At 46.4% G+C, this 54,398-nt stretch carries 67 protein-coding genes (2 of these 67 running past the window's edge); 31 read left to right on the top strand and 36 right to left on the bottom strand.

The window, feature by feature from the left end; genetic code table 11:
* The 3 genes in view from ICN42_RS11590 to ICN42_RS11580 are tightly spaced (at most 8 nt apart) and all read left to right on the top strand, a layout consistent with a single transcriptional unit that may run on beyond the window.
* Positions 1-229, top strand: the final stretch of a protein-coding gene (locus tag ICN42_RS11590; RefSeq protein ID WP_216255009.1) for a substrate-binding domain-containing protein. 596 nt of this gene lie to the left of the window's left edge; only the last 229 of its 825 coding nucleotides appear in the window; the start codon falls outside the window, past its left edge; its stop codon occupies positions 227-229.
* Between the two features lie 5 nt (positions 230-234).
* Positions 235-1,116 carry a substrate-binding domain-containing protein gene (locus tag ICN42_RS11585; protein WP_216255006.1) on the top strand — a complete coding sequence of 294 codons (882 nt, stop codon included), beginning with the start codon at positions 235-237 and terminating at the stop codon, positions 1,114-1,116.
* Positions 1,117-1,124: 8 nt separating this feature from the next.
* The gene (locus ICN42_RS11580; RefSeq protein ID WP_046330336.1) at positions 1,125-1,349 is read left to right on the top strand and encodes a molybdopterin-binding protein; all 225 of its coding nucleotides are present in this window, start codon (positions 1,125-1,127) and stop codon (positions 1,347-1,349) included.
* Positions 1,350-1,437: 88 nt separating this feature from the next.
* Here the strand turns inward: ICN42_RS11580 and ICN42_RS11575 are convergent, their stop codons facing one another.
* Positions 1,438-2,019, bottom strand: coding sequence for a hypothetical protein (locus ICN42_RS11575; protein WP_255539371.1), 582 nt, complete (start codon positions 2,017-2,019; stop codon positions 1,438-1,440).
* Between the two features lie 183 nt (positions 2,020-2,202).
* On the opposite strand from ICN42_RS11575, the gene ICN42_RS11570 reads away from it, so the two are divergent.
* The 4 genes from ICN42_RS11570 (at position 2,203) to ICN42_RS11555 (ending at position 5,064) form a co-directional block, all read left to right on the top strand.
* Positions 2,203-2,625 carry a GNAT family N-acetyltransferase gene (locus tag ICN42_RS11570; protein ID WP_216255004.1) on the top strand — a complete coding sequence of 141 codons (423 nt, stop codon included), beginning with the start codon at positions 2,203-2,205 and terminating at the stop codon, positions 2,623-2,625.
* 15 nt (positions 2,626-2,640) lie between these two features.
* Positions 2,641-3,060, top strand: coding sequence for a YbgC/FadM family acyl-CoA thioesterase (locus tag ICN42_RS11565; RefSeq protein ID WP_216255000.1), 420 nt, complete (start codon positions 2,641-2,643; stop codon positions 3,058-3,060).
* Positions 3,061-3,082: 22 nt separating this feature from the next.
* Positions 3,083-3,673: a hypothetical protein gene (locus ICN42_RS11560; RefSeq protein ID WP_216254998.1), complete on the top strand. Its 591-nt coding sequence runs from the start codon at positions 3,083-3,085 to the stop codon at positions 3,671-3,673.
* Between the two features lie 107 nt (positions 3,674-3,780).
* Positions 3,781-5,064, top strand: a complete 1,284-nt coding sequence (locus ICN42_RS11555; protein WP_216255102.1) for a DEAD/DEAH box helicase — start codon at positions 3,781-3,783, stop codon at positions 5,062-5,064.
* Between the two features lie 41 nt (positions 5,065-5,105).
* Here the strand turns inward: ICN42_RS11555 and mmsB are convergent, their stop codons facing one another.
* Positions 5,106-5,987 carry a 3-hydroxyisobutyrate dehydrogenase gene (mmsB, locus tag ICN42_RS11550; RefSeq protein ID WP_216254996.1) on the bottom strand — a complete coding sequence of 294 codons (882 nt, stop codon included), beginning with the start codon at positions 5,985-5,987 and terminating at the stop codon, positions 5,106-5,108.
* An 84-nt stretch (positions 5,988-6,071) separates the two neighbouring features.
* Between mmsB and ICN42_RS11545 the strand changes: the two genes are divergently transcribed.
* On the top strand, positions 6,072-6,365 hold the full coding sequence (locus ICN42_RS11545; protein WP_216254993.1) for a DUF1330 domain-containing protein: 294 nt from the start codon (positions 6,072-6,074) through the stop codon (positions 6,363-6,365).
* Between the two features lie 58 nt (positions 6,366-6,423).
* Here ICN42_RS11545 and ICN42_RS11540 read toward each other — a convergent pair whose 3' ends face one another.
* On the bottom strand, positions 6,424-6,612 hold the full coding sequence (locus tag ICN42_RS11540; RefSeq protein WP_028819023.1) for a hypothetical protein: 189 nt from the start codon (positions 6,610-6,612) through the stop codon (positions 6,424-6,426).
* A gap of 159 nt (positions 6,613-6,771) precedes the next feature.
* On the opposite strand from ICN42_RS11540, the gene ICN42_RS11535 reads away from it, so the two are divergent.
* Entirely contained in the window at positions 6,772-7,749 is a 978-nt protein-coding gene (locus tag ICN42_RS11535) for a tripartite tricarboxylate transporter substrate-binding protein (protein WP_216254991.1), read from the top strand.
* A 48-nt stretch (positions 7,750-7,797) separates the two neighbouring features.
* Complete coding sequence (locus ICN42_RS11530; RefSeq protein ID WP_216254988.1) at positions 7,798-9,381, top strand: rhodanese homology domain-containing protein; 1,584 nt, start codon at positions 7,798-7,800, stop codon at positions 9,379-9,381.
* A gap of 43 nt (positions 9,382-9,424) precedes the next feature.
* Here the strand turns inward: ICN42_RS11530 and ICN42_RS11525 are convergent, their stop codons facing one another.
* Positions 9,425-10,471: a fumarylacetoacetate hydrolase family protein gene (locus ICN42_RS11525; protein WP_216254986.1), complete on the bottom strand. Its 1,047-nt coding sequence runs from the start codon at positions 10,469-10,471 to the stop codon at positions 9,425-9,427.
* A gap of 120 nt (positions 10,472-10,591) precedes the next feature.
* On the opposite strand from ICN42_RS11525, the gene ICN42_RS11520 reads away from it, so the two are divergent.
* Both ICN42_RS11520 and ICN42_RS11515 read left to right on the top strand, forming a co-directional pair.
* The gene (locus ICN42_RS11520; RefSeq protein WP_216254983.1) at positions 10,592-10,885 is read left to right on the top strand and encodes a hypothetical protein; all 294 of its coding nucleotides are present in this window, start codon (positions 10,592-10,594) and stop codon (positions 10,883-10,885) included.
* Positions 10,875-11,111: a TIGR02450 family Trp-rich protein gene (locus ICN42_RS11515; RefSeq protein WP_216254981.1), complete on the top strand. Its 237-nt coding sequence runs from the start codon at positions 10,875-10,877 to the stop codon at positions 11,109-11,111. Before ICN42_RS11520 ends, ICN42_RS11515 begins: the two co-directional genes overlap by 11 nt.
* A gap of 59 nt (positions 11,112-11,170) precedes the next feature.
* On the opposite strand, the gene ICN42_RS11510 is transcribed toward ICN42_RS11515, so the two are convergent.
* Entirely contained in the window at positions 11,171-11,692 is a 522-nt protein-coding gene (locus ICN42_RS11510) for a phasin family protein (protein WP_216254979.1), read from the bottom strand.
* A gap of 116 nt (positions 11,693-11,808) precedes the next feature.
* Here ICN42_RS11510 and ICN42_RS11505 point away from each other — a divergent pair, with 116 nt between their 5' ends.
* Entirely contained in the window at positions 11,809-12,198 is a 390-nt protein-coding gene (locus ICN42_RS11505; protein WP_216254977.1) for a group II truncated hemoglobin, read from the top strand.
* On the opposite strand, the gene ICN42_RS11500 is transcribed toward ICN42_RS11505, so the two are convergent.
* Positions 12,195-13,106: a Bug family tripartite tricarboxylate transporter substrate binding protein gene (locus tag ICN42_RS11500; protein ID WP_370626040.1), complete on the bottom strand. Its 912-nt coding sequence runs from the start codon at positions 13,104-13,106 to the stop codon at positions 12,195-12,197. The genes ICN42_RS11505 and ICN42_RS11500 overlap by 4 nt on opposite strands.
* Before the next feature lie 128 nt (positions 13,107-13,234).
* Here ICN42_RS11500 and ICN42_RS11495 point away from each other — a divergent pair, with 128 nt between their 5' ends.
* Positions 13,235-13,996 carry a TerC family protein gene (locus ICN42_RS11495; RefSeq protein WP_216254972.1) on the top strand — a complete coding sequence of 254 codons (762 nt, stop codon included), beginning with the start codon at positions 13,235-13,237 and terminating at the stop codon, positions 13,994-13,996.
* A gap of 7 nt (positions 13,997-14,003) precedes the next feature.
* Here ICN42_RS11495 and ICN42_RS11490 read toward each other — a convergent pair whose 3' ends face one another.
* The 3 genes from ICN42_RS11490 to ICN42_RS11480 are packed head-to-tail and all read right to left on the bottom strand — an operon-like array spanning position 14,004 to position 16,636.
* Positions 14,004-15,221: an NAD(P)/FAD-dependent oxidoreductase gene (locus tag ICN42_RS11490; RefSeq protein ID WP_216254969.1), complete on the bottom strand. Its 1,218-nt coding sequence runs from the start codon at positions 15,219-15,221 to the stop codon at positions 14,004-14,006.
* 3 nt (positions 15,222-15,224) lie between these two features.
* Entirely contained in the window at positions 15,225-15,740 is a 516-nt protein-coding gene (locus ICN42_RS11485; RefSeq protein WP_216254966.1) for a hypothetical protein, read from the bottom strand.
* Positions 15,741-15,778: 38 nt separating this feature from the next.
* A complete protein-coding gene (locus ICN42_RS11480) occupies positions 15,779-16,636 on the bottom strand; it encodes an LOG family protein (protein WP_216254963.1) in 858 nt (285 codons plus the stop codon).
* Positions 16,637-16,844: 208 nt separating this feature from the next.
* Between ICN42_RS11480 and ICN42_RS11475 the strand changes: the two genes are divergently transcribed.
* Positions 16,845-17,045 (top strand): hypothetical protein, encoded by a 201-nt coding sequence (locus ICN42_RS11475; RefSeq protein WP_216180804.1) that lies wholly within the window; start codon positions 16,845-16,847, stop codon positions 17,043-17,045.
* A gap of 71 nt (positions 17,046-17,116) precedes the next feature.
* Entirely contained in the window at positions 17,117-17,854 is a 738-nt protein-coding gene (locus ICN42_RS11470) for an ABC transporter substrate-binding protein (RefSeq protein WP_216254959.1), read from the top strand.
* Positions 17,855-17,857: 3 nt separating this feature from the next.
* Here ICN42_RS11470 and ICN42_RS11465 read toward each other — a convergent pair whose 3' ends face one another.
* On the bottom strand, positions 17,858-19,273 hold the full coding sequence (locus tag ICN42_RS11465; protein ID WP_216254956.1) for an MBL fold metallo-hydrolase RNA specificity domain-containing protein: 1,416 nt from the start codon (positions 19,271-19,273) through the stop codon (positions 17,858-17,860).
* Between the two features lie 62 nt (positions 19,274-19,335).
* Between ICN42_RS11465 and ICN42_RS11460 the strand changes: the two genes are divergently transcribed.
* Positions 19,336-20,217 (top strand): NAD(P)H-hydrate dehydratase, encoded by an 882-nt coding sequence (locus ICN42_RS11460; RefSeq protein WP_216254952.1) that lies wholly within the window; start codon positions 19,336-19,338, stop codon positions 20,215-20,217.
* Between the two features lie 6 nt (positions 20,218-20,223).
* Positions 20,224-21,204: a DMT family transporter gene (locus tag ICN42_RS11455; RefSeq protein ID WP_216254949.1), complete on the top strand. Its 981-nt coding sequence runs from the start codon at positions 20,224-20,226 to the stop codon at positions 21,202-21,204.
* A gap of 28 nt (positions 21,205-21,232) precedes the next feature.
* On the opposite strand, the gene ICN42_RS11450 is transcribed toward ICN42_RS11455, so the two are convergent.
* Positions 21,233-21,511, bottom strand: coding sequence for a protein tyrosine phosphatase (locus tag ICN42_RS11450; protein WP_216254946.1), 279 nt, complete (start codon positions 21,509-21,511; stop codon positions 21,233-21,235).
* 81 nt (positions 21,512-21,592) lie between these two features.
* Between ICN42_RS11450 and ICN42_RS11445 the strand changes: the two genes are divergently transcribed.
* On the top strand, positions 21,593-22,243 hold the full coding sequence (locus ICN42_RS11445; RefSeq protein WP_216254942.1) for an FABP family protein: 651 nt from the start codon (positions 21,593-21,595) through the stop codon (positions 22,241-22,243).
* Between the two features lie 30 nt (positions 22,244-22,273).
* On the opposite strand, the gene ICN42_RS11440 is transcribed toward ICN42_RS11445, so the two are convergent.
* Both ICN42_RS11440 and ICN42_RS11435 read right to left on the bottom strand, forming a co-directional pair.
* Positions 22,274-23,422 carry an aminotransferase class V-fold PLP-dependent enzyme gene (locus tag ICN42_RS11440; protein WP_216254940.1) on the bottom strand — a complete coding sequence of 383 codons (1,149 nt, stop codon included), beginning with the start codon at positions 23,420-23,422 and terminating at the stop codon, positions 22,274-22,276.
* A 105-nt stretch (positions 23,423-23,527) separates the two neighbouring features.
* Positions 23,528-24,436, bottom strand: a complete 909-nt coding sequence (locus ICN42_RS11435; protein ID WP_216254938.1) for a DMT family transporter — start codon at positions 24,434-24,436, stop codon at positions 23,528-23,530.
* A gap of 148 nt (positions 24,437-24,584) precedes the next feature.
* On the opposite strand from ICN42_RS11435, the gene ICN42_RS11430 reads away from it, so the two are divergent.
* From ICN42_RS11430 to ICN42_RS11415, 4 genes are all read left to right on the top strand, one after another.
* Positions 24,585-25,730 carry an L-lactate dehydrogenase gene (locus ICN42_RS11430; RefSeq protein ID WP_216254935.1) on the top strand — a complete coding sequence of 382 codons (1,146 nt, stop codon included), beginning with the start codon at positions 24,585-24,587 and terminating at the stop codon, positions 25,728-25,730.
* 67 nt (positions 25,731-25,797) lie between these two features.
* The gene (locus tag ICN42_RS11425; RefSeq protein ID WP_370626038.1) at positions 25,798-26,532 is read left to right on the top strand and encodes a hypothetical protein; all 735 of its coding nucleotides are present in this window, start codon (positions 25,798-25,800) and stop codon (positions 26,530-26,532) included.
* The gene (locus ICN42_RS11420) at positions 26,529-26,720 is read left to right on the top strand and encodes a hypothetical protein (RefSeq protein WP_216254932.1); all 192 of its coding nucleotides are present in this window, start codon (positions 26,529-26,531) and stop codon (positions 26,718-26,720) included. Before ICN42_RS11425 ends, ICN42_RS11420 begins: the two co-directional genes overlap by 4 nt.
* Before the next feature lie 22 nt (positions 26,721-26,742).
* A complete protein-coding gene (locus ICN42_RS11415) occupies positions 26,743-26,919 on the top strand; it encodes a hypothetical protein (protein WP_216254928.1) in 177 nt (58 codons plus the stop codon).
* 68 nt (positions 26,920-26,987) lie between these two features.
* On the opposite strand, the gene ICN42_RS11410 is transcribed toward ICN42_RS11415, so the two are convergent.
* Positions 26,988-28,088, bottom strand: a complete 1,101-nt coding sequence (locus ICN42_RS11410) for an alkene reductase (RefSeq protein WP_216254925.1) — start codon at positions 28,086-28,088, stop codon at positions 26,988-26,990.
* Between the two features lie 78 nt (positions 28,089-28,166).
* On the bottom strand, positions 28,167-29,114 hold the full coding sequence (locus ICN42_RS11405) for a hydrogen peroxide-inducible genes activator (protein ID WP_216254922.1): 948 nt from the start codon (positions 29,112-29,114) through the stop codon (positions 28,167-28,169).
* Between the two features lie 137 nt (positions 29,115-29,251).
* On the opposite strand from ICN42_RS11405, the gene ICN42_RS11400 reads away from it, so the two are divergent.
* From ICN42_RS11400 to ICN42_RS11390, 3 genes are all read left to right on the top strand, one after another.
* Entirely contained in the window at positions 29,252-29,737 is a 486-nt protein-coding gene (locus ICN42_RS11400; RefSeq protein ID WP_216254918.1) for a rubrerythrin family protein, read from the top strand.
* A 62-nt stretch (positions 29,738-29,799) separates the two neighbouring features.
* The gene (locus ICN42_RS11395; RefSeq protein ID WP_215385997.1) at positions 29,800-29,967 is read left to right on the top strand and encodes a rubredoxin; all 168 of its coding nucleotides are present in this window, start codon (positions 29,800-29,802) and stop codon (positions 29,965-29,967) included.
* Positions 29,968-30,039: 72 nt separating this feature from the next.
* Positions 30,040-31,209, top strand: a complete 1,170-nt coding sequence (locus tag ICN42_RS11390) for an NAD(P)/FAD-dependent oxidoreductase (protein WP_216254916.1) — start codon at positions 30,040-30,042, stop codon at positions 31,207-31,209.
* A 91-nt stretch (positions 31,210-31,300) separates the two neighbouring features.
* Here ICN42_RS11390 and ICN42_RS11385 read toward each other — a convergent pair whose 3' ends face one another.
* The 4 genes from ICN42_RS11385 to ICN42_RS11370 all read right to left on the bottom strand — a co-directional run bounded on the left by ICN42_RS11385 (position 31,301) and on the right by ICN42_RS11370 (position 33,968).
* Positions 31,301-31,894: a urate hydroxylase PuuD gene (locus ICN42_RS11385; protein ID WP_216254913.1), complete on the bottom strand. Its 594-nt coding sequence runs from the start codon at positions 31,892-31,894 to the stop codon at positions 31,301-31,303.
* A gap of 37 nt (positions 31,895-31,931) precedes the next feature.
* A complete protein-coding gene (gene sodB, locus ICN42_RS11380; protein ID WP_216254908.1) occupies positions 31,932-32,510 on the bottom strand; it encodes a superoxide dismutase in 579 nt (192 codons plus the stop codon).
* 125 nt (positions 32,511-32,635) lie between these two features.
* Entirely contained in the window at positions 32,636-33,412 is a 777-nt protein-coding gene (locus ICN42_RS11375; RefSeq protein WP_216254906.1) for a 3-hydroxybutyrate dehydrogenase, read from the bottom strand.
* Between the two features lie 52 nt (positions 33,413-33,464).
* A complete protein-coding gene (locus tag ICN42_RS11370; RefSeq protein WP_216254901.1) occupies positions 33,465-33,968 on the bottom strand; it encodes a YqaA family protein in 504 nt (167 codons plus the stop codon).
* A 196-nt stretch (positions 33,969-34,164) separates the two neighbouring features.
* Here ICN42_RS11370 and ICN42_RS11365 point away from each other — a divergent pair, with 196 nt between their 5' ends.
* Together ICN42_RS11365 and ICN42_RS11360 are read left to right on the top strand one after the other, a co-directional pair.
* The gene (locus ICN42_RS11365; RefSeq protein ID WP_216254899.1) at positions 34,165-35,334 is read left to right on the top strand and encodes an acyl-CoA dehydrogenase family protein; all 1,170 of its coding nucleotides are present in this window, start codon (positions 34,165-34,167) and stop codon (positions 35,332-35,334) included.
* A 48-nt stretch (positions 35,335-35,382) separates the two neighbouring features.
* Entirely contained in the window at positions 35,383-36,567 is a 1,185-nt protein-coding gene (locus ICN42_RS11360; protein WP_216254897.1) for a CaiB/BaiF CoA-transferase family protein, read from the top strand.
* Here ICN42_RS11360 and cls read toward each other — a convergent pair.
* Genes cls through ICN42_RS11345 form a run of 3 tightly spaced genes read right to left on the bottom strand, consistent with a single transcriptional unit; the run spans position 36,564 to position 38,988 of the window.
* A complete protein-coding gene (gene cls, locus ICN42_RS11355) occupies positions 36,564-38,039 on the bottom strand; it encodes a cardiolipin synthase (RefSeq protein WP_216254893.1) in 1,476 nt (491 codons plus the stop codon). The two genes, ICN42_RS11360 and cls, sit on opposite strands and share 4 nt — an antisense overlap.
* Positions 38,036-38,788 carry an endonuclease/exonuclease/phosphatase family protein gene (locus ICN42_RS11350; RefSeq protein WP_216254889.1) on the bottom strand — a complete coding sequence of 251 codons (753 nt, stop codon included), beginning with the start codon at positions 38,786-38,788 and terminating at the stop codon, positions 38,036-38,038. Before ICN42_RS11350 ends, cls begins: the two co-directional genes overlap by 4 nt.
* A complete protein-coding gene (locus ICN42_RS11345) occupies positions 38,788-38,988 on the bottom strand; it encodes a hypothetical protein (RefSeq protein WP_216254887.1) in 201 nt (66 codons plus the stop codon). Before ICN42_RS11345 ends, ICN42_RS11350 begins: the two co-directional genes overlap by 1 nt.
* 65 nt (positions 38,989-39,053) lie before the next feature.
* Between ICN42_RS11345 and ICN42_RS11340 the strand changes: the two genes are divergently transcribed.
* Both ICN42_RS11340 and ICN42_RS11335 read left to right on the top strand, forming a co-directional pair.
* Positions 39,054-39,749, top strand: a complete 696-nt coding sequence (locus ICN42_RS11340; RefSeq protein WP_216254884.1) for an ABC transporter permease — start codon at positions 39,054-39,056, stop codon at positions 39,747-39,749.
* A complete protein-coding gene (locus ICN42_RS11335; protein ID WP_216254882.1) occupies positions 39,742-40,452 on the top strand; it encodes an ATP-binding cassette domain-containing protein in 711 nt (236 codons plus the stop codon). Before ICN42_RS11340 ends, ICN42_RS11335 begins: the two co-directional genes overlap by 8 nt.
* Here the strand turns inward: ICN42_RS11335 and ICN42_RS11330 are convergent, their stop codons facing one another.
* The 14 genes from ICN42_RS11330 to ICN42_RS11265 form a co-directional block, all read right to left on the bottom strand.
* On the bottom strand, positions 40,453-40,758 hold the full coding sequence (locus tag ICN42_RS11330) for a hypothetical protein (protein WP_216254879.1): 306 nt from the start codon (positions 40,756-40,758) through the stop codon (positions 40,453-40,455).
* 10 nt (positions 40,759-40,768) lie between these two features.
* Positions 40,769-41,824: a formate dehydrogenase subunit gamma gene (locus tag ICN42_RS11325; protein WP_216254875.1), complete on the bottom strand. Its 1,056-nt coding sequence runs from the start codon at positions 41,822-41,824 to the stop codon at positions 40,769-40,771.
* Between the two features lie 47 nt (positions 41,825-41,871).
* Complete coding sequence (locus ICN42_RS11320) at positions 41,872-42,108, bottom strand: hypothetical protein (protein ID WP_216254872.1); 237 nt, start codon at positions 42,106-42,108, stop codon at positions 41,872-41,874.
* Entirely contained in the window at positions 42,105-42,764 is a 660-nt protein-coding gene (gene fdh3B, locus ICN42_RS11315; RefSeq protein WP_216254868.1) for a formate dehydrogenase FDH3 subunit beta, read from the bottom strand. Before fdh3B ends, ICN42_RS11320 begins: the two co-directional genes overlap by 4 nt.
* A 27-nt stretch (positions 42,765-42,791) precedes the next feature.
* Positions 42,792-45,776, bottom strand: a complete 2,985-nt coding sequence (locus ICN42_RS11310; RefSeq protein ID WP_216254865.1) for a formate dehydrogenase subunit alpha — start codon at positions 45,774-45,776, stop codon at positions 42,792-42,794.
* A 70-nt stretch (positions 45,777-45,846) separates the two neighbouring features.
* Positions 45,847-46,068, bottom strand: coding sequence for a formate dehydrogenase (locus tag ICN42_RS11305; protein WP_216254862.1), 222 nt, complete (start codon positions 46,066-46,068; stop codon positions 45,847-45,849).
* A 114-nt stretch (positions 46,069-46,182) separates the two neighbouring features.
* Positions 46,183-46,827: a molecular chaperone gene (locus ICN42_RS11300; RefSeq protein ID WP_216254859.1), complete on the bottom strand. Its 645-nt coding sequence runs from the start codon at positions 46,825-46,827 to the stop codon at positions 46,183-46,185.
* A complete protein-coding gene (locus tag ICN42_RS11295) occupies positions 46,824-48,914 on the bottom strand; it encodes a 4Fe-4S binding protein (RefSeq protein WP_216254856.1) in 2,091 nt (696 codons plus the stop codon). Before ICN42_RS11295 ends, ICN42_RS11300 begins: the two co-directional genes overlap by 4 nt.
* Before the next feature lie 10 nt (positions 48,915-48,924).
* Positions 48,925-49,500, bottom strand: a complete 576-nt coding sequence (locus ICN42_RS11290; protein WP_216254853.1) for a DUF3306 domain-containing protein — start codon at positions 49,498-49,500, stop codon at positions 48,925-48,927.
* Complete coding sequence (locus ICN42_RS11285) at positions 49,500-50,021, bottom strand: DUF3305 domain-containing protein (protein ID WP_370626037.1); 522 nt, start codon at positions 50,019-50,021, stop codon at positions 49,500-49,502. The genes ICN42_RS11290 and ICN42_RS11285 overlap by 1 nt, the downstream gene beginning before the upstream one ends.
* A 24-nt stretch (positions 50,022-50,045) precedes the next feature.
* Positions 50,046-51,140 carry an iron-sulfur cluster carrier protein ApbC gene (gene apbC, locus ICN42_RS11280; protein WP_216862494.1) on the bottom strand — a complete coding sequence of 365 codons (1,095 nt, stop codon included), beginning with the start codon at positions 51,138-51,140 and terminating at the stop codon, positions 50,046-50,048.
* A 139-nt stretch (positions 51,141-51,279) separates the two neighbouring features.
* The gene (locus tag ICN42_RS11275; RefSeq protein ID WP_216254843.1) at positions 51,280-52,290 is read right to left on the bottom strand and encodes an inorganic phosphate transporter; all 1,011 of its coding nucleotides are present in this window, start codon (positions 52,288-52,290) and stop codon (positions 51,280-51,282) included.
* Positions 52,291-52,301: 11 nt separating this feature from the next.
* Positions 52,302-52,949, bottom strand: a complete 648-nt coding sequence (locus ICN42_RS11270; RefSeq protein WP_216254840.1) for a DUF47 domain-containing protein — start codon at positions 52,947-52,949, stop codon at positions 52,302-52,304.
* 67 nt (positions 52,950-53,016) lie between these two features.
* Positions 53,017-53,211 (bottom strand): heavy-metal-associated domain-containing protein, encoded by a 195-nt coding sequence (locus ICN42_RS11265; RefSeq protein WP_216254837.1) that lies wholly within the window; start codon positions 53,209-53,211, stop codon positions 53,017-53,019.
* A gap of 73 nt (positions 53,212-53,284) precedes the next feature.
* On the opposite strand from ICN42_RS11265, the gene ICN42_RS11260 reads away from it, so the two are divergent.
* Positions 53,285-54,398, top strand: the 5' portion of a protein-coding gene (locus ICN42_RS11260; RefSeq protein ID WP_216254834.1) for a cation-translocating P-type ATPase. It continues 1,163 nt past the right edge of the window; only the first 1,114 of its 2,277 coding nucleotides appear in the window; it begins with the start codon at positions 53,285-53,287; its stop codon lies off the right edge, out of view.

The following is a 54,398-nucleotide window of genomic DNA, read 5'->3' as shown; positions in this document are numbered from 1 at the left end:
TTGGCTTTCCTTTAAGAACCGCGGTGATTTAACTATCCTGGTTCAAGGTGATCCAAAACTATTTAACCAGTACGGTGTGATGTTGGTAAATCCAGCTAAATTCCCTCATGTCAAAAAAGCCGAAGGTCAAGCTTTCATCGATTGGATTACCTCCAAGAATGGACAGGATGTCATCGCCAGCTATCAAATTGGTGGCGAGCAACTCTTCTTCCCAAACGCTAAGAAATAATTCAGATGAGAAATCCACAGCTACGCATCTGCGCACTACTCACCACTTTGCTAATGGGAATTGGAATGCAAGTATCGATAGCTCAAGCTCAATCCAGCCCGCCCAAAGTGGAAGCCACCTATGGTCAAGGGAACAAGAGCTTTAAATTAGCGACTGGTAGCCCCGGAGAATTAGGTCTACTACAACAACTTGGTGAAGCCTTTGATAAAAAGGAAGGTGCTCGCCTGGTGTGGATTAAGGCTGGAAGTGGTGCTTCCCTCAACCTGCTGAAAACACAACAGGTCGATATGATCATGGTGCACGCACCTGAGGGTGTCAATAAAGCCATTGCCGAGGGCTGGGCAACTGGCAGAACACTGATTGGCTCAAATGAGTTTTATATTGTTGGGCCCAAAGCCGATGCGGCCAAAATCAAAACGGCTAGCAGTGGCGCAGATGCTTACATAAAAATTGCTAAGGCACAGGCAAACTTTATTTCTCGAGGTGATAAATCAGGAACTCACCAAAAAGAAATGGATATTTGGAAAAAGGCGGGGATTTCACCTGAGGGAAATTGGTATATCGTGACCAACGACTTTATGACCGCGTCCCTCAAGAAAGCGAATACGGATAAAGCCTACTTCATGACAGATAGCAGTACCTGGGTGGCAGAAAAAAATGTCGCTCCTGATCTGCAAATTCTGTATCGCGGAGACCCCTACTTAGTTAATACCTATGATGCTTTGGTGGCTCCCGTGAGCGCAACCGAGAATCGCGATATCGCCGCAAATTTCATTCAATTTGTCGCGTCCGATGAAGGCCAGGCCATTATCAGAAACTACGGCAAGGCGCAGTACAAGGAAGCCCTCTACAATGACGCTGTCTACGCTAAACAATACGTCCAATAGGAAAAATCATGGAACTTAAAGTCAAACTCAGTGCACGCAATACGCTCAGCGGTAAAGTGGTTGAGCTCAAAATGGGTCAAACTACTTCTCACGTGAAGTTGGATATTGGCGCCGGTCATATTGTTACTGCCTCTATCACTAATGAGGCTGTGGACGAGCTGAATCTGAAGGTTGGCGATCAGGCTTGGGCAGTCATTAAAGCTTCTGATGTCATGATTGCTAAAGACGCTTAATCTTTAGTCTGCATGCAAAAGGCCCGCATTGCGGGCCTTTTTCTTTACTACTTCAGCACTGGGTAATGCTGAATTGAGTATTAAACGCTTACTTCTTTGCTGCTACGAAACCAATGGCTGTGTCGTCAACGAATTCAACCATGACGTCATCACCAGCCTTGAATTTCTCAAGACCTAAAACACTTTGATCCACTTTGACTTTTTGCTTCTCGCCTGATGGCATTGTGAAAGTCACAATACGAGTTTTTGCATCGATTGTGCCGATCTTCACTGTTGCATAAACAGTGTCAGTAGTTTCTTCAAATGGCTTGGCAGATCCTTTGCCAGCGATCACAACTGAACGAACACCTGAAACACCTGGTTTTGCATCTTTAGGAGCAGCGATCAATCCAACTGCAATCGCTTGAGCGTGCTCAACAACAAACACATCACCCTTTTTTACTTTATCCAAATCATTTACCTGCTTGGATACATTCATTTGAACCAAGTTACCATTCATGTCTTTCAAAACTACGATGCGCTTCTTAACATCCACTGAATCAACGGTGGCAGTCAATACAGCAGCTTCAGCTGCCAATGGCAACATTTTTGCTGGAACTTGAGCAAATACTGAGCTTGCAACAACTAAACCGAGTGAGGCAACTAACGCAGCTAATAAAGATTTCTTCAAGATAACTCCTAGATAAAGGTTTATAAGGGGCGCCGGTCCTTTGACGCCACCAATTCATTTTAACCATGAAGCAAGGTACTTATAAGCCTTAGAGCTAATATTTAAACCCTAAATAGGTGCAATTTGCTACATTGGAGGCTTAATAGCTGATTCACCTCAATAGATCGATAGCAAAGAGACAATGTGATTTTGATTAAATCCTGGCGGGATGCCGAGCAAGAGGCCTACTCAATCCGAAAAAATGTCTTTATCCAGGAGCAAGGCGTTCCAGAGGAAATGGAGATAGATGAACATGATCTAACTGCTCAGCATGCCCTAGCTTATATGGGGTCACAGTGCATCGGCACCGCTCGTCTAGTTACCTTACCTGGAAATATTGGAAGAATTGGGCGCATGGCAGTATTACCAGACTATCGAAGACAAGGCATTGGGATGCAATTACTCAGCACCCTACTAGAGCTGAGCAAATCCCTAGGCATCACTCAACTTGAATTACATGCCCAGCTATCAGCCATTGCGTTTTATGAGCAATTCGGATTTATTGTGCAAGGCGAGATCTATCAAGAAGCAGGTATCGAACATCGCGATATGATTCTATCTATCTAAAAGCACCTTACTCATATGACCCAATTGACCGATCCACCCTTCCTCTTTCGTGTTTGCTACTCAGATACTGATGCTGCAGGTTTCGTCTACCATGCTCGGTATTTAGAAATCTTTGAACGCAGTCGCTCAGAGTGGCTTCAGCAAAGAGGCTTAAGTCCAACTAAATTAGTTAATGAATTTGGAATCTTGCTTCCCGTACGCGAAATCACGATGAACTTTCATAGGCCGGGGCGCTTAGATGATCTGTTGAGCATTGATCAAGTCATCGAGCATCGCGGGCGAACCCAGATTGCGGTGAAGCAAACGGCGAAACGTATTGTTGAGGGAGTTGAGCCTGAACTCATTGCAACTGCCTTACTTCACATTGTTTGCGTTGACACCACCAGCCTAAAACCCAAAGGCCTACCTGACTGGCTTTTTGCGGCCGGTCAATAACATCACCAATAAAGAGACTTCAATGCAAGAAGGCAAGTTACTCACTTTTGTAAAGGAGCTCGCAACTCTCCTCGAGAGCAAACCGAGTGAAGAGATTATCTTCACCAAAGGAAAGAAGCTCCTGGAGAATCTCATTCGTGTTGACGACTGGCTAGCGGAAGACTTTTCCAAACCGCATCCACAGTACTACCAGCAATACTTGTTATACGCAGATCCACTCGATCGCTTTTCTGTGGTGAGCTTTGTTTGGGGTCCTGGTCAAAAAACACCACTTCATAACCATACCGTTTGGGGCATGGTGGGTCAGCTACGCGGTCAAGAACGCAGCGCTAACTACTACCAACAGCCTGATGGAAGCTACAAGGCCGATGAATTCTTCCTTTGTGAACCAGGCCAAGTAGCCACCGTATCCCCCAATACCCATGACATCCATATAGTGGAGAATGCTTTGAGTGACCAAACCTCTATCAGCATCCATGTTTATGGCGGAAACATTGGCCGCATTGAGCGTGCTGTGTTTGACCCCCTTACAGGCTCAGAAAAATTATTTATTTCAGGTTATGCAAACTCTGTAACGCCAAATCTTTGGAATCCAGCCGGCACAGCGGCCTGATAGCTTAAAATAACGACTCTTTCTGCAAACACTTGAAGTGTGGCAGCTCACCCCATTGGCCGGGATAGTCGTTTAATTGAATACGGGCCAATATTTATTTGGCCCCTATGTTATTTACAGATCTTGGTTTATCAGAATCCATTCTTCGCGCTATTAGCGAGGAAGGCTACACCAGCCCTACCCCTATTCAAGAAAAATCTATCCCTGCCGTATTGAAGGGTGGAGACTTACTTGCCGCAGCCCAAACTGGCACCGGTAAAACTGCCGGCTTTACTCTGCCGATTCTGCAAAGATTAAGTACTACAGCCAAAGCCGGTGGCAAACGTCAGTTACGCGTGCTGATTTTGACTCCTACCCGTGAGCTAGCCGCGCAAGTTCAAGAATCTGTTGTGACTTACGGTAAATACACCGGCCTTAAATCCACTGTGATCTTTGGCGGCGTCGGCGCTAACCCACAAATTAAAGCTATTGCTGCAGGTCTAGATATCTTGGTAGCAACACCGGGTCGCCTCCTCGATTTAATGTCACAAAACTGTGTCTCACTCGCCAATATTGAAATCCTCGTCCTTGATGAAGCGGATCGCATGTTGGACATGGGCTTCTTACGCGATATCAAAAAGATTTTGGCCGCATTACCAAAGCAACGTCAGAACTTATTATTTTCCGCGACTTTCTCTACCGAGATCAAAGCTTTGGCCGATGGTTTACTTAATTCGCCTGCATTAATCGAGGTGGCGCGAAGCAATAGCGCTAATGAAGCCATTGCTCAACTTATTCACCCAGTAGATAGAACTCAAAAGCATCCTTTATTGGCGCATTTGATTAAAACAAATCAGTGGCAGCAAGTTCTCGTATTTACCCGCACTAAACATGGTGCCAATAAATTAGTGACCCAGCTCGAGAAAGATGGGATTACCGCCATGGCTATTCATGGCAATAAGAGTCAAAGTGCTCGCACCAAAGCATTAGCAGACTTTAAGGATGGAAAAATCACCGTCTTAGTTGCGACTGATATTGCGGCGCGTGGCATCGATATCGATCAACTCCCCCACGTCGTGAACTACGACTTACCCAATGTGTCTGAAGATTATGTGCACCGCATTGGTAGAACTGGTAGAGCCGGATCAAATGGGGTTGCAGTGTCCTTGGTATGCGTCGACGAACATCAGATGCTCCGAGATATTGAGAAGCTTATCAAGCAAAAACTACCGCAAGAAGTGATTGCTGGATTTGAGCCAGATCCAAATGCGGTAGCACAACCGATCCAATTAAGAAGCCAACAACACCAACAATCCAGAAAACCCCGCCCAGGCAATGCTGGTGGTGGTGCCGGTGGTGGCAAGCCTGCGGCTAAGCGTGGCAGCCCACCTAAACGTAGTTTCAACCGCTAACTGATAAAACAATACCGGTGTTGCATTGGCATAACCGGTATTTAATCTGCGGCTAGATTAAATACACTCGAAAAATCGAGTTGTCCATTACCCGCTTTGCTATGCGCTTCATAAAGCTTACGCGATAACTCTCCTAGCGGAACGCTCGCTTCTAGATCGCTTGCGTTCTCAGTCGCCAAACCCAAATCTTTCAACATGAGATCGACGCCAAAGCCCCCTACATATCCTTTTGAGGATGGCACGTTTTCCATTACGCCGGGACAAGGGTTATACAGTTCCAGGACCCAATTTCGACCCGAGCTCTTGGTCATGATGTCAGAGAGCACCTTAGGGTCCATGCCATTAGCTATACCTAAGCGCAATGCCTCACTGGTACCCAGCATTTGTATACCCAGCAACATGTTATTACAGACCTTGACGGTTTGACCACTACCGCTTGCGCCCGCATGAAAAATATTTTTACCCATCTTCTCTAGCAATGGTCGAGCACGCTCTACATCATGCGCTTCACCGCCGACCATAAAGGTCAAGGTTCCCGCCTGAGCGCCTGCAGTACCACCGGAGACTGGAGCATCAATCATGGCAAAGCCTTTAGCTTTTGCAGCGGCGGCTACCGCCTGAGATACCTTAGGAGAAATCGTGGAGCAGTCGATAAGCAAAGCTCTTGGGTTGGCTGTAGCAAGCAAGCCAGAATCACCTAAATACAAAGCCTCGACATGGCGTGAGGCTGGCAGCATGCTGATGATGACCTCTGCATCTATAGCAGCTTCTGATGCGCTCTGCGCAGGAATACCACAAGCAGCCTTGAAAGCATCAAGCTGAGTCTGCGCTAAATCAAACCCTTGAACCTGGTGACCTGCTTTAATTAAATTGAGAGCCATCGGCAGGCCCATATTACCCAAACCTAAAAATGCGACTTTCATATTTGCCTCTGATGAGATAGTGAAGTTCTAATATCTCACTATAGCTTGCTTATAAACTAGCCTCATAAATTACCAGGAGATGGCATGACTATTAAAGTGATTGGGCTTATTCAGTTAAATGATCTGGAGGCATTTGAGGAGTACCGAGCTCAAGTGGGGGATACGGTTGCTCTATATCAGGGAAAAATCACCTCTCGGGGATCATTCAACACATTCCTCTGGAACGAATTGAAGTGTGATTCCTTTAGCGCATTTGTAGAACTGGAGTTTCCTGATCTGGAATGCTCCCAGTCATGGGCTCATAGTCCGGAGTATCAAAGCCTACTAGCCATTCGGAGTAAAGCCATGAAGCTCACTTTGTTTGCTGTCAGCCAATAAAAAATAAAGCCTGGCTCCTTGTGGGAACCAGGCTGAATTTAATTCGGAGTAAGACGAATTACTTCTTAGCTTCCATTGCTTCTTTAGCGGCTGTAATTTCTTTACGACGCTCTTTACATGCGCCAGCAATTTCTTGCAAAGCCTTACGAGCACGTGCAGCAGATGCCTTAATGCCTTTTTCAATGAACTTTTCGTTTTCTGCTTTGTAAGTTTCAAAAGCAGCCAACAATGTATCGTGTTGTGACATCTTGTCTCCTATATTTCTGATCAAAGTGTGAGTACTGAGCTCGGATTTAGTATATCCCCATAAAAACCAGAGGAATTCAGGGGCTCTATCAGGGATAACTCTTATATCCTCTAAATCCTCCAAAATAGGGAAAACTACTAGAAAATTACGGAGACACAAGTGAAAATCAGAAATACCCTTGTTTTATTAGCTAGCGCACTGATTAGCTTACAAGCATTTGCCCAAGCTACTAACTGGCCAATTCCCAATAAGCCTATTACCTTTATCAACCCATTCCCACCTGGTGGTGCCGTGGATGCTTTTGGGCGACCTTTAGCCCGGCAGCTATCCACGCAAATGGGCACCTCGATCATCGTTGACAATAAAGGTGGAGCTGGCGGCACTGTTGGCGCAGCAGTTGCCGCAAAAATGGCTCCTGATGGCTATACCTGGCTTCTTGGCGCAGTGCATCACTCCATTGCTCCCAGCATGTATACCAATCTGTCTTATGACATCACCAAAGACTTTGAGCCTGTCGCCATCATTGGCAGTGTGCCGCATGTCATCGTAGTCAACCCAACTAAATTTCCGAAGAATGATCTGAAATCCATTATTGAAGAAATTCGCAAGCATCCAGGAAAGTACAACTACGCCTCCACCGGCAACGGCACATCCCAGCATTTAACTGGTGAATTATTTAAGATGCAAAACAAGTTATTCATCACCCATATCCCCTATCGCGGTACTGGCCCCGCCCTGCAGGACTTAGTAGCTGGCCAAGTGGATATGATGTTTGACACTCTAGCTGGCGCAGCACCCTTCATCAAGAATGGTCAGTTAATTGCAGTCGCCGTCACGACGCAAAAGCGTGTAGACGCTTTTCCTAATGTGCCAACCGCGCAAGAGCTGGGTATCAAAGACTTTGTGGTTTATAGCTGGTATGCCATGTGGGCAATCAAAGGAACACCAAAAGAGATCGTTGATAAGATGAGTGCAGAAGTGCAAACTGCTCTCGCCTCACCTGAAATCAAAGAACGTTGGGCAGCTATGGGCGCCACCGCACCGAAGATGAGTCGCCCTGAATTAGTAAACTACATCAATCAAGAGATTACTCGCTGGGGTGAAGTGGTAAAAAAATCGAATGCTAAATTAGATTAATGCTTCAGTTAATCCACAGAAACAACAAGAAAATAAAGAAGAAGATTTATGCTGATTAAAAAACAAGATTACGCTTTTGTTAGAAACAAGCTTCTCAAAAAAGAGGAGATTGCACTACTGGATGTGCGCGAAGAAGATCCGCATGCGCAAGAACACCCTTTGTTTGCTGCTAATTTTCCACTGTCACGTATTGAGGTAGATGCATTTAGTAAGCTCCCGAGAAAAGATGTGCCGATTGTCACGCTTGACGATGGCGAAGGCTATGCTCAGCTAGCTGCAGAGAGACTTTCTGAACTAGGCTATTTAGATGTCTCTGTATTTGAAGGCGGTGTTAAAGCCTGGAAAGCGGCTGGTGGCGAAGTCTTTAAAGATGTGAACGTTCCCAGCAAATCTTTTGGTGAGTTTGTGGAATCCAAAAGACATACCCCCTCCCTATCTGCACAAGAAGTAAAAAAATTAATTGATGCCAAGGAAGATGTTGTCGTAGTGGATGTGCGTCGCTTTGATGAATATCAAACTATGAGCATCCCTACTGGTATCAGTGTCCCTGGCGCTGAACTAGTCTTACGGGTTCCAGAGCTCGCACCAAACCCAAAGACCAAAATCATTGTGAACTGCGCAGGCAGAACCCGTAGCATCATCGGCACTCAATCTCTGATTAATGCAGGCATCCCAAACGAAGTAAATGCATTGCGTAATGGCACGATTGGCTGGACCTTAGCTGGGCAAGAATTGGACAAAGGTCAAAGTCGTCGATTCAAAGAGGTAAGCGAGAGCACGGCTTTGGAGGCAGCCGAACGTGCGCGTAGCGTTGCTGATCGAGCTGGTGTTAAACGCATTAAGCTTACCGATATTGAGCAGTGGAAATCTCAAGCTGAGCGAACCACTTATTTTTTTGACACGAGAACGCCTGAAGAATATGAAGCTGGTCACCTTCCCGGATTTCGCTCAACACCGGGCGGTCAATTAGTGCAAGAGACGGAAATGGTTGCTCCAGTTCGTGGCGCACGTATTGTCCTAGCAGACCCTAGTGGGGTTAGAGCCAACATGCCGGCTTCATGGCTTGCGCAGATGGCTTGGGATGTCTATGTCATTGATGACCTCAAAACTTCAGACCTTACTGAAAAAGGCGCGTGGGTTGCCCCTCTTCCAGCAACCCCTGACATTCAAACTGTTGATGTGAAGACCGCTGCAACATGGCTACAGAATGACAGCACCACCATCTTTGTCGATTTAAGTACGCATGCAAATTATGTGAAGGGTCATATTCCCGGAAGTTGGTTTGCCCTTCGCTCGCAATTCTCCAAGGCTTTAGAGAAGCTACCAAAAGCAAATCGCTATGTACTTACCAGCACCACTGGTGAACTTGCACTATTTGCTGCACAAGAGATACAGGGACTGACAACAGCCGAGGTGCTTGTTTTATCCGGCGGTAATAAAGCCTGGATAGATGCAGGCCTAGAGATTGAAAAAGGTCCTATCCATCTGGCATCGCCACCACTGGATCGTTACAAGCGGCCATACGAAGGAACCAGCGTAGATCCAGCAGCGATGCAAGCCTATCTTGACTGGGAATTTGGTTTAGTTGAGCAACTGGGTAAAGATGGCACCCATCACTTCTGGGTGCTTTAGAGCTTAATAGTGGTGGCGCCAAAAGGGATGCCACCACTACTTTCTAGGCTATTTTGTTGCGAATAATTCCGACACCGGTAATTTCAGTTTCCATCATGTCACCCGGCTTAAGAAATTCTGGTGGCTTTCTGCTGTAACCCACACCCGACGGCGTACCAGTAGCAATAATGTCACCAGGTAGCAAAGTCAAACTTCGTGACAACTCGGAAATAATCACTGGGATTTTGAAAAACATCTGCTTATAACTCGCATTTTGTTTTTCTATGCCGTTCACTCGACAGATAATTCGAGTGTCATCCAAGTTCACACCACCAGCTGTGACAACCCAAGGACCCATCGGACCATGGCCATCTAGACTTTTACCTTTAAACCATTGACCTGAATGTCGCTTTTGCTGAACATCACGCGCAGTTGTATCGTTATAGGCAGAATACCCAAATACATACTCCATTGCATTTTCTTCGGAGATGTTCTTCCCCTTTTTACCAATGACAACGGCTAGTTCAGCCTCCCAATCAATCGTAGTCGAATAGCTAGCATCGTACGGAATGGAATCAAAAGGGCCATTCATAGTTTGAGTGCCCTTGGTAAACAGCACTGGAACCTTGGGGTACTCTTTGACTGTCTTATCAGCACGGCTCTGCATACCTTCGTCAAAGTGATCCAGGTAGTTCCAGCCGACACAATAAATATTACTTTGGGGCTTAGGAATAGGCGATAGTAAAACCACTTGATTTACATTAAATGAGCTCTTGCTGCGATTCTTAAAGAGGGTTGCCAAATCTAGCAAACCGCGATTACCTGAAGCAGCTAAGGAGATCATTGAAGTTGGATCAAATGAAAGCTCTAGTTTTTGCCGAGCCGCTTCAGCAGGAATGTCCACCACCAAACCATCATTAGTCACCAAACCTAAACGCGAGCTAGCACCCATTTTCGGTAAATAATTAGCCACTCTAAATCCTGCCTTACCCGTGAGCGGCTCTACAACAATAGGCGTACGATCTGAGGCGCTAGCCATACCGGGCATGAGCATGCCACCGATAGCGGTAGTAGCGCCAATTTTCAATGCATCGCGACGATTGATATCCATACATCTCCTAGTCTATTTTTTCTTATGGGCGATATTCCTAGCTCAGGAACTCGTTGAGATAAATACTAATACAAAATGGTTTACCAGCAAAAAGAAATGAATCAGGCTATTCTCACTGCTATGAATAAAATACTGCCCATATTGTTATTGTCCCTAGGGCTGATAGCTTGTGGACGAGAAACCTACACTACTTGGACGTGCATAGATAACGCTAGATCTAAATCCACCATGATTCTCAAAAAGGCGCAAATGCAGTTTCAGGATCGCCAATACGACTACTGTGGAAGTCTGGGACCACAGAGTTATTTTGATTTGAAGTGCCCCGCCCAGATCCAGGACTCAAGCAATAACTTTACTCCTAGCTCAGGAAAACTGATCAGCGATACAAATGAATTTCAGTGCAATGCCCTCTAAAGAACAAAACCCACTCAACCCCAAGAAGCTGCTTCTGAGCAAATGGACCGCAGTAAAACCCAGTCATAAGCGCAAGCACTTTCTGGTGAGCAAGGTCATTCTTCCAGAGTTGTCAGATAGTGCAATTGAATTCGTTGAGATTGAAGCTGTTTTTGATAAACAAATTGAACTCATTCCTTGGCGCCAGCTGAAGGATACCGAGATCTGGATTCAGGGTTGGGTGTAAAAAAGCCGTCTATTGTTTAGACGGCTTTTTACTACTCAGTGCATCAGAAAATCTTACTTCTATTTCTTCTTTGTATCCGATGGCTTTCTAATGTGCTCCTCAATGTTTTTTTCAGCCGCATCGGCCACTTGATTCACAATTTTTCGACCTTCCTTAAACATCTTTTGGCCGGCAGTCGACATGTCATGAACTACCTTAGATAATTTATCGGCATGGCCTGGAATTTTGTCTTCAACATCTTCAAGCCAGCTCACTAAGGAGCTGCGTACTTTCTCTAAATGCTTTTCAGTGCCATCAGCCGCGTCATCGCCAATATCCCTCAGAACAGACTTCACTTTCCTTTGATACACCGTCGCCCGCTTCGCGGCTTCTTTCGCGGCAGATTCTTGTAGCTCTTTAAGTCTTGCAAGATCATTTTTGGCTGCGGATTTGGCACTCTCCAGGGCATTTTTCATGCCCCACTGAATTTCTGCCAGATGGTGCTCACTGAGATCTTTAGCGGCATCTAGTAATTTGTGGGAATAAGCAAACAACTCTTTCGCCTTTTCTTGCTGCCATGCCTGAATATCTTTTTTATCCATTACTACTCTCCTTCATGTTTATTAGGGGTTTAAGTAACTAGTGAGGCCACAATCCAACTCTATACCGAAATTGCAGCCTTGCCAATTCCCCCGCCCACTAGCATTAAAATCATGACATGAGCGAACTCAAAAATCCCTACGAAATGATTGGTGGCGCGGCAAAGGTTGAAGAATTAGTCGACCGCTTCTATGATTTGATGGCGCTAGAAGAGCCCTTTGCAGATTTACGGGCCATGCATGCCCAAGATCTATCGAGCTCTAGAGATAAACTCAAACTCTTTTTATCGGGCTGGCTAGGCGGTCCAGACGTCTATTCTCCAAAGTATGGTCACCCAATGCTACGCGCTAGGCATTTACCATTCAAAATTGGTCTTAAAGAACGCAACCAATGGCTAGCCTGCATGTACCGCGCCATGGAAGACTGCGGCATTGATGGTCAGATTGGCGCTCAGCTGGAAGAGTCTCTTTTTAAGACTGCCGACTGGATGAGAAACCAGCCTAACTAATCTAGCTTAGCTCCAGCTTGTTTGACAGCCTTAGCCCAACGAGGCATTTCGCCTGCTAGAAACTTAGTAAATTGATCTGCATTGAGATAGGCTGGATCCGCCCCCTGCTCTAACATTCTTTTCTGTACGTCTGGGGAGTCTAAGGTTTCCTTGAAAGCCTGGCTAAGCTTGCTCACTACTTCAGGTGGGGTGCCTTTAGGTGCCAAGATTCCATAAAAGCCAACTACCTCTAAATTAGCTACACCTGTCTCGATCACAGTAGGCGTATTCGGTAGCGCTGGGTTGCGCTTTGCGCTGGTTACTGCCAAGGCTCTCACTTTACCCATCTTGGCATAGTTAGCGGCTTGAGGAACCGACTCAGCCATAAATTGGACATGCCCTGCGATCAGATCCGTAAATGCTGGTGCGCTTCCCTTGAAGGGAATGTGAACCATAAAAATACCAGTCTCATTTTTGAGCATCTCTGGCACAAGATGAGAAATCCCACCGTTACCGGCCGAACCGTAATTCAATTTACCGGGATTAGCCTTGGCGTATGCCACAAATTCCTTTAGCGTTTGCGCTGGAACATCCTTATTCACTATCAAAGCTAGGGGTTGCTGTGCGGTTCTAGCAATCGGCTGAAATTCTTTAAGAGTTTCATATGAGGTTTTGGTATAGACGGCAGGGTTAATTACCATCGTGCCGGTATTGGCCAAGAGCAAGGTATATCCATCGGCGGGTGATTGCGCTACAAATTGCGCTCCTACAGTGCCGCCTGCCCCCGCTTTGTAATCCACAATGACTGTTTGACCTAAGGTGGATTGAAGTTTTTCAACTAACAATCTCATGTGAGCATCAAGCGGACCACCCGCTGGAAAACCAATAATGACCTTGATTGGCTTATCAGGGAAAGCAGCCCAGCTCATAGCAGGAATTAGGGACACTAAAGCGCCTACTAATAACAACCTGATAAATTGCATGGACTTAGGCATGGGCATTTAATTTGATTAACTCAGATACACTTTAACCCAACACCAAATTAGAGGCATTAAATATGTTTGAAAGTTGTCTGCAGTTACTAAGCGATCCCAACATCTGGATAGCATTTCTGACGCTATCCGCTTTAGAAATTGTTCTTGGCATTGATAATATTATTTTTATTAGCGTCATCGCAAATAGACTGCCTATACAAATTCGAGAAAAAGTACGTCGCTTTGGCCTCATTTTTGCCCTACTTACTCGGATCCTATTGTTACTCAGCCTTTCCTGGGTAATGGGCCTTACTAACCCACTCTTTACAGTCCTAGAGCATGCACTCACAGGCAGGGACTTGATTTTATTGCTGGGTGGATTCTTCTTAATTTGGAAAGCATCAAAAGAAATCTATATAGAGGTTGAGGCTGTCGATCAGAATGTTCCGGAAGAAAAATTGGATGCGGTTCGACTCACTAAATCACACGCAACCCTTTTCATGACATCCATATTGCAAATTGGCTTGCTCGACATTATCTTTTCCCTCGATAGCGTCATTACTGCCGTTGGGATGGTAGATGAAATTGGAGTCATGATCGCAGCAGTGCTCACCTCCGTTCTCATCATGCTAGTTGCCGCTAAGTCCATTGGAGAGTTTGTATACAATCATCCTTCAATTAAGGTGCTGGCCCTGACTTTCTTAACTGTTGTGGGCGTAGTTCTGATTGCCGAAGGTATGGGGGTGCATATTCCCAAGGGATATATTTACGTGGCAATGGCTTTTTCTCTATTCGTTGAGCTCCTCAATATTCGCTCACGTAAGAAAAAGAAAGGTAATGGCTAATAAAGCATTAGAGTGCTTGGGCGCAGGCAAAGCCACTAGCCCAAGCCCACTGGAAATTGTGACCCCCAAGATGTCCGGTGACATCAACACACTCACCAATGAAATAGAGCCCCGGTTGCTTACGAGCCATCATGGTTTGTCCATCAAGCTCTTTGGTATCGACTCCGCCCAACATCACTTCAGCCTTTTTCCAGCCTAGTGTTCCCGCTGGCTTTACCGACCAATTAGTAATGAGCTCTTTAAGAGCTTGACGATCTTTTTTAGAAACCTCGGCCCACTTTTTACCTAAGAGATTTTTCTGCTCAGCAAATACTTTTGCTAAACGTAGTGGCATTACTGAAGCTAGGATATTTTCAGTCAGCTTGAGGCGGTTATCTTCGTTATTAAATAGGTCATCACAACTGAAATTTCCGTTAGCTTCCACTGCGCCAAGCCAGTCGACATGAATGGCCTCACCTTCAGCCCAATAACTACTGGCCTGCAAGACGGCAGGCCCTGATAGGCCCTTATGCGTCAAGAGTAAATCCTCATTAAATCGGCAGGCGCCATAGCGGCTCCCTTTCGCTCCGGCGGCGATGCGAACCGGCAAACTTAAACCCGATAACTCAATTAAGTTATCAAACTCTCCAGAGGTAAATGAGAGCGGTACCAGCGCAGGACGAGGATCAATTACTTTCAAGCCAAATTGCTTGGCGATATCCAAGGAGAATGCCGTTGCTCCAATTGCAGGAACCGGCAGACCCCCTGTAGCCATAACCAAGGATTTGGATCGCTCAATACCAAAATTGGTTTTGACGCTCCATACCCCCGCCTCATTGGAGATTGACTCCACAGTGACTGGATGACGGATATCGACACGTCCCTTAGCGCACTCCGCCAGCAACATCTCAATAATCTGTTTAGCGGAGTCATCACAAAATAACTGACCCTGGTGTTTCTCGTGATAAGCAATGCGATAAGACTGTACCAGCCGAATAAATTCTTTTGCGGGGTAACGAGCCAAGGCACTTTTTACAAAGTTTGGATTTAAAGAGAGGAAATTTGCCGGGCTACTATGCAGATTCGTAAAATTGCATCTACCTCCGCCGCTGATACGAATTTTTTCACATAAGGTATCGGCGTGATCTAGAACTAAGACTTTTTTACCCAACTGGCCAGCAATACCAGCACAGAATAGTCCAGCTGCGCCACCACCAATCACGATGGCATCCCAAGATTTCGTCATAGCTTACTTAAAGCGCTCAATGACTTCTGTCGGTAGCTTTAGTTTTTGCATGTGCAAACGGGTATAAGCCTGACGGAAATTCTTTGTCATCGAGATCATGACTGATGCGGTCCAGGCAAAAGCAAACATTCCTGAGAACGCAATGATGATCGCTAGCATCTTCCAGCCCCCTGGCAAGAGGTCATCCATAAAACCCATCGCGGTATAGGTACTACCGCTAAATAAAATACTCTGACTTAAACTTGGCAAGAGATTAAATGCTCTTAGTGAAATTCCCCAGAGGATGATTTCAAAGATATGCGTGAGAAATAAACAGAGCACGCTGACATAGAACACGAGAGCCACTGAAGAGTACTTGTGTTCTGAAAGATAGAGGAATGACTTTACCTCGTAGCGCTTCGCAATTTGGAGCAAAGCCATGCCATGTACCAGCATCACAATCAGCAGCATGGCAATACCGAACAAATAAGCTGGTAAATCGAGTTCGGTGCTGAGTGTTACGGTATTTAGAATAGTCATGGTGTCTGTGCGTCTATTTTACAGTCCTCACGGGCAACTTACGCCAACTGATACCAGTCGCGAATCACCGCCCAAGCTTCTTCAGCAGTTTCTACAAAGTGGATCAAATCAATATCAGGCTGCTCAATCACCCCATGTTCAAGCATCTGCTTGAAGTTGATCACCTCATGCCAAAAAGCCTTCCCAACCAAAATGATTGGAAAGCGTTCCACCTTTTTGGTTTGCATTAAGGTTAAAACCTCAAAGAGCTCGTCAAACGAGCCGAAGCCTCCTGGGTAGGCCACAATCGCCCTAGCCCGCAGCATAAAATGCATTTTACGAATGGCGAAATAGTGAAAACGAAAACTTAAGCCAGGAGTGAGGTAAGGGTTAGGATGCTGCTCCCTTGGCAGGCTGATATTAAAACCGATAGTTTGGTCGCCTGCTTCAAAAGCGCCACGATTGACGGCCTCCATAATTCCAGGACCTCCACCAGTAGCGATATGTAACTTATTTTGATCTTCAGATTGAGTAGCGTTATATTTGGCTACGATTTCTCCGAACTTTCTTGCGGAGTCGTAGTACTTGCAATGCAGCAATGCGCGCTGAGCTTCTGCAATCTCTTCTGGTGTTTTAGCGCTCTTCTCAAGCTCTCGAGCTTTTTCGCTGCTAACGAAACGAGTAGAACCAAATACAGTAATCGTGTGCTCAATACCACGCTCATGTAATAGAATTTCTGGCTTTAACAATTCCAACTGAAAGCGCAAGCCTAATGTTTCACGACGAGCTAAAAAGGCTTGATCATCAAATGCGAATTGATAGGAGTCCTCGGAATTTTCTTCCGCCAACTGGCTTTTCTGAAGATTCAAAAAATCAGTGATCGTTTGGGAGTTATTTACAGGAAGCCTTGGACTCATATTGAAACCTTTATTTCAACCTTTAAAAAATGGCTATCTCGAATCCTGAACGTGATCAGCGAGCTGATGAGGCCCGGAGATGGAGCATCAGAATTAGTATTACTACCTAGAATATTGCATTAATTTGCCATCTAGGGCTTATTCGGATGTACCGCCAGCACTTCAAGCGTTAATATTGCTTCATATTAACCAAACCGAAGGAAAAGCAATGAGCAATCGTTCAATCATCATCATGGTACTAGTTTTAGTTGGTGCCACAGCCTATTTACTCCTCAAAGGCGATGGCGACATTGATATGGGTGGCGAGAAACATGGTGCTGAAGCAGCTCACATGGAAGAAGCTAAGAAAGATGCTCCTGCAGCTCCAGTTGCACCAGCAGCAGCTCCAGCAGCTGACGCTAAGAAATAATCTCTTCTCGAGAAAAATCAGCCGCGGTTCGCCGCGGTTTTTTTATCCCCTTTTTACCCCATCCCTTCTAGATGAATGCCCTTGACCCTTCATTGCTCAGCTCTTTTACGCCAACTGGTACTTTGCGAGTTGGCATTAATTTTGGCAATCCCCTCTTGGCTAGCTTAGATAGCAATACTAAGGAGCCCAAAGGGATTACCGTCGACATAGCAAATCACATTGCCAACAAGCTGAAACTAGCTATTGTTTTTATCTGCTATCAAACGGCGGGGGCTACTGTTGAAGCCGTCAAATCAGGGGATGTGGATTTAGTGTTTGTTGCAATCGATCCTGTCCGCGGAGCGGATATTAGCTACACCCCTGCTTACATTCAGATTGAGGGCGCTTACCTGGTGAAGGGCTCATCACCACTCACTAAGAATGAAGATGTAGATATGCCGGATAATGAGATTGTCGTAGGCAAAGGTAGCGCTTATGACCTTTACCTGACTCGTGAAATCAAACAAGCTAAGTTGCTCCGCTCTGCAAACTCACAAGCAGTAGTAGATGACTTTATGTCTGGAACTGGTAATGTTGCTGCCGGCGTTAAGCAACAACTCGAAAGTGACGCAAAGCGCTATGATGGCTTACGTATGCTTCCTGGTAGGTTCATGGTAATCAATCAGGCTATTGGCATACCTAAGACGCGGGTCGGTGTTGAAAAAATCAACGCTTATCTTAGTGGCGAGATTCAAGAATTAAAAGCTTCTGGATTTATTGCCGAGGCGATGCTTCGTCATCATGTTCAGGGTGCCAAGGTAGCTGAGTAAAACTCAACAGGTGTAGGTGTGTAAACGCTCTGGAATAATGACACTCTGCCACTCAAGCTCTTCCCGTATGGACTGGGCTAAGACAGCGGATGCCTCAGGCTCACCGTGAACCACGAATACGGTTTTAGGTGCGGATGTAAAGCCTCGTAGCCAATCCAATAAACCCGCTTGATCCGCATGGGCTGAGAGCCCGCCAATGGTGTGTACCGATGCGCGAACAGGGACTTCTTCACCGAAAAGGCGCACCTTAGTCGCTTTATCGACCAAGCGACGACCTAAGCTGCCATAAGCCTGAAATCCAGTAATCACAATGGCGTTTTGAGCGCGCGGCAAATTATTCTGCAGATGATGGAGGATTCGGCCCGCATCGCACATACCACTCGCTGAAATAATAATCGCCCCACCCTTGATCTTATTGAGCGCTTTAGATTCTTCTACATCCGCAATGAATCTGAGATCTACTGCGCTGGGGTTTTTCTTAAACCACTCGAAGGTAGACTGCGATTCTTTGTCTAATTGCGCAAAAAAATGTTGAGTCAGATGGGTGGCTGCGGTTGCCATTGGAGAGTCTACCCAAATACTCAGATGGGGCAATAAATTACGCTTTACTAAATTAATTAATAAAAAAAGTATCTCTTGTGTACGACCCACAGCAAAGGCTGGAATGACAATATTTCCATGTGCACTCAAGGTGCTGTTTACCACCTCAATTAACTCAGACTCTGTATCAGCTAAAGTTTTATGCAATCGGTCACCATAGGTTGACTCAACCACTACTACATCTGCTTGAGCAATCTTGGTGGGATCTGGCATTAACAACTTGCCCTTCATGCCAATATCTCCAGAGAAAACGCAGCGCTTATTCTTGGAATGATCTTCGGTGATATCGATCACGGCAATGGCAGACCCCAGAATATGTCCTGCATTTTGAAACTCCAGATCTATTCCTTTACAGAGTTCTAGTGATTTTCCATAGGGAACTACCTGGCATTGCCCAAGAGCTAGCTCAGCCTCCTCCATGGAGTACAAGGCAACGGGTAAGTCACCACGCCACTTACCTGCCTTTTGTCTACGCTCCGCACGCTCGACATCTGAGCGCTGCAAATGCGCGCTATCGGGTAACAAAATCTTCAGGAACTCGAGTGTGGCATCCGTGCAATAGATGGGGCCAGAAAATCCTTGTGCGCAGAGCCTTGGCAATAGACCGCTATGGTCGATATGCGCATGTGTCAGCACAATAAAATCGACTTCCTTGGGAGGAAAAGGTAAGGGCTCTAGATTCTTGGCGGTGGCCTCGCGCCCACCCTGAAACATACCAAAGTCGACTATGAATCGAAGCTCACGCCCACCAACTGTAGCCTCTACAGAATGCCTTGAGCCAGTAACCTCACCTGCCGCACCCAGAAATTGTATTTTCATCACTCAAGGATACTCCCGATAAAATCCATTGTTAAGTCACTTATTAGAGCGATACTATTCAGATGAATGCACCTACCGAGCTGAGATCACTAGAGCTTATTGCTCGCCTCAAGCGAGCATCCTCAGAACATAAAGGGGATGCAGGCAAAGTACTGCTGATTGGGGGTGCTCCGGGTATGGCTGGAGCTCTCATGTTATCGGGTAGCGCAGCACTCCACTTGGGAGCGGGCTGGACTATTTTAGAGATGCTGGATCCAATGGCCGCGCATGCAATGCCAGAACAAGCCGAGCTGATGGTCCGCTTAGCCAGCTTTAACGCCCAAGAGCAATTAGAAGATACAACACCGGATGTGATTGCGATTGGCCCAGGAATTGGTTTTTCTGAACTTGCTAGGGATTGGCTGATAGCCGCACTACGCTTTCCAAAAGTACCGCTAGTCATTGATGCGGATGCACTCAATTTAATTGCCGATACCCCAGAATATCTCGACCTTTTGCGGGAACGTAATCAAGCATTCCCGGAGATGACTGTTCTCACTCCGCACCCTGGTGAGGCTGCGCACCTTCTCAATACAACGGCCTCAGCCATACAAGCAAACCGCCTTACAGCCCTATCTGACTTAGTGAAACTCACTAGCTCAATTGTTGTCCTCAAAGGTCAACATACGTTAATTGCCTCACCTCTTAATTTGGCAGTGCAATGCGCGCAAGGTAATCCTGGCATGGCTATCGGCGGAATGGGTGATGTTTTAACTGGTTGTATTGCAGCGATTGCCGCCCAGGGCGTTCGCCATAAGCTAAATCTGTGGGAGGCAAGCTGTATTGGAGTGCAACTCCATGCTTCGGCCGCAGATAGTTTGGTAGCTCAACAAATTGGCCCTATTGGACTTACTCCATCAGAGGTGATTTTGGAGATGCGGAGTCTCTTAAATAAGCTGTTATAAAACAGCATGCAATCAACTAGCGCAATTCTTCATCATCGCCGTTACGTATACGGCCTCTTTATGGCCGGTCTAGGCTCCGTCCTCTTTTCTGGCAAAGCCATTCTGGTCAAGCTCGCTTTTGGCTATGGCGCCAATGCGGAGACTTTAATTGCCTTGAGAATGTTGATGGCCCTCCCCCTCTTTTGGGGAATTTATTGGTGGCAAGCACGTAGACAGGTGATGAGCCCACTCACCTGGCGAGATCAAGCGAAGATATTTGCCTTAGGCTTTATGGGCTACTTTTTTTCCAGCTACCTGGACTTTTTGGGACTGCAATATATTTCTGTTGGCCTGGAGCGAATTGTTCTTTATCTCACTCCAACCATCGTGCTATTGATTTCTTATTTTGTATTAAATAAATCCATCAGTCGCCTGCAATGGTATGCGCTGGCTGTGGGATACCTAGGGGTGATTGTGGTATTCATCCAAGATGCCAGCTCAACTGGCTCCATGGCTGTTCTCGGCATGCTGCTAGTCTTTGCCAGCGCATGTTCATATGCGATCTACATGATTGGCTCGGGAGAGATGGTTAGGCGTGTCGGTAGCGTGCGCTTGGTCGTTTATGCCAGCTCCGCATCTGCGCTGCTGAGTGTCATTCAAATTCTGATTTACGATCCTGCGGCTGTGTTTGTCCAAGTCCAGCAGATCTATTGGCTCAGCCTTCTCAATGCGAGCCTATGTACCGTCATTCCGATGTTATTAATCATGATTGCGATCAATCGGATTGGCTCGCCTCTGGTTGCCCAAGCTGGCATATTGGGACCCGTCTCAACCCTGTTTATGGGTTGGATCGTGCTATCTGAACCTATTACCTGGATTCAGCTTGGTGGAATGAGTTTGGTGATGGGTGCGATGTGGCTGCTCGTGCGCAACGATGCATCTAGCAAACAACAGGGGCAGAACGCCACAAAGCCTATAGACCTTGAGGGATCTGACCCCTTAAATTGATCGCTTGATCACTTGATCGCTGAATAGCTTACTGAGGTGCTACTGGCTCTTGAGCTGCCTTTGCTTTTTTCTTTGATTTTTTCTTAGCCTTCTTCTCTGCTTTTTTATCTTTCTTAGCCTGCTTCTTAGCCTTCTTAGTTGCCTTATCTTGCTGAGCAGCAGGCGCTGGAGTTGCAGGCACCGCTGCTGGAGCAGCCGCCGGAGCGCTAGCTGGAGCTGGATCTGCCGCCATCACGGTCAGCGGGGATAAACCAATTGAAGCTGAAATGAGTGTGGCTAAAGTAAGTTTTGCAAAGCGAGTATTCATTTAAAGCTCCATAAGGTTTGTGGATAATTTAATAATACCCAATTATTTGTCATAAATGCTTCATTTAACCAAGGCATCCAAATGAACTCTTTCCCAGCCGATATTTATACAGAGCCTCAGGGATACTCTATCCATACCCTAGACAATCTGGGGCCCCTCACTCGCCTTGCCGGAATCTGGGAAGGTCAACGGGGTTTAGACATTAAGCCAAAAGCTGAGGGGCCAAAGAAGCAGGTGTATACCGAGCGTATTGAGATGCAACCGATTGACCCCCAAACCAATGGGCCTCAGTTGTTTTATGGCTTGCGCTATCACCTTCACATTACCAAACCAGATCAAGTAAAAACTTATCATGATCAAGTTGGCTATTGGCTTTGGGAACCTGCTACTGGATCGATTGTTCATACTCTCACCATTCCCCGTGGCATGGTGACCATGGCCATAGGAAAAGCCTCTGCAAATGCTACCCAGTTTGAGTGCATTGCCAAGATTGAAGATCCGACTGCTGGGATCTCTTCGAACCCTTTTCTAGACTATGCATTTAAAACGATTGAGTACCGCATCATGGTGACAATCTTGGAAGATGGCTCGTGGTCTTACGAGCAAGACACGGTCATGATGATCAAAGGCCAGGATCAACCCTTTCATCATCTAGATACGAATGTATTAACGAGGGTAGGCGAAGCAACTCCCAATCCTCTAGCGCTAGAGGCAATAAAAAAGCCGTCCTAAGACGGCCTTTATACTTAAATGATTACCTACTTAAGCAGGCAGCGCTTCCGTCTCGGTAATCTTTTCTAAAGCTGCCTCAAGGTGACCAACTGTACGGTCAACATTTGCCAGCTTTTCTAGACCAAATAAACCAATTCGGAAAGTGCGGAAATCTGGGCGCTCATCACACTGCAATGGCACGCCAGCAGCAGTTTGTAAACCCAGAGCAATAAACTTTTTGCCTGACTGAATATCCGGATCTTTGGTGTAGCTCACTACTACGCCAGGAGCCTGAAAGCCTTTTGCTGACACTGAGTGGTAGCCCTTCGATACCAATAAGGCGCGAACCTTATCACCCAACTCTTGTTGCTTTGCCTTGAGTGCAGCAAAACCTAAAGCCTGAGTTTCTTTCATCACATTGCGCAAGATTTTGAGCGCGTCTGTTGGCATCGTGGTGTGATACACATGACCACCCTTTTCATAGGCTTCCATAATTTGGAGCCACTTTTTGAGGTCCATCGAGAAGCTGCTGCTTTGAGTAGATTCAATGCGCTCACGAGCCCTATCACTCATAGCCACCATCGCGCAACAAGGTGAGCTACTCCAACCTTTTTGAGGCGCGGTAATTAATAGGTCAACATTGCAAGCCTTCATATCCACCCACATTGCTCCCGATGCGATGCAATCGAGCACAAACAAACCATTAACTGAGCGCACTGCCTCACCAACAGCCTTCAGATAGTCGTCTGGCAAAATAATGCCGGCAGAAGTTTCTACATGAGGAGCGAAAACAACCGCTGGCTTTTCTTTCTTAATGAAAGCCACCACTTCTTCAATCGGAGCTGGAGCAAACACACCTTGCGTAGCATCTTCCAACTGCTTACCTTTGATAACGGTAATGTCCTTGGTGATATTGGCTAAATCAAAAATCTGAGTCCAGCGATAGCTAAACCAACCATTGCGCAACACAAGACACTTTTCATTGTTCGCAAATTGACGAGCAACCGCTTCCATACCAAAAGTGCCGCTACCCGGAACGATGACAGCTGAGCTGGCGTTGTAAGCATCCTTAAGGACACTAGAGATATCCACCATGACTTTTTTGAATTCTTCAGACATGTGGTTCAGCGAACGATCGGTGTAAACAACCGAGAACTCTAAAAGACCGTCTGGATCAACATTCGGGAGTAAGCCTGGCATAGTAATTTCCTAGTAAATCGTGTGGTTAGCACTAAATGATACTGATTTAGCACTGTTTGGGTACTCACCCACTGAAAAACGGGCTTTTTGAGCAAATGAGATGGGTTAACTGCTTCTTTTCGCCGTTGAAGAGACCAATATCCCGACAACAATGAGGGCAAAGGCGAGGCCATGAAAAAGCTGGGGCGGATCCCCCAAAATAGCAGCTGAGAGCAGTGCTGTAAACAAGGGAATCAAATTGGCAAAAAATGCCGCCACGGTTGGTCCCGCGCCATTCACCCCTAAACCCCAGCAGCGATAAGCAATTAAGGATGGGCCAATGGCTACGAAGATGATCAATGCTCCAGTCCAATAATTAAGCTGAATAAAAGCATGTCCAGTGGCAATCTCAGCACCCTCAAACAACATCGTCCACATGAAACCAATTAAAACTTGAGCCATTAAAAACTCTGCCCATGGCCACTGCCGCTCAGTGCTCTTCCCTGGACGACTAATCATCCAGCTATAAAAGGCCCAGAGAATCGTGGCCAACATAATGAGTAAATCCCCCTTCACTACCTGCATGCTCAACAGGCTAGTGGGCTCGCCACGCGTTAACACCACGGTGACACCGATCAAGGAAACAACCGCTCCCACAAGCTGCAACAGCGTTGGCTTTACCTTGTAAAAGACAGCGCCAATGAAGAGCATCCAAATGGGCATGCTGGCGCCGATCAGAGTGACATTGATGGCTGTTGAGGTTTGCAAGGCAAGGTATAGCAGAACGTTATAACTACCCACTCCCAAAAGCCCCAAGACTAAGAAACGACCCTTGTTTTGCCACAGAGCGCTACTCGGCTTCAAAACCCTCCATCCAAGAGGAAGCAACATCAAGGCTGCTAAGCCCCAACGAACAGCACTTAAGGTAATCGGGGAAATGCTTCCCACCAGTACACGCCCAGCTATCGCATTACCTGCCCAAAGAACGGTGGCTAACGATAAATAGAAGACGGTTGATAGGGGTAATTGAGGCATTCAGGAATCTTTGAATAGATAAGTGGGTCTTTTAAGCCCCTAAGAAGGGTCTTGCCTACGCATTGTAGAAACAAATGCTCGGTATTGCTAAGATAGAGCTTAAATTAGCGTCAGATTTCTGGCATTGGCAATATACAAAGGGGTTTTAGTGGCAATCATCACCAATATCGAAGATTTACGGGTTTTGCATCAAAAACGCACTCCGAAGATGTTCTACGACTATGCAGACTCTGGGTCATGGACTGAATCTACCTACCGAGCCAATGAATCGGATTTTCAGAAGATCAAACTGCGTCAGCGTGTTGCCGTAGACATGACTAACCGCACCACCAAAACGACGATGGTGGGTCAAGAGGTCGCAATGCCAGTAGCACTTGCACCGACCGGACTCACTGGCATGCAACATGCCGATGGTGAAATTCTGGCTGCTCGTGCCGCGGAAAAATTTGGCGTTCCCTTCTGCTTATCAACCATGAGCATTTGCTCTATTGAAGATGTAGCGGAACGCACCACTAAACCTTTTTGGTTTCAGCTCTATGTCATGAAAGACCGCGGTTTTATTGAGCGTTTGATTGAGCGCGCCAAAGCTGCCAAGTGTTCCGCCCTAGTTCTGACTTTGGATTTACAAATTTTGGGTCAACGTCATAAAGATTTAAAAAATGGTTTGTCGGCACCTCCAAAGCTAACGATTGCCAATGTGATCAACATGATGACCAAGCCTCGTTGGTGCATGGGCATGGCAATGACCCCTCGCAGAACCTTTCGAAATATTGTTGGTCACGCTACTGGTGTTGGCAATATGTCTTCCCTCTCCTCCTGGACTGCTGAGCAATTTGATCCAGGCCTGAGCTGGGATGATGTGGAGTGGATTAAAAAACTCTGGGGTGGCAAGTTAATCATTAAAGGTATCTTGGATGAAGAGGATGCTCGCTTTGCCGCCAACTCCGGCGCAGATGCTTTGATTGTTTCCAATCATGGCGGACGTCAATTGGATGGCGCCATCTCTAGCATCAAGGCATTGCCAGGCATTGTGAATGCGGTTGGCAAAGATATTGAGGTTTGGATGGATGGTGGCATTCGATCTGGGCAGGATGTATTGAAGGCTTGGGCATTAGGTGCACGCGGCACCATGATTGGCCGCCCTTTCCTCTATGGCTTGGGTGCGATGGGTGAAGCTGGTGTTACCAAATGCCTGGATATTATTCATAATGAATTGGATATCACTATGGCATTTACAGGGCACCGTGATATTCAAAATGTGACTAAAGATATTTTGTATCCAGGAACTTTTTAATATTCCACACATCATTAATTCCCCCGAGCTGGTATTTGCCATTGCCACTGTAGCCCTTGCAGGCTCAGTGTGGTTTGGTAATGCAGTTCTTAGTAAATACCGCACGAAGGACACTGAGACCTCGACGGATTTGGGGATTATTCAGACCGCAACGCTCACGCTACTTGGCCTAATTATTGGCTTTACTTTCTCAATGGCCATTGCACGATATGACTTGAGGCAGACTTACGAGGAAGCTGAGGCAAATGCGATTGGTACTGAATTCCTCAGGGCCGATCTCTTGCCTAGCAAGACTGCGGAGACTATCAAGGGTCTCTTGGGTGAATATGTGGATCAACGCATCTTGTTCTACTCTAAGCAAGATCGAGAGACTGCTCAGCAAATTACAAAGCGCACTATTGATCTAGAAAATGCCATGTGGAATGAGTTACTCCCTGTTGCGCGTAGCCAACCGTCACCCACTATTGCACTAGTCATCTCTGGCATGAATGATGTCATTAATTCCCAAGGTTATACCCAGGCTGCATGGTGGAATCGCATCCCAACCGCCGCTTGGTTTCTGATGACTGCCATTGCGATTGGCGCTAACATGTTGGTCGGCTTTGGCGCCAGAAACTTTAAGCGCAATATCGGTCTCTTTATGATCTTCCCAACCATGATTGCGATCTCCTTCTTTTTGATTGCCGATATTGATAGTCCTCGCGGTGGTGTTATTCGCATCGAACCACGAAATTTGATTGATTTAAAACACAATATGAGCTCCTTACATAGCTCTGCATCCACCATGGGCGATAAAAAATGAAGCGTGTTGTAGATGTATACAAAGACAGAGGTCGCGAACTCGTGTGGACTTATGTCATCCACCTCGGCAATATTGAATTTCATCCTGCTCAAGTTGATTTTGAACAAGAAGCTCTCAGGCTTTCTCTGCTCGATAAGCGCGGAGCTCTGAATGAGCTAAGCGCAAAAGCTAGACTTTCCGTTAAATAATTTTTTACCTCAATTCCGATATATGAAACCCTTTAGCAAAAAAGCCAAGATGGCGATTGGTTGGACCATCCTGATGACAGTCATCGGCACAGCTGTGCTGCATCAATGGCAATTCTTTGCTATGGGTTGCGCTTCAATTGCACTGCTACTCGTTGCGAACCACTACGATCTCTTAAAAGATCCTGAAGACAAAAAATAAGGGCCCCATCTTTCGATAGAGGCCCCGCTTAACTTGTTTTTACTAAATACCGCTTCTACAAGACTCTTTTAGAGTGTTGGGTAGTCGGTATATCCCACTTCCGCACCACCATAAAAACTTGCGCGATCATAAGCGTTGAGTGCTGCGCCCTGCTTAAAACGCTCAGCCAAATCTGGATTAGAAATATACAAACGACCGTAGGCTACCGCATCCGCCAGGCCAGCTTCTAAAACAGCCTCGCCCATAGCTTGATCATATCCACCGGCACTAATAAATTTACCTTTGTATGCTGCGCGGAAAATCTCTGAAGTGATTGGCGCCTCCGAGTTCACTTGGTCATTACCACCAGCGCTAGTTGAGCGGGGCTCGATCATATGAACATAAGACAACTGATAGCCATTCAGTTTTTGAATGACTGCATTGAATAAGGCGATTGGATCGCTATCACCCATGTCGTTAAAGTTGCCGTATGGCGACAAGCGCACGCCGATTCGGTCACTTGGGAACACCTTGGTAATAGACTCAATTACCTCACCCAACAAGCGCATACGATTTTCGATTGAGCCACCATACTCATCGCTACGTTGATTGGTTTTATCTTGCAAAAATTGGTCGAGCAAGTAGCCATTCGCGGAATGAATTTCTACACCATCAAAACCTGCTGCCTTTGCATTAGCTGCAGCCAATTCAAAATCCTTCAGCAGGTGGGCAATATCTTCAGCCGTCATCGCCTTTGGAGTTTCATAGTCATGCAACTTCCAATCAGCGCCATAGGTTTGACCAGCAGGTGCAATCGCAGAAGGCGCTTCGGGAGCACCCTGCTCAGGGTGTAAGGAAGAATGAGAAATGCGGCCAACATGCCATAACTGGGCAACCATCTTGCCGCCCTTAGCATGAACTGCATTGACGATTTCTTTCCATGCTGCGGTTTGCTCTGCAGAATAAATTCCAGGGGTTGCTGGGTAGCCTTTTCCGATAGGAGAAATTTGCGTTGCTTCGCTAATGATGAGGCCAGCGCCTGCCCTTTGCTCATAATATGTTTTTGCCAAAGGATTTGGCACATCTCCATCGATAGCACGCATTCTTGTTAGAGGCGCCATCACAAGACGGTTCTTTAATTCAATAGAGCCAAGCTTGATGGGGGTAAACATGATTTCTTTTCCGGACATGAGACTCTTTCTTTTTTTACTGATAAATTATTCAACCATGGACTGTAGCAAGAATGATGCGTTTTTGCTGAGCCCCACTTAATCTTTGCGCAACCCCTTCACTGCACCACGACTACTCTTCGCACCCCTCTTAAAGCGCTCTTGAATGCAATCAGAAAATGCCTGAAACTCCTCCAAGTGAGCGGTAGATGCCCGCGCTACCAAGGCAATTACCCTCTTAGGAGCGGGCGGTGCGAGTGGGCGAGCCTCCAGGCTAGTGCCATTTAATAAGCCACCGCTAACCGCCATCTCTGGGAGCAATGCAATTCCCATTCCCGAATCCACCATCTGCAGAAGCGTTAGCAAACTAGTGGCTTCCATGCCATCTGCATTACGAATATCCGAGCGCTTACAGGCTTGCAGCGTGTGCTCACGCAAGCAATGCCCTTCTTCTAAAAGCAATAATCTCTCAGCCATTTTTGCAGGTAGATGAATCTCCTTCCCCTTGAGGGCTGGATCATCTTCCCTGGCAACCAACCAGAACTCATCATCGAATAACTCTTTAACCAATAATCCTGACGTCTCATATGGCAATGCAATCAGTATGAAATCCAATTGATGCTCAGCCAACCTAGTTAAGAGATTGGCCGTCAGATCCTCGCGTAGAGCAATTTTCAAGCTAGGAAAACGGGTCCGAATGTCCGGCATCACATTTGGCAATAAGAATGGCGCAATCGTTGGAATCACACCAAGTCGAATAGTTCCTGCCATTGGCTTGCCAGCCGCATCCGCATATTCAACCAAATCCTGAGACGAGGCCAGGATCGTCTTAGCCCGCTCAAGAATCTCTAGTCCAATCGGGGTAATGGCCACATTTTGGCGGTCACGCTCTACCAAGCGGACACCCAGGCCATCCTCAAGCTCCTTCAAACCTGCGCTCAAGGTGGATTGACCAACAAAACAAACTTCTGCAGCCCGGGTGAAATTCAGCTCTTGGGCAATTGCTACAAAATAGCGAAGCTGACGTAGTGAAGGTAGAGCAGCCATGGTTTGCAAAAGTCCCTATAATCAATTTATTAGATAAATAATATCATTATTATTTATTGGACTGATCAACTTTTGAGGTTCAGAATTCATTCCATGGTGTTCAAACATCACTGACCAATACATATAAAGGAATGAAAATGGCCCGCCCAGAAATTAAAACCATCCAAAACTTGGAGTCCGCATTTGCAGGTGAATCCATGGCGCATATTAAATATCGCTATTTTGCGAAATTAGCTCGTGCTGCCGGCGATATAGAAACCGCTGAAATCTTTGAGGCAACTGCAGATCAAGAGGTGATGCATGCTTTTGGTCATCTTGATTTGCTCTATCCAGCCAATACCATTACCCCAGCTCGCGCCTTAGAAATTGCGATTGAAGGTGAAACCTATGAGTACACCGAAATGTACCCAAGTTTCCGTAAAACAGCGGTTGATGAAGGCAATGCAGCAGCAGTAGCAGAGATTGATGGACAAATTGCTGAGTCAAAAGAGCATGCCGAGCAATTTCAGGCGATGTTAACGAAAGCAGCAAAACGCTTTGCAGCCTTAGCCAATGTAGAGGAACGTCATGCCAACCACTACAAGAAGGCGCTAGAAAAGGCCAAAGAATTTGCGGCAGCCTGAGCAGGTTCAGAAATAAAGCGGAATTAAATTTAAACTAATCGAATTATCTTTAAGGAAATATCATGAAATCTTGGCAATGTATTGTGTGTGGCTTTATCTATGACGAAGCAAAAGGCTTGCCAGAAGACGGCATTCCCGCAGGAACCGCTTGGGCTGACATCCCCGAAGATTGGGAGTGTCCAGACTGTGGTGTAGCAAAATCTGATTTTGAAATGGTACAAGTATCTTAATTAGTTAACACCATTCAGACTCTGAAACACATCAACTAAACGCAATTTAGCGAAATATTAGGGAACATATTCTTGGATCATCAAAAAGATTTATCTCAGTCGGGCATCGTGATTATTGGTAGCGGTTTAGCAGGCTTTACTGTTATTCGTGAGCTTCGCAAACTTGATAAAACTGTGCCGATTACGCTAGTGACACGTGAGCCAGGCTACTTTTACTCAAAGCCAATGCTCTCTACTGCATTAGCTAGCAACAAGTCTGCAGAGCAATTGGTTTCCACAAATGCTGAAGGTACGGCAGCCCAACTTGAGATGACGATTCTGGGTGATGTAGAGGTATCGTCTATTGATACCACTTCACAGACCATTGAAACCTCCAAAGGAAGTATTGCTTATGGAAAGTTAGTATTAGGCTTAGGCGCAGATCAAATCCGCCTGCCTTTACAAGGCAATGCAGCGAATGAAGTCATCACCGTAAATGATCTGGAAGAATATGCTCAATTTCGCAAAACGATAGAGGGCAAAAAACGCATCGCCATTCTAGGCGCCGGCCTGATTGGCTGCGAGTTTGCAAATGATCTGGTTATGGGATCCTACGAAGTGGATGTCATTGATCTGGCGCCGCAAGCATTAGGACGATTACTTCCCGAGGCAGCGGCGCAAGCACTACAAGCCAAGTTAAGCGAGGCCGGTGTACGCTGGCACTTCGCTACTACTGTGCAATCAATAGATCGCAATGGTGACTCCCTCGCAATCACACTCGCCAACGGATCGACCATTACTAGCGATGTATTTTTATCCGCAGTAGGCTTAAGGCCTCGCCTTGATTTAGCCAAGAACGCGGGAATTGCAACGGATCTGGGCATTACCGTCAATCGCCAATTAGAGACTAGCGCAAAAAATGTATTTGCTATTGGCGACTGCGCCGAAGTGGATGGGCTAGTGCTGCCTTATGTAATGCCTATCATGCAGGCAGCGCGGGCGTTAGCGCCGAATCTACTCGGACAGCTAACCTCCCTCACCTACCCTGCTATGCCAGTGATGGTGAAGACTCCTGCATTGCCAACGATCGTTTCGCCGCCAGCTAAAGGCGCGACTGGTGAATGGAAATTAATTCCCGTGGAAGGCGGCCTTGAGGCACGCTTTGAGTCAAGCGATGGAAAATTGCTTGGCTTTGCCTTGCTTGGATCTGCGACAGCGCAACGTGGTGCCCTCACCAAAGAACTGCCGCCAATACTGCAATAAGGTAGTTATTTACCCATCACCCCAATAGTTTTTATTGGATTAAAAAAGGCCCGCGATTGCGGGCCTTTTTTAATGCTCTACAGCGGTTTGTTTATGAAACGATGACAAACCAGGTTGAGTTATGTGATTGAGCAACCATCAAAAACAACATTGGAATAGAGAGCATAGTGTTGAAACGTGAAGTCAACATTGCAATGCGTGCAGACTTAGCTTTAACATCTGGCTCAACAGCAACGATACCTAGGGCACGTTTTTGGTTTGGCCAAATGATGAACCAAACGTTGAAAGCCATTACCAAAGCAATCCACATACCTAAACCGATTGCGCGAAATGGCGCCTGCAAGGTAAATGCTTGATGTGCATAACCATTTAACACAGCCAAGATTAAACCGCTAACAACAGTAAACAAGGCCGCCCAACGGAACCAAAACAATGCTGTTGGAGCAATCACTTTTCCAATAGCAGGCTTTTGCTCATCTGGAATTTTTGGCATGGAAGGAATTTGCACAAAATTAAAGTACCAAAGCAAACCAATCCACATCACGCCAACCATCACGTGAGTCCAGCGGAACAAGAATGGCAATTCAATAGAGCTCAGGTTTGCACCCAATGCCAAAACAATTAAAACGAGAAGCACAAAACCAGCTAAAACTGTGCGCCCTAATGAGGTAAATATAGATGACATAAAAACTTTCTAATAAAAATGAATATATCTACAGGGATTAAGCAAAATTCTTGCTAGCAAAATCCCAATTAACTACATTCCAGAAATTTTCTAAGTATTTTGGACGAGCATTACGAGTATCAATGTAATAGGCATGTTCCCAAACATCACAAGTCATCAATGGCTTAGCATCCGTAGTTAACGGTGTAGCGGCATTGCTTGTGGAAACTAACTCTAGGGATCCATCCGCCTTTTTAACCAACCAAGCCCAACCAGATCCAAAGGTACCTACTGCGCACTTCGCGAACTCTTCCTTGAACTTATCAAAAGAGCCCCACTTAGCGTTGATAGCATCTGCCAAGGGACCAGCTGGAGCGCCGCCACCATTTGGCTTCATGCTATTCCAGTAAAAAGTATGGTTCCATACTTGAGCTGCGTTATTGAAAACACCGCCAGCAGATTTTTTAACAATGTCTTCTAAGGAGAGATTTTCAAACTCGGTACCTTTAATCAAATTATTTAAATTGGTAACGTAAGTTTGATGGTGTTTGCCATAGTGAAACTCGAGGGTTTCTTTTGAGATGAATGGTGAAAGCGCATCCAATGGGTAAGGCAGCTGAGGTAATGTGTGTTCCATCATTTTTTCCTTGTAAGACGTATTAATAGGTAGCCAAGCAGCTTATTCGCCCTAACTATAGACGATTATGGCGATTTTGTTTGAGCATGAAAATTGGGGATTCGACTAAGTCACCCCCCATCAGATTACTGGGCTGTCCAGCCACCATCCATGTTCCAAGCCACTCCCCGTACCTCAGAAGCATCGGGACCGCAGAGGAAAATCGCCAATGCCGCCAATTGCTCTGGAGCCACGAATTCGCCTGAAGGCTGCTTTTCAGAAACCAAGGCTATTTTGGCCTCTTCATTCGATATCCCGTCGCGCTCCGCACGCGCATCCACTTGCTTTTGAACTAAGGGTGTAAGAACCCATCCCGGGCAAATCGCATTACAAGTAATTCCGGTTTTGGCATTCTCAAGAGCGGTTACTTTGGTTAAGCCAACGATGCCATGCTTAGCAGCTACATAAGCCGATTTTTGTGTAGAACCCACCAAACCATGTACTGAGGCGATATTAATAATGCGGCCCCAATTACGTTTCTTCATTCCAGGCAAGGCATAGTGGGATGTGTAGAAGGCTGAGCTTAAGTTAATAGCAATGATCGATTCCCATTTGTCAACTGGAAAATCTTCAACATTAGCCGTGTACTGAATGCCCGCGTTGTTCACTAATATATCTAGTGAGCCAAAGCGCTTTTCAGTTTGAAGAATGAGATCCTCAATTTCCGCAGGCTTGCTCATATCGGCGCCGTGATAATCCACCTCAACACCGCATGCTTTAATTGCCGCAATGGCGGCATCTTTTTCACCAAAGCCATTCACCATAATATTGGCACCCTGCTTTGCTAATCCGATAGCCATTGCCAAACCAATACCGCTAGTTGAGCCAGTGACAAGAGCTGTTTTACCTTTTAAATTAGACATGATTGTCCTCTCGAGATTTTGACAAGAAAAATATAGGATACAACGGAAGAATTTAAATTAGATGAAGCCAGTGTCCCAATTGGTGCCAAACGCTAGTGGGTACCAGGGTTAGGAGCCAAGTCATCGTGAGATAGCGCAGTAGCTTACCGATAAACATATAAACCAGGCAAGGCGCCCAAGGCAGCCTGAGCCACCCTGCAGCCAAACACAGGGGATCGCCAAAGCCAGGCAACCAAGAAAACAGAAGCATCTTAGGGCCCCGCTCTTCTAGCCAGCGCTGCATTCTGCTATTAGAGGGTCCCTTGAGGGATTCAAAGCTATTGCGACTAAGTAGCCCAAGCCACCAATCAAACATGCCCCCCAAAGTATTGCCAACAGTAGCTACAAAAATAGCAATCCAATATAAATTAGGATTTAAAGTGGTGTAGCCAAAGAGTATGGGCTCGGAACCTATGGGTAACAAAGTTGCAGAGACAAAGGCGCTAATAAATACCGCCGGCAAACCCACTGATGGCATCCCCACGAAGTCGAATAGCTGACTCAGCATTTGCTCCATTACGCAAAGACTCCAGGGGGACTAGCAATTAAAGACTGAATCATCCCTCAAGTATGCCCCAAGAGGTGTTCAGGCTAATTTTGAGCGCGATACTTGGTATGCGTTTTGACTCTCCCGCAATTCCGAATTCTTGCTTAAACTAGAGGTATTCAGATATTCACCCATTTATTCACCTTTTTGAATTGTAAATACCCTTATGAATCATCCCATTCCGAAGCCGGATCAATATCAAGACATGCGTGAAGCCTTACGCGACCTTTGCGGTAGTTTTGACTCCGCATATTGGCAAAAGGTAGATCACGAAAGAGCTTACCCAGAAGCATTTGTTGATGCCATGGCTCAAGCTGGCTGGTTGGCGGCATTAATCCCTGAAGAATATGGCGGTTCAGGCTTAGGCCTTGCCGAAGCCTCCGTCATCATGGAAGAAATTAACTTTTCCGGCGGGAATGCCGGCTCTTGTCATGGTCAGATGTACAACATGGGTACTTTATTGCGTCATGGCTCCGATGTGCAAAAGAAGCTTTATTTACCAAAGATCGCCACTGGTGAGCTGCGCTTACAGACTATGGCAGTGACTGAGCCAAGCACTGGCACCGATACCACCAAACTTAAAACCACTGCAGTTAAAAAGGGCGATAAGTATGTCGTGAATGGTCAGAAAGTATGGATCTCACGCATCCAACATTCAGACCTCATGATTTTGCTGGCAAGAACTACTCCCTTAGCGGAAGTCACTAAAAAATCGGAAGGCATGTCGATTTTTATCGTTGATCTCAAAGAGGCAATTGGTAAGGGCATGGCTATCCAGCCGATTGCTAATATGGTCAATCACGAAACTAATGAAGTGTTCTTTGATAACTTAGAGATCCCTGCTGAGAATTTGATTGGTGAAGAAGGCAAAGGATTTAAATATATTCTCGATGGTCTTAATGCTGAGCGCACTCTAATTGCTGCTGAGTGTATCGGTGATGCCTACTGGTTTGTGGATAAGGCGCGTCGCTATGCCAATGAGCGGGTTGTATTTGATCGTCCGATTGGTAAGAACCAAGGTATTCAGTTTCCGATTGCAGATTCTTATATTGAGACCGAAGCGGCTAACCTGATGCGCTTTAAAGCCTGCGAGCTTTTTGATGCTAATCAACCCTGCGGCGCTGAATCCAATATGGCTAAGTACCTTGCTGCTAAAGCCTCTTGGGAAGCGGCTAACGTATGTTTACAAACTCATGGTGGCTTTGGTTTTGCCAATGAATATGATGTCGAGCGTAAGTTCCGAGAAACCCGCCTCTACCAGGTGGCACCAATTTCAACCAACTTGATCTACTCCTATATGGCCGAGCATGTTCTAGGTCTACCCCGCTCTTTCTAATACTTCAGACCCTTTCATTTATTCAGCTTTTCTTGGACAAGTAATTACATGAGCATTCGCCCCTTAGATGGCATCACCGTTATTTCTCTGGAGCATGCCATTGCGGCTCCTTTTTGTACACGCCAATTAGCTGATTTGGGCGCACGCGTTATTAAGATAGAGCGACCTGGTGCTGGTGACTTTGCCCGCGCCTATGATGAACGCGTCAATGGCATGTCATCGCATTTCACCTGGGTGAATCGCTCCAAAGAAAGTTTGACCTTAGATCTTAAACAGGAATCCGCATTAACCGCATTGAAGGCACTTCTAAAAACTGCGGATGTGCTGGTGCAAAACTTGGCTCCCGGTGCGGCGGCACGCATGGGGCTAACTGCAGAACTATTGCAGAAAGACAATCCAGGCTTAATTTTGTGCGATATCTCAGGCTATGGAAATAATGGGCCTTACCGCGATAAAAAGGCCTATGACTTACTGATTCAAAGTGAGGCAGGGTTTTTGTCTGTTACTGGCACCCCAGAAACTCCGAGCAAAGCGGGTAACTCGATCGCTGATATTGCTGCGGGTATGTATGCCTATACCAATGTTCTCGCCGCGCTTCTACAAAGAGGCAAGACTGGCAAAGGATCTACGATCGACGTTTCTATGCTCGAATCCCTAGGTGAATGGATGAGCTACCCCCTTTACTACGCCTATGAAGGCGCCACCCCTCCCCCTCGCAATAGCGCATCTCATGCCACGATTTATCCCTATGGACCATTTAAGGCGGGTGATGGCGGCACTGTCATGCTGGGGCTACAGAACGATCGTGAGTGGGTTTTATTTTGCGAGGTAGTCCTTGAGAATCAAGCCCTTGCAAAAGATGAACGTTTTGATAAAAACTTCAAACGCAATGAAAGGCGAGAGGAACTACTCTCCATTATTGATACTTGTTTTAGCAAACTGACAACCGAGCAAGTAATCGCAAAACTCGATCAAGCTCAAATCGCTAATGCCCGCCTAAATGATATGCAGGGTTTATGGAATCACGACCAACTCAAAGCAAGAGAACGTTGGGTGCAAGTGGAATCGCCTGTAGGGCCTGTTCCAGCCATGCTGCCTCCTGGCAGCAATAACAGCTTCGACTACCGTATGGACGCAATCCCATCAGTAGGTCAGCATACCAATTCGATCTTAGCCGAGCTGGGTATTACAGCAAGCGAGATTGAGGCAATGCGCGCGCAAGGGGCGATTTAAAGCAAAGGTGATGCTAAGTGAGCAGCGTTCTCTAAGAGAACATGCCAGCGCGGTCGCTTAGCCCATCTCGCTGGATCCACCATATCGGATTGAGCCAAGTAGGACTCAATTAAGGTCTCGAGTTTGGCGCAAAACTCATCGTTGTATACGATCAAGCTGATTTCAAAATTGAGGCGCAAGCTACGTTGATCAAAATTCACCGAGCCAAAAATCGCTATACGCTTATCTATTAATAAGCTCTTCGTGTGCAACAGGCCACCATGAAATTCAGCGATATTGATACCAGCGCTCATGAGGTCGGCATAAAAACTACGACTACTCCAGGCAACTAGTGTGGAATCATTTAATTTAGGAACGATTAAGGTTACTTTCACACCGCGACCAGCCGCCGCCATCAGTGCCTGAATCAACCCATCATCCGGACCAAAATAAGGTGTAGTGATTGTTAGCTCCTCACGCGCATCCATGATGGCTGAGAGCAGCACTTGGTACAAAATATCGTCACGGTACACAGGCCCCGAAGAAAACTCCTGGGCCAATACCTGCCCTTCAGTTGCCGCTGGTGCTGGAGCCACCTCACTAAAGTGCCCAATCTTGGGATTGTCTACACTCCAGTCAAATGAGAATGTCAGCTCAAACTGAGATGCGACCGGACCTTGAATTCTAACCATCGCATCCACCCACTCGCCCACGCCTGAGTCCTGCTTGAAGGTGCGAGGATCCACCATATTCATACTGCCAGTCCAAACGATGGTGTTATCAATCACAAATATTTTGCGATGTAGTCTGAGATCAGCGCGGCGAAATTGGAAGCGGCCAATCTGAATTGGCAACGCCTCAGTCACCTGAATGCCAGCATTTCTGAAGCGTGCGGGCCAGCTTGATTTAAACCAATCTTTACTGCCCAAAGAATCTAGCAGCACCTTGCAAACTACCCCACGTTTTGCAGCCGCTATCAAGGCCTCGCCCACCCGATCGGCATCACCACCTAGAGCCCAAATATAAAACTCTAAATGCAGCGTGTTCTTTGCTTGATTAATCTCATCAATAAAATACTGCAAGATTGACAAGGAGCTGGTGAATAACTCAATCTGATTACCTGCGATTACGGGGGAGCCATTCTTCGACTCCGCTAATAGGCTTAAGGCTCTGCCCTCAACCGGAAGTAACTGCTTATCAGACTGATAGCGCTGCCGCATACTTGCGGTGATATCCGCATACTCCTTATCCATACGAATAATTTTTCGAGTTAGCTTGCGACCCACAGGACGCTCACCAATCAAAATATATAAACCGATTCCGACTAATGGAAGCAGAATCACAATCAAAAACCAAGCGAGTACGACGCCTACGGGCCTCCTGACGGAAATCAAGCGGAATCCAAACAGAATCACAATGACAGCATGAACAATTGGAACCCAAATTAATGAGAAACCAAAAATAGACCCCAATAGATAATTTAAAATACTCATAAGATTTCCAGTTCCGCAGTAATGCCTAGGTGATCAGATAATTTCAGCCATTCATACAACACTTCTGCAGAATGAATTTTTAAGCCCCGCACATAAATTCGATCCATTGGAAGCATCGGCTTCACGCTTGGAAAGGTTTTTGCAGGCGCGCCAGTGAGAACCTCAAAAACTTCATTGAATCCCGCCGCTTGCATGGGTGCGCTCACGCGATTGCGCCAATCATTAAAGTCGCCCGCCACAATGGTTGGGCCGCCGCCCGCAAGAGAGTCAATGTAATGAATAATTTCTTCTAATTGACGCTCTCTCCCTCTTTCAAATAAAGCCAAGTGAACGCAAAAACAATGAATCGGTGTTGCCACACCCTCTAATTGAGTAACACTGTGGAGTAAACCACGCCTCTCAAATCGATAAGCAGAGATGTCGTAGTTTTCACCTTTATGCAATGGTCTTTTAGAAAGAATTGCATTGCCATGATGGCCATCTGGATACTCGACGTTTTTACCGTAATGCCAATCATGCCAAAAGTCTTCGGATAAAAAATGGGTCAGCTCTGTCAGCGGCCATTGACCAAATCGCCTGATCCGCCCTCGGTGCTCTTGTTGAAGCTCTTGCAAGAAGAGTAGATCTGGATGGTGACTACGCATTTTTTGGCGTAGTTCGTAAATAGTGGATCTTCTGTGCAAGGGAGATAAGCCCTTGTGCACATTCATGGTGATGACACTAAAGCGGCCTAACTGCATTTGCGTCATTAAAACTGTCCCGCAGCGCGTTGGCGTCGTACGCGCGCTAAATAGATTTCACCTTCAACTAAGTCTTGGCACTGCATGCACTTGTTACAAATAGAGGCCTGCTCTCGCAACTCCTCTATCGAGTCGATCGGATGCCCGTCGAGATATTCACGAAGATCTACATCGAGAACCTCATTGCAGAGGCAAATGACTTCGGCCATGAGTTAAAAAAGGGGAATTGTTTGCATTTATGCTATTTTGCCACCCCCTTGCTAGAATCAAGCCCATGTTTACGACCTTTCAGGATGCCTTTGGACTGCTGGTGCATTTAGATGCAGGGGTTATTGGCATCGTACTGGTCTCACTTCAAGTCAGCTTGAGCGCTTTGCTACTGGGCACTTTGCTTGGCCTTCCTATTGGCGCCCTTCTGGCCACAGAGGAATTTAGAGGCAAAAAGCCAATTACAGTCACCTTAAACACCTTAATGGGGGTTCCGACAGTCATCGTTGGCGTGGTGGTCTACCTTTTACTCTCCCGTACAGGGCCTTTAGGCGTGTGGGGATGGCTTTTTACACCCAAGGGCATGATCCTGGCTCAAACACTGCTGACAACCCCCTTAATTGCCGCCCTAAGTCGCCAAATCCTGGAAGATTCCTGGAGAATTCATCGAGATTCCTTTTTAGCGCTACGTTTGCCTAGAATTTCAGCGCTCAAATGGCTTATTTGGGACTGCCGCTTTTCCCTCACTATTGCCATCCTAGCGGGACTAGCCAGAGCGATATCCGAGGTAGGTGCCGTCATGATTGTTGGCGGCAACATTGATCACTCCACCCGCACAATGACTACAGCAATTGCCCTAGAAACCAGCAAGGGAGACCTGCCTTTAGCCTTGGCCTTAGGTATCGTTCTACTAGCAATTGTGCTGCTAGCAAATCTATTTACCTTTGCAGTTCGCCAAATCGCGGAGCGTCGCTATGGCTAAGTTACCTGAAGAATTTAATCAATTCATAGAGCTGAAGAATGTGATCGTTAAAAGCGATGGCCGAATCATTTTGGATATTCCCCACGCTTTGATTCCAACTGATCGCATTTGCGCCTGCATTGGCCCCAATGGCGCAGGCAAAACGACGCTACTTAAACTGCTTGATGGCTTAATTCAGCCTGACTCTGGAACGGTGAACTATTCAGCGGAAGATATCCGCTCATCCCTAGTTTTGCACCATACCCCCATGATCAAGGCTTCAGCGAGAACGAATCTTGCCATGGTCCAGGACTCAGACTCCTCAATTGACTCAGCAGACATTGAGACAGTATTAAAGCAAGTTGGCTTGAGTCATCTTGCCAGAAGTCCTGCTCATAAGCTCTCAGCAGGCGAGAGGCAAAAACTGTGTTTAGGAAGGGCCATTTTGCAAAAACCAAATTTGGTTTTGCTTGATGAACCCACCGCAAATTTAGATCCTAACGCTACTGAGCAGGTTGAAGAATTGATTCGTCAGTTTCAGATGAGTGGCAGTAATGTGCTTTTTACCTCACATCAACTTGCACAAGTACAAAGATTGGCTGAATATATCATCTTCATTGATCAAGGGCAGATAAAAGAAAAAGGACCCGTAGGTCCTTTCTTTGCCGATCCTCAAACACAAGCAGCTAAACGCTACCTACATCAAGAGTTGCTCGCGAACTAACTACTTTGCCGCCGGTGCTGGTGCCGGAGCTGTAGCTGGTGGCGGCACAGCCGCAGCAGCCACTGGTGCAACAAACGGTGGCGGAGCTACACAGGCTGCCGGCGCTGCAGTACCAGCAAGCTTAAAGCGATCAGCCACTTTATTTTGAGCTTGGCACAGTTGATATGCACCAACTTTATCGCCATAAGCAGCCTTTGCTTTTGCTAAGGTTGCAGCTTCTTGTGCCTCAGGCGATAGCGGAGGCAGTGTGGCAAATGCAGCGGCAGTTGCAAATGAACAGAGTGTGAAAGCGATGATTTTTTTCATGGCTTTGTCCTTATTTATTAATCTTGTTGTACCAAATTTCATGGTGTTCTTTAGCCCAGGTTGCATCAACATAGCCATCCTTCATACCATCGATCGAGCCTTGCATACCAATCGTACCAATATAGATGTGACCCATTGCCATCGTTGTCATCAAAATAGCAGCAGAGCTATGAATAATATTGGCTAATTGCATAGTGCCACGCAAGTATTGGACATCCATGAATGGCACGATCATATCCAGCACAAATCCTGAGGCAGAAATAATCAAACCTAGGAATACCATGCCAAACCAGAACCAGAATTTCTCACCAAAGTTAAAGAAACCAGCTGGCACATGCTTACCAGAGAAAATTCCACCAAAGGACATTAACCAAGCCATATCGCCTTCTCCAAAAATATTCTTGCGAACAAAGAGGAAGAAGAAAATCACAATACTTAAAGTAAATAAGGGGCCAACAAAGTTATGAATATTCTTACAAACCATCAAGAATGATCCATAAGCTGCGCCACCCATTAAAGGCATCGCAAAGTATTTTCCGTACAAAATTAATAGACCAGTAAATGCAAGGGCAATAAAGCTAAATGCCATAGTCCAATGAGTGAGGCGATCAAAGCCATTGAAGCGTTTGATCTTAATACCGGATAAAGGAGCATGCAACTTGATTGGGCCTTTAAACATGTACATTGCAATCACACCAAAGAATGCAATAGCCAATAGCCAGCCACCATAGACAGTAATCACGCCATTACGGATCAAGCGCCATTGCTGACCAGAGCGCTGAATTAAAACACTCGCCTCTTTGTCTGGAATGCTGACGTAGTTATAAGGGTCGCTATTGGCCGTATCCCAAATTGCACCTTCTTTAGGCGCTGTATTTGCCGGCTGCGATTGAGCTTGAGTTCCGTTAGGAATGGTATTGAGATTCTTAGGAAAATCAATTCCGCTTGGACTTGGCAATGGCTGCATTGGCGCGCGTTCCGCCAAGCTAACACCACTTAATAAGCTCAGTGATACGCCCAGAGCCAATATCCAGGAGCGACTAACACTTGAAAATGATCGATTCATACAAATATCCTTAAACGTTTTCGTTTTATTTATTGTTGTTTAACTGATCACTTAGCGCGTGAATACTCAGATTGCTTCTGATTGCGCTTGTTAATCGCCTCCGTCCAACTTGCTTGATCGCCTGGAGTCCAGCCTTTGGTCATGAATCCATTGTCAGCACCCATGTAAGGAGCGACATCAGGACGCTTTGCAGCTTTCGCCGCAATTTCAGGAGGCTCCGAGCAAGCAGCTAATAAAGCACCAGCCGCTAAACATAAACCGAGAGTTTTGAAATTTAATTTCATGACTTTGCTCCTGGAATTTTGTCAGCAGGTGTTGGCGTAGGTGCAGGAGATCCAGAAGGACCATAAGCAGTAGACCAACCAAAAATATCGTTACTTGGATATCTGCCGTTAGCCTCACGAATTGAAACTCGTTTAGCGTAAATAGTAGAAATCACTTCACTATCTCCACCAATCAAAGCTTTGGTTGAACACATCTCAGCGCATAAAGGCAACTTGCCTTCTGCCAAGCGGTTACGTCCATATTTTTCAAACTCGGCAACGCTTCCGTTGGCTTCAGGGCCACCACTACAGAATGTGCACTTATCCATTTTGCTACGGGAACCAAAAGCCCCCTTGCTCAAGAACTGAGGCGCTCCAAATGGGCAGGCAAATGAGCAGTAGCCACAACCGATACAAATATCTTTGTCATGCAAAACCACACCTTCATCGGTACGGTAGAAGCAATCCACTGGACAGACGGCCATACAAGGCGCATCCGAACAATGCATGCAAGCAACTGAGACAGATTTCTCTTGGCCAATTACGCCGTCATTCACCGTAACAACACGGCGACGAGTAATACCCCAAGGAACTTCATTTTCGTTTTTACAAGCAGTGACACAGCCGTTGCACTCAATGCATCGCTCTGTATCGCAAATAAATTTCATTCTTGCCATGGTGTTCTCCTGACTTTATTTTTTAACTTAGGCAAATTTTTCGATTTGGCACATTGTGGTTTTGGTTTCTTGCATCATCGTTACCATATCGTAGCCATAGGTTGTCGCAGTATTTACCGCCTCACCTAAAACTACTGGGGCAGCGCCCTCTGGGTAATATTTGCGCAAGTCATTACCTTGCCACCAGCCAGCAAAGTGGAATGGCACGAATGCAGTACCTTGATCAACACGTGGAGTTACCAATGCACGCACTTTAATCTTGGCGCCAGTTGGTGACTTAACCCATACGTAGTCCCAATTCTTAATACCGCGATCTTCTGCGGCCTTAGGATTGATCTCCACAAAGTTCTCTTGTTGCAACTCAGCCAACCATGGGTTGGAACGAGTTTCGTCTCCTCCACCTTCGTACTCAACCAAGCGACCAGAGGTCAAAATGATTGGGAACTTTTCGTAGAGCTTCTCATTCAAGTTCTTATCCTGAACTGTTTTATAGAGAGTCGGCAAGCGCCAGAAATTCTTCTTATCAGCTGCGGTTGGATACTTGCGCATCATTGGCTCATTTGTGCTGTACAGAGCTTCACGGTGAATTGGAATGGCATCCGGGAAGTTCCACACTACTGCGCGTGCTTTTGCATTACCAAATGGATGGCAACCATTCTTCATTACCACGCGCTGAATACCGCCAGATAAGTCAGTCTTCCAGTTCTTACCTTCTGCAAGCTTCTGCTCTTCCTCGGTCAGCTGATTCCACCAGCCTAGCTTTTTCACGAACACGTGATCAAACTCTGGGTAGCCAGTAGTAATCGCTGAGCCCTTAGAGTAAGAACCATCTTCAGCCAATAAATTCTTGCCATCCTTTTCAACACCGAAGTTCGCGCGGAAGTTACCACCACCTTCCATGACACTCTTACTAGTGTCATAGAGGTTTGGAGAGCCTGGGTGTTTGATAGCGGCTGTACCGTAACAAGGCCAAGGCAAGCCATAGTAATCACCGGTTGTATCGTATCCAGTGACTGGATCAACACCACCACGTGACTTCAAAGTTTTCGGATCAAAGGTGCCAACCATTCTCATGTGGGCTTTTAAACGCTCAGGAGTTTGACCGGTGTAACCAATGGTCCAAACAGAACGATTAATTTCACGCAAAATGGATTCAATTTCTGGCTCCCTCCATTGCTTACCAGCAAACTTCGAATTCAGAATCTTGTAATTCTTTGATAACTCTTCACCGAAACCTAGGCGGTCAGCAAACGCTTGCATGATCACGTGGTCAGGTACTGATTCAAACAATGGATCAATGACTTTCTCGCGCCACTGTAATGAGCGGTTTGAGGCAGTAGCTGAACCCGTTGTTTCAAACTGAGTAGTTGCTGGCAAGAGGTAGACATTGCGATTCTTATTAACCGCATTACCTTCGGCGGCTGGCATTGCTGCCATCGCTGCCGTAGCACTTGGGTAAGGATCAACCACTACCAATAAATCCAACTTATCCATCGCGCGCTTCATATCTAAGCCGCGAGTTTGTGAGTTAGGCGCATGACCCCAGAAGAACAAACCTTTTACATTGGTTTGTTGATCAATCATGTCATTCTTTTCAAGCACCGCATCGACCCAACGAGAAACCGTAGTACCGGATTTCTCCATCATGTCAGGCGCGTAACGACCTTTAATCCATTCGTAGTCAACGCCCCACACAGTTGCGAAGTGCTTCCATGAGCCAGCCGCAAGACCATAGTAGCCAGGTAATGAATCTGGATTTGGACCTACGTCAGTTGCACCTTGTACGTTGTCGTGACCGCGAAAAATATTCGCGCCACCACCGGACTTGCCGATGTTGCCCAAAGCCAACTGCAAAATGCAAGATGCACGAACCATGGCATTACCAATGGTGTGCTGTGTTTGGCCCATACACCAAACTAAGGTGCTTGGACGATTCTTCGCCATAGTTTCAGCGACTTTGTACATCTGGGCTTCTGGAACGCCGCAAGCCTCTTCTACATTCTTAGGTGTCCACTTCTCCATGACTTCTTTGCGGATCTCATCCATGCCGTATACGCGGTCATTGATGTACTTCTTATCTTCCCAGCCATTGTTAAAGATGTGATACAGAACACCAAACAAGAATGGAATATCGGTACCAGAACGAATACGAACATACTGATCTGACTTGGCTGCTGTACGGGTATAGCGTGGGTCAACTACGATGACCTTGCAACCATTTTCTTTTGCATGCAACAAGCTAAGCATAGACACTGGATGCGCTTCAGCAGCATTTGAGCCGATGTACAAGGCTGCCTTGGCATTCATCATGTCGTTATAGCTATTGGTCATCGCACCATAGCCCCAGGTGTTTGCAACACCGGCAACAGTGGTTGAGTGACAAATACGTGCTTGGTGGTCTGTATTGTTCGTTCCGAAGAAAGAAACCCACTTACGCAACAAATAAGATTGCTCGTTGTTGTGCTTTGAAGATCCAATAAAGAACATGGCATCCGGTGAATACTTACTGCGGATGTCTTTCATCTGCGCAGTAATCTCAGTTAAAGCTTGATCCCAAGAAATGCGTTGGTATTTACCATCAACCAACTTCATTGGATAACGCAAACGGAAGTCACCGTGTCCGTGCTCACGCAAAGCGGCACCTTTGGCACAATAAGAACCCATATTAATTGGGGAATCGAATACAGGGTCTTGGCGAACCCAAACACCATTCTCAACAGTAGCATCAGTCGCGCAACCTACGGAACAGTGGGTACAAATCGTTCTCTTGACTTCAATCTTGCCCTTGCCGTCTAGCATCGCCTTACTTGGCTCTGCTACCGCTTTTTGCACCAAGCTCAATTGGCTTGCCGCAATACCAGCACCAACACCTACCCCGGAACGCTTGAGGAAAGTACGACGATCCATCGTTGGTACGGCGGATTGAAGTCCGCGTGAGAGGCTACCAATGAGACGTGATGCAGGCGTGGCACGGCTGCTTTGTGGGGTATTGGATTTACGAGTCAGACTCATATGTTGTCCCTGAAAAATATTTTTTTATTAATTATTTGGAAAGGTCTTCACTAACTACTAAATACTGAATTTAAAGCGTAGTGGTTTCGTAATACTTACGAATGTGTGCGGACAATTGATAACCATCATCTTTGCCTTGAACAGTACTACCAATTTCTTGAATTACTGCCTTGCCAATTGAGGTCTGCGAAGCAACGGCAACCGCACCAACTGTGGCTCCAGCTCCGATGAAAAACTTTCTGCGTGAAGACTTGTTTTCTTCTTTTACTGCAGCTACGGATTTAGTAGTCATCTTATGCTCCCATTTAGTGCAAATTGTTATGAGACGAGTGTAATTGGTAATTGTATTTTTTGCATATTTGGAATTTTTATTTTCATAGGGGTTTTCCATTTGTGCATTGCAACATTAAATCATGTCAAAACTCTGCCCTTCAATGGCAAGAAATTCTCTGGTTAGAGCAGCTACTGGATGGTAGAGATGCATGTCTGGAATAGCTTCTATTGCGTCGCACAATTCGTCATACCAAGAACGAATATGGTCATTGAAAAAGACCCTTTGATTTGTAAGGTTTGAAATTTCCACGTCGTCACCTGCGATGAGGTATCGCATGACTTCACACAGAGCCGATAGATGATCTTCGGTTTCAGTAACCTCTTCTGCCGACTCCAAACCAAAAGCCTCTAAAGCGCGACGAATATCCACCAAGGGCTTTTCATTTAAATGGCCAGCCATATAAAAAGAGCCATTGAGAATGATATTGGGGCGACCTACGCTAATGAAGTTGCGATCAAATTCATCATGCCAAGCTTTGGCAGGGTTATTTTTAGCAACCTCTACTACGCTACGCCAGACCTTAGCCAATGGCGCATCATCTTCCTGATTTTCCTGTCCGTCCGGAATGGAGGCAACTATTTGATCCAATAGTTCTTGATCGGGTGGTTGATGAAAGAGTCTAGCAATCAAGCCATACAAGTCAGCTCTTGCCAAATCCTCTGGCAGACCTACATCACCCACCTCAGTTGAGGCGCCCTCTTTTATCTGCTCGCTCATATTTCTTTTTTCACCATATCTACAACACGACAATCGCTGCACATCTTCAATCTATCTAGTGCGGCTCCAGCAAAGGCGCCATGCGCACCCAACTTCACCAGCATTAAATCGACCATCTTCGCCGTTCCAAAAACTTTGCCACAGCTGATGCAATGGAAAGGCTTGGTCTCATTGATCTCTACCTTTTGCTTACGCTCCTCCACAGTCTGCAGACGAGGGGCTAAGGAAAGGGCTTGCTCTGGGCAAGTTTTGACGCAGATGCCACATTGAACGCACTGCTTTTCAATAAAGGAAAGCTTGGGTTCATCCAAGTTATCCAGCAAAGCACCTTCAGGACAGCTACCCACACAAGACATGCAGAGTGTGCAAGCATCTTTGTTGATATTCAGCCCGCCCAAGAAGGAGGACTTCGGCAAAGCTACACCACCTGCTGGAAGCGCTGCTTTAGCCTGCTTCTGCAAATGCTCCAACACCATCTCGATAGTTTCACGCTTCTGATTGCCCAGACCAAAGCTAGCAGGAGAGCAAAGGGCTGGTAAAGCACCGCGCTGACGAAGCTTAGCCATTGCAGTAGACGCCGGCTGCAGGTCATCAACCGAATTCAGCTGTATTAGCGAGAGTCTGGCATCAAATCCGTAGGCCGCCAAAATCGCATTGCCTAAATCGCATTGCGTTTCTAGTGCGGCACGATAAGCAGGATCCTCATCACCCGTGAGTAGCAGAATGACTTCACCAAATCCATAGCTAAGCGCACCAAGCCATAAATCTAAGCCAGTGGAGGCAATATGCTCAATACCGTAAGGCAACACAAAGGATGGCAAGCCCTCAAACTGCTTTGATCTCAGATGGGCCATACGCCCTAAAGAATCGAGAGCTTGAGTTCCCGCATTGAGTGTATGTAGCAGTAAAGCAGGTGCTTGTGATTGCTTTAGCTTGGCGCTCTCGGCGGCAAAGACATTGGCGAGAGTTTTAATCTCTTTACCTTGATGGGTCACGCTTGGATAGTTGTAGCGCATTGCGCCCGATGGGCACACTGTCGAGCAGGCTCCACAACCCATGCACAGATTAGGATTCACTTCGACTGAACCCTGTCCATTTTTAAATAAGGAAGATATCGCGCCCGTAGAACACACATCAATGCAGGCGTTACACCCTACTTTGCCGTTACGGCCATGCGCGCAAATCTTTTCGGTATAAGCAAAATATTTTGGCTTTTCAAACTCACCAACTAAACCTAATAATTGATTTGCTACCAATGCTTGTTCTAGTGGATCTTTACCAGGAGCGAAGTAGCCCTGCGGAGTTTGACTCATAGGCATTTTTGAATCACTGCGCAAATCCATGATTAGATCAAACTCAGAGCTACGCTGGCGCTCTACTCGATCAAAGTTAATCGCACCAATACCAGCGCACGCTGTGATGCAAGCCCGGTGAGACTTACATTTATCCAAGTCAATCTGAAAGGCATCATCAATCGCGCCTTCAGGACAAACCTCAACACAGGCTCCACAGCGCGTACACATCTCTGGATCAATTGGATTCTGTAAATTCCAGTCGACAGAAAAATTACCCAAATAGCCATCTAACTTTGTGACTTCGCCCGTATAAATCGGGTAGTTTCTTGCAATCGGTAATGCGCCTGGCTCTGTACAGAGAACTGATACATCGAGGGAATCACTGAGCTTTTCAGCCCAAGGTAAAGCCTGATCTCCAGGACCGACAATGAGTAAGCGCCCTTGGCTTTCATAATTGACGACTGGGACAGGCTCTGCTTGGGGCATATCAGCCAAGGCGAGCAAGGCGGCAATCTTTGGAGTGGAGTTCTTAGCCTCTTGAGTCCAGCCAGCGACCTCTCGAATATTGACAAAACGTAATGGCGCTACCAAAGGCTTTTCTGATTGCTCAGCGAGCTCACCAAACAAAGCACGCTCTTGTGTGCAGGCGATAACGATAGAGTCGCTACCGTCAAATGCTTTAATAACTGAGCCAATCTCCTGTCTGCATAAAGAGGTGTGCATGGTGAGACCTAAAGCCTTACCATCCAAAGGCATGGTTCCATTGCAATTACAGACTAATTTTTGACTCATTGATTTCTTCTTAACTGGTTTTCTTATCCACAGGCAATGGGTCTTTATCCCCCACATCCTGAATTGGTGTTTGTGTGGATGTTAAATCAGTCTGAGAAGTTAGGGGTAAAGCCTGCTCTACTGGTTCAGGGATCTCCTGAACAGTAGCTTGTGTGCTCAGGACCTCTTCATTGCCACCTTCCTCACCACTATCTTTACGGAAAATATTGAGCATGTCTGATTGCACCATGCGCTTGAGCATTTCCATAGGAATAGGATCGGGCTTAGAGTAGTCATCAATATAGATATCCAGGCCGTCCATCACATTGAAGTGAGGGTCTGAGAACATCTTCTTCATGGCCGCTTGTTGAACCGCAGGATCTACATCCGGCTTCATAAAGGCTGAAAAGTCAGGAGCAAAGCGATCGATCTTCTCTACATCATCCAAAGTTGCGGATGGGAGTGCCTCTGAAGTATCTGGAGTTGACTGCTGTACTTCGGGCTTGGAGGCTAGTTCTTGCTTGATCTGGTCAACTGATTTTTTCTCAGGCTCAGACTGCTCTCCAGACTTGAGACGTGACCAACGATTCAGAAAGCCGCCTGCCATCAATCCTCCACTGAGCGGTCTGCGCCCTTAAATGAAGCTGGACGATGGCGCTTTTTAGGTTCGGGACGGTAATTCTCATTAACAAACTCTTGCAACCAAGAAGCGTGCTCTGAAGATAAAGGAATGTTATCTACTGACTCACCACCATCCAATAAACGCCCTGCTTCGTTATAACTGACACTAATACGATGCGGCACCGCAATCGTTGCCTCGGACTTAGCCAGATCAATAGACTGAGCATCTATATAGCGCTCGATATCTTCTTCCAAGCGCCACATCACAAACCAGCAAGGTTGCGTAGCGGAAAGGTTGAGGTAATAGCCTTCGCCCTCATCTGGAAAAAGATTCAGCTCATAACCCGTAAATAACCAAGACTCACCCCCATCATCGCGACCTAAAAACTGTCCAATAATTTTGTTGTCGGTATTGAGAGCGCTAGTGAACTGGCCAAAATCGGGTAATACCTCCTGAGGCGCCCACCGATAGGAAATCCAGGGGTTATCGACAAACTGCTTGCGCATGAGCACTGCAAAACGCATAAGACCTCAGGTGTTCTGAACCACGATGTTAGGAAATTTACTGCTCATATCTTTTGATAAGCTAGCCACCTTAATAGCAACCTGTCTTGCAATCGTCTTATAAATGGCGCTGATAGCACCATCGGGATCGGCAACTACTGTCGGGCGCCCTGCATCAGCTTGCTCACGAATAGAGAGGTTCAGAGGTAATGAGCCCAAAAAGTCTGTGCCATATTCTTGACACATCTTCTGACCACCGCCCGTACCAAATACATGCTCCTCATGACCACAGCTTGGGCAAACATAAGTACTCATATTTTCGATAATGCCAACTATCGGTACACCTACCTTCTCAAACATCTTTAAGCCTTTGCGCGCATCCAGCAAAGCAATATCTTGAGGGGTGGTAACAATAACCGCGCCAGTAACAGGCACTTTTTGAGCCAGCGTCAATTGAATGTCGCCAGTACCAGGAGGCATATCCACAATCAGATAATCCAGATCACGCCAGCGGGTTTGACGAAGCAACTGCTCCAAAGCGGACGTCACCATTGGTCCACGCCAAACCATCGGCGCATCATCGTCGATCAAGAAACCAATCGAGCTCGCTTGAAGGCCGTGACCTTCCATTGGCTCCATCGTATTTTCTTCAATGGACTCTGGTCTACCAGTAATACCCAGCATCATCGGTTGGCTTGGACCATAAATATCCGCGTCCAAGATGCCAACTTGAGCGCCTTCTGCAGATAAAGCTAGGGCGAGATTAACTGCAGTGGTGGATTTTCCAACCCCACCCTTACCGCTAGCAACCGCAATAATGTTTTTTACGCTTGGCAATAACTTCACTCCGCGTTGAACGGCATGCGCAACGATTTGACTGCTAACGTTCACGCTGACATTTTTAACCTCAGGTAATTCTCGGAGCACGGCGATGACGGATTTACGAACCGTTTCAAACTGGCTTTTTGCTGGATATCCCAGAACAATATCTAAGCTAATATCTCCGCCATCTACACGGAGATTTTTGACGCTCTTTGCCGACACAAAATCGATTTGTGTATTAGGGTCAATTAAACCCTTTAATGCTGTTTGCACAGCCTCTACAGTAAGCGCCACCGACATCTCCTAAAAAAGAACAGTCCCACATGGGAATCCCAACATCCTATGTTGGGCAGTACTACAAAAAATGGAATAGTGGGTAGATTAACCGCACATGCAAAAAATTGCTTAAAACGAGATCGGCAAATCTCGTAAGGTCGATTTAAAAAATGAGGAGGCTAAGGTAGTAGACCGCCATAGACATCAAGGCAGTCGCTGGAATGGTGAAAATCCAGGCCCAAACGATATTGCCAGCGACACCCCAGCGAACTGCACTGGCGCGTTGAGTTGAACCAACCCCAACAATAGCCCCAGTGATTGTGTGGGTAGTAGACACCGGAACCCCAAGAGCAGTTGCCATAAATAAAGTAATTGCCCCACCCGTCTCAGCACAGAAACCACCGACGGGTTTGAGCTTAGTGAGTTTCTGACCCATGGTTTTAACAATTCGCCAACCACCAAACATCGTACCCATCGCAATTGCGATGTAGCAAGAAATAATTGTCCAAGTAGGCGGCATGCTCGCGCCCGCTTCAGCGTAACCAGTAATGATCAATAGCAACCAAATAATGCCGATAGTCTTCTGCGCATCATTGCCACCATGACCCAAGCTGTAGGCACTTGCGGAAACAAGCTGCAAGCGTCTAAACCAGCGATCTGTTTTGGATAGATTGGCATTACGACAGACCCAAGCCACCAACAACATCATCAAGGAGCCAAGCAAGAACCCCACTAAAGGCGAGATAAAGATGAAAGATACGGTCTTAATAATCCCCGACCAGACCAAACCGTCAACCCCAGCCTTAGGAAGGGCCGCACCCACAAGACCACCAATTAATGCATGAGAAGAGCTTGAAGGAATACCGTAATACCAAGTAACAACATTCCAAATAATGGCGCCAACAAGAGCCCCAAAGATCACGTGCAAATCGACTGCGGCAGGATGGACGATCCCCTTACCTACGGTAGCGGCAACACTAAGATGAAAAATAAAGATTGCTAAGAAGTTAAAGAAGGCAGCAAATACCACGGCCTGCTGAGGCTTAAGAACCCCAGTAGATACAACGGTGGCAATCGAGTTGGCAGCATCATGAAATCCATTCATGAAATCGAATGCCAACGCAAGCGCTACTAAGAGCGCCACTACCCAAAATGCGACTTCTATGGAGGCCAACTTATCTAACCTTAAGAATTTTCAAGAACGATGCCTTCAACCAAATTGGCAACGTCTTCACATTTATCGGTAACTTCCTCGAGCAACTCGTAAATGCGCTGTAACTTAATCAGCTCACGCACTTCGATATCTTCGCGGAATAGTTTAGTGATCGCCGTTGAGAGCAAGCGATCTGCACCAGACTCCAAGTGATCAATCTCATCACAAGTCTTCAGCGCTGCTTTTGCAACCTCAGGATCTGAGATATCTTTGAGCATGCCCACGGCATTTTTCATACCAATACAACATTGGTTACAAAGCTCAGCCATGTGAAGCATTTCATTAGTCATTTGTTTGACGTTATAGAGATGCATGGCTTCGGTGCCGTTCTGAATTAAATCAGCAACGTCATCCATCGTATTAATGAGATCGAAAATCTGATCGCGATCAATCGGAGTAATAAAAGTCTTATGGAGGCGGCGATGCACTTCTTTTACAACATCGTCGCAAGCGTGTTCTGCGCTATCTACCTCTTGCGTATATTTCGCACGCAAGGCTTCGTCGTTGTAATGCTCGATGAATTTAAGGAAAGACTCAGAGGCTGCAACGATGTGCGCAGCATGTTCGTTGAACAATTTAAAGAAATTGCCATCGTGAGGCATTAACTTGCTGAAGAACATATTTCACGATCCTTTAGAAACAAAAAGCTACTAGATTGGCTAACCTGCCCACATTCTAAACAATGCCTTAATTCGATACGGGAAACCCGGCATCTGTTATAAGCCCAGCAGCCAGCTCCGGAGAGAGGGTCGTCTCAAGCGTCACCAGCTGAGTCGCCAAATCAGCCTGAACCTGGGCTTGCGGATCTTGGGCTTGCACGGCACGTGTCACTGCATTAATACAACCACCACAAGTCATTCCTGAAACCTTGAGCGTAAACATAATTTCCCCTTAAAAACTGTCAAAATATGGTTGTTAATAGCCTTTTTTCACCTTACGGTAGATTATCTTCTACATGACCCCTACAGAATCCAGTAATTCAGAGTTTTTTACCCTTGATATAGGTGGAATGACCTGCGCTTCATGCGTCAGTCGTGTAGAAAAGGCATTGGACAAGATTCCTGGGGTTGAGGCTGCAACTGTTAATTTGGCCACTGAGCAGGCGAGGGTTCGGATACAAAGGGGTTCATCTAGCCTGGCCGAGATCATCGCCCTCATTCAAAAAACAGGTTATGAGGCAAAAGAGAGTTCAACTCGAGGCAATCTTAACCAAAAGATGACTAAGTCATTTTGGGCTGCCGATGGCTTGGGTCGGGTGATTCTCAGCTTCCTGCTTTCCGCCCCCCTCTTTTTACCGATGTTCATCATGCCCTTTGGCGTTCATTGGTCTTTATCGGGCTGGTGGCAGCTAGCTTTAGCTACACCAGTGCAATTTATCCTGGGATGGCGCTTCTATAAGGCAGGCTACAAATCCTTGCTGGCAGGTGCAGGCAATATGGACTTACTGGTTGCGCTGGGTACAAGCGCGGCCTATGGATTGAGCCTATACATCCTGCTCACATCAAGCCATGCACATGAACTTTACTTTGAAGGATCAGCAGTCATCATTTGCATGGTGCTACTGGGCAAATGGCTAGAGGCACGCGCCAAACAACAAACTAGTGAAGCGATTCGCGCCCTACAAAAACTTTGGCCCGAGCATGCCAAAGTTTTAAATACCGATGCCGCACTTCAGGCTAGCGTGGACCATTATCGTGACTTACCTTTAGACCAAGTACTTCCCGGTGATCGGGTTTTGATTCTTCCGGGCGAACGCATCCCGGTAGATGGCGTAATTATTTTGGGTGCTAGCCATGTAGATGAATCCCTACTTACTGGCGAAAGCGAACCTGTCAAGAAAGGATTGGACTCCAAAGTCATTGGAGGTGCTTTAAATGGTGAGGGCATGCTCGTGGTGACTGCCGAGGCAGTTGGCGTTGAAAGCGTACTTTCACAAATCATTCACTTAGTAGAAGAAGCGCAAACCCAAAAGGCACCGATTCAAAAATTAGTGGATCAGGTGAGTGCGGTCTTTGTACCCACTGTGATTGTTCTTGCGCTGATTACCGGTCTAGGTAACTGGCTTTACT

Origin of the sequence: Polynucleobacter sp. 71A-WALBACH, assembly GCF_018882365.1 — a bacterium.
GTDB lineage: Bacteria > Pseudomonadota > Gammaproteobacteria > Burkholderiales > Burkholderiaceae > Polynucleobacter.
This window is presented reverse-complemented; position numbering and strand designations above follow the sequence as displayed.

What these genes read in the sequence shown, in the direction of transcription:
- ICN42_RS11305 (WP_216254862.1), bottom strand. Translation starts at nt 46,068, where the DNA reads ATGACTACTAAATCCGTAGCTGCAGTAAAAGAAGAAAACAAGTCTTCA.
- ICN42_RS11455 (WP_216254949.1), top strand. Translation starts at nt 20,224, where the DNA reads ATGCAATCAACTAGCGCAATTCTTCATCATCGCCGTTACGTATACGGC.
- ICN42_RS11340 (WP_216254884.1), top strand. Translation starts at nt 39,054, where the DNA reads ATGTTTACGACCTTTCAGGATGCCTTTGGACTGCTGGTGCATTTAGAT.
- ICN42_RS11300 (WP_216254859.1), bottom strand. Translation starts at nt 46,827, where the DNA reads ATGAGCGAGCAGATAAAAGAGGGCGCCTCAACTGAGGTGGGTGATGTA.
- ICN42_RS11395 (WP_215385997.1), top strand. Translation starts at nt 29,800, where the DNA reads ATGAAATCTTGGCAATGTATTGTGTGTGGCTTTATCTATGACGAAGCA.
- ICN42_RS11445 (WP_216254942.1), top strand. Translation starts at nt 21,593, where the DNA reads ATGAACTCTTTCCCAGCCGATATTTATACAGAGCCTCAGGGATACTCT.
- ICN42_RS11500 (WP_370626040.1), bottom strand. Translation starts at nt 13,106, where the DNA reads ATGAGCTGGGCTGCTTTCCCTGATAAGCCAATCAAGGTCATTATTGGT.
- ICN42_RS11475 (WP_216180804.1), top strand. Translation starts at nt 16,845, where the DNA reads ATGAGCAATCGTTCAATCATCATCATGGTACTAGTTTTAGTTGGTGCC.
- ICN42_RS11310 (WP_216254865.1), bottom strand. Translation starts at nt 45,776, where the DNA reads ATGAGTCTGACTCGTAAATCCAATACCCCACAAAGCAGCCGTGCCACG.
- ICN42_RS11540 (WP_028819023.1), bottom strand. Translation starts at nt 6,612, where the DNA reads ATGTCACAACACGATACATTGTTGGCTGCTTTTGAAACTTACAAAGCA.
- mmsB (WP_216254996.1), bottom strand. Translation starts at nt 5,987, where the DNA reads ATGAAAGTCGCATTTTTAGGTTTGGGTAATATGGGCCTGCCGATGGCT.
- ICN42_RS11510 (WP_216254979.1), bottom strand. Translation starts at nt 11,692, where the DNA reads ATGGATAAAAAAGATATTCAGGCATGGCAGCAAGAAAAGGCGAAAGAG.
- ICN42_RS11585 (WP_216255006.1), top strand. Translation starts at nt 235, where the DNA reads ATGAGAAATCCACAGCTACGCATCTGCGCACTACTCACCACTTTGCTA.
- ICN42_RS11545 (WP_216254993.1), top strand. Translation starts at nt 6,072, where the DNA reads ATGACTATTAAAGTGATTGGGCTTATTCAGTTAAATGATCTGGAGGCA.
- ICN42_RS11555 (WP_216255102.1), top strand. Translation starts at nt 3,781, where the DNA reads ATGTTATTTACAGATCTTGGTTTATCAGAATCCATTCTTCGCGCTATT.
- ICN42_RS11385 (WP_216254913.1), bottom strand. Translation starts at nt 31,894, where the DNA reads ATGTCATCTATATTTACCTCATTAGGGCGCACAGTTTTAGCTGGTTTT.
- ICN42_RS11360 (WP_216254897.1), top strand. Translation starts at nt 35,383, where the DNA reads ATGAGCATTCGCCCCTTAGATGGCATCACCGTTATTTCTCTGGAGCAT.
- ICN42_RS11365 (WP_216254899.1), top strand. Translation starts at nt 34,165, where the DNA reads ATGAATCATCCCATTCCGAAGCCGGATCAATATCAAGACATGCGTGAA.
- ICN42_RS11420 (WP_216254932.1), top strand. Translation starts at nt 26,529, where the DNA reads ATGAAGCGTGTTGTAGATGTATACAAAGACAGAGGTCGCGAACTCGTG.
- ICN42_RS11525 (WP_216254986.1), bottom strand. Translation starts at nt 10,471, where the DNA reads ATGGATATCAATCGTCGCGATGCATTGAAAATTGGCGCTACTACCGCT.
- apbC (WP_216862494.1), bottom strand. Translation starts at nt 51,140, where the DNA reads ATGTCGGTGGCGCTTACTGTAGAGGCTGTGCAAACAGCATTAAAGGGT.
- ICN42_RS11470 (WP_216254959.1), top strand. Translation starts at nt 17,117, where the DNA reads ATGAATGCCCTTGACCCTTCATTGCTCAGCTCTTTTACGCCAACTGGT.
- ICN42_RS11580 (WP_046330336.1), top strand. Translation starts at nt 1,125, where the DNA reads ATGGAACTTAAAGTCAAACTCAGTGCACGCAATACGCTCAGCGGTAAA.
- cls (WP_216254893.1), bottom strand. Translation starts at nt 38,039, where the DNA reads ATGAGTATTTTAAATTATCTATTGGGGTCTATTTTTGGTTTCTCATTA.
- ICN42_RS11410 (WP_216254925.1), bottom strand. Translation starts at nt 28,088, where the DNA reads ATGTCCGGAAAAGAAATCATGTTTACCCCCATCAAGCTTGGCTCTATT.
- ICN42_RS11490 (WP_216254969.1), bottom strand. Translation starts at nt 15,221, where the DNA reads ATGACGAAATCTTGGGATGCCATCGTGATTGGTGGTGGCGCAGCTGGA.
- ICN42_RS11375 (WP_216254906.1), bottom strand. Translation starts at nt 33,412, where the DNA reads ATGTCTAATTTAAAAGGTAAAACAGCTCTTGTCACTGGCTCAACTAGC.
- ICN42_RS11530 (WP_216254988.1), top strand. Translation starts at nt 7,798, where the DNA reads ATGCTGATTAAAAAACAAGATTACGCTTTTGTTAGAAACAAGCTTCTC.
- ICN42_RS11460 (WP_216254952.1), top strand. Translation starts at nt 19,336, where the DNA reads ATGAATGCACCTACCGAGCTGAGATCACTAGAGCTTATTGCTCGCCTC.
- ICN42_RS11270 (WP_216254840.1), bottom strand. Translation starts at nt 52,949, where the DNA reads ATGTTCTTCAGCAAGTTAATGCCTCACGATGGCAATTTCTTTAAATTG.
- ICN42_RS11335 (WP_216254882.1), top strand. Translation starts at nt 39,742, where the DNA reads ATGGCTAAGTTACCTGAAGAATTTAATCAATTCATAGAGCTGAAGAAT.
- ICN42_RS11495 (WP_216254972.1), top strand. Translation starts at nt 13,235, where the DNA reads ATGTTTGAAAGTTGTCTGCAGTTACTAAGCGATCCCAACATCTGGATA.
- ICN42_RS11330 (WP_216254879.1), bottom strand. Translation starts at nt 40,758, where the DNA reads ATGAAAAAAATCATCGCTTTCACACTCTGTTCATTTGCAACTGCCGCT.
- ICN42_RS11400 (WP_216254918.1), top strand. Translation starts at nt 29,252, where the DNA reads ATGGCCCGCCCAGAAATTAAAACCATCCAAAACTTGGAGTCCGCATTT.
- ICN42_RS11350 (WP_216254889.1), bottom strand. Translation starts at nt 38,788, where the DNA reads ATGACGCAAATGCAGTTAGGCCGCTTTAGTGTCATCACCATGAATGTG.
- ICN42_RS11290 (WP_216254853.1), bottom strand. Translation starts at nt 49,500, where the DNA reads ATGGCAGGCGGCTTTCTGAATCGTTGGTCACGTCTCAAGTCTGGAGAG.
- ICN42_RS11520 (WP_216254983.1), top strand. Translation starts at nt 10,592, where the DNA reads ATGAATAAAATACTGCCCATATTGTTATTGTCCCTAGGGCTGATAGCT.
- ICN42_RS11480 (WP_216254963.1), bottom strand. Translation starts at nt 16,636, where the DNA reads ATGAGTCCAAGGCTTCCTGTAAATAACTCCCAAACGATCACTGATTTT.
- ICN42_RS11295 (WP_216254856.1), bottom strand. Translation starts at nt 48,914, where the DNA reads ATGAGTCAAAAATTAGTCTGTAATTGCAATGGAACCATGCCTTTGGAT.
- ICN42_RS11485 (WP_216254966.1), bottom strand. Translation starts at nt 15,740, where the DNA reads ATGACTATTCTAAATACCGTAACACTCAGCACCGAACTCGATTTACCA.
- ICN42_RS11345 (WP_216254887.1), bottom strand. Translation starts at nt 38,988, where the DNA reads ATGGCCGAAGTCATTTGCCTCTGCAATGAGGTTCTCGATGTAGATCTT.
- ICN42_RS11405 (WP_216254922.1), bottom strand. Translation starts at nt 29,114, where the DNA reads ATGGCTGCTCTACCTTCACTACGTCAGCTTCGCTATTTTGTAGCAATT.
- ICN42_RS11560 (WP_216254998.1), top strand. Translation starts at nt 3,083, where the DNA reads ATGCAAGAAGGCAAGTTACTCACTTTTGTAAAGGAGCTCGCAACTCTC.
- sodB (WP_216254908.1), bottom strand. Translation starts at nt 32,510, where the DNA reads ATGGAACACACATTACCTCAGCTGCCTTACCCATTGGATGCGCTTTCA.
- ICN42_RS11515 (WP_216254981.1), top strand. Translation starts at nt 10,875, where the DNA reads ATGCCCTCTAAAGAACAAAACCCACTCAACCCCAAGAAGCTGCTTCTG.
- ICN42_RS11435 (WP_216254938.1), bottom strand. Translation starts at nt 24,436, where the DNA reads ATGCCTCAATTACCCCTATCAACCGTCTTCTATTTATCGTTAGCCACC.
- ICN42_RS11265 (WP_216254837.1), bottom strand. Translation starts at nt 53,211, where the DNA reads ATGTTTACGCTCAAGGTTTCAGGAATGACTTGTGGTGGTTGTATTAAT.
- ICN42_RS11285 (WP_370626037.1), bottom strand. Translation starts at nt 50,021, where the DNA reads ATGCGCAAGCAGTTTGTCGATAACCCCTGGATTTCCTATCGGTGGGCG.
- ICN42_RS11450 (WP_216254946.1), bottom strand. Translation starts at nt 21,511, where the DNA reads ATGAATACTCGCTTTGCAAAACTTACTTTAGCCACACTCATTTCAGCT.
- ICN42_RS11415 (WP_216254928.1), top strand. Translation starts at nt 26,743, where the DNA reads ATGAAACCCTTTAGCAAAAAAGCCAAGATGGCGATTGGTTGGACCATC.
- ICN42_RS11505 (WP_216254977.1), top strand. Translation starts at nt 11,809, where the DNA reads ATGAGCGAACTCAAAAATCCCTACGAAATGATTGGTGGCGCGGCAAAG.
- fdh3B (WP_216254868.1), bottom strand. Translation starts at nt 42,764, where the DNA reads ATGGCAAGAATGAAATTTATTTGCGATACAGAGCGATGCATTGAGTGC.
- ICN42_RS11565 (WP_216255000.1), top strand. Translation starts at nt 2,641, where the DNA reads ATGACCCAATTGACCGATCCACCCTTCCTCTTTCGTGTTTGCTACTCA.
- ICN42_RS11320 (WP_216254872.1), bottom strand. Translation starts at nt 42,108, where the DNA reads ATGAAATTAAATTTCAAAACTCTCGGTTTATGTTTAGCGGCTGGTGCT.
- ICN42_RS11325 (WP_216254875.1), bottom strand. Translation starts at nt 41,824, where the DNA reads ATGAATCGATCATTTTCAAGTGTTAGTCGCTCCTGGATATTGGCTCTG.
- ICN42_RS11370 (WP_216254901.1), bottom strand. Translation starts at nt 33,968, where the DNA reads ATGGAGCAAATGCTGAGTCAGCTATTCGACTTCGTGGGGATGCCATCA.
- ICN42_RS11440 (WP_216254940.1), bottom strand. Translation starts at nt 23,422, where the DNA reads ATGCCAGGCTTACTCCCGAATGTTGATCCAGACGGTCTTTTAGAGTTC.
- ICN42_RS11465 (WP_216254956.1), bottom strand. Translation starts at nt 19,273, where the DNA reads ATGAAAATACAATTTCTGGGTGCGGCAGGTGAGGTTACTGGCTCAAGG.